The organism is Sinomonas soli, assembly GCF_054782415.1.
In genome coordinates this window covers 122,217-178,402 of record NZ_BAAGSN010000004.1, presented here as the reverse complement: position 1 = coordinate 178,402, position 56,186 = coordinate 122,217, and the positions used below count along the sequence as shown (strand labels likewise).

General features: G+C 72.3%; 49 protein-coding genes and 1 tRNA gene (1 of these 50 only partly in view). 15 read left to right on the top strand and 35 right to left on the bottom strand.

The features are described from left to right. The 4 genes from ACYVKZ_RS04165 to ACYVKZ_RS04150 all read right to left on the bottom strand — a co-directional run. A protein-coding gene (locus tag ACYVKZ_RS04165) for an ABC transporter permease (protein WP_460990768.1) crosses the window boundary here: on the bottom strand, positions 1–658 show its 5' portion. 551 nt of this gene lie to the left of the window's left edge; only the first 658 of its 1,209 coding nucleotides appear in the window; the start codon lies at positions 656–658; its stop codon lies beyond the left edge, outside the window. Between the two features lies 1 nt (position 659). Then, positions 660–2,189 carry an ABC transporter permease gene (locus ACYVKZ_RS04160; RefSeq protein ID WP_460990766.1) on the bottom strand — a complete coding sequence of 510 codons (1,530 nt, stop codon included), beginning with the start codon at positions 2,187–2,189 and terminating at the stop codon, positions 660–662. Positions 2,190–2,377: 188 nt separating this feature from the next. Continuing rightward, complete coding sequence (locus ACYVKZ_RS04155) at positions 2,378–4,150, bottom strand: ABC transporter family substrate-binding protein (RefSeq protein ID WP_460990765.1); 1,773 nt, start codon at positions 4,148–4,150, stop codon at positions 2,378–2,380. Positions 4,151–4,436: 286 nt separating this feature from the next. Next, positions 4,437–6,842: a phosphoketolase family protein gene (locus ACYVKZ_RS04150; protein WP_460990763.1), complete on the bottom strand. Its 2,406-nt coding sequence runs from the start codon at positions 6,840–6,842 to the stop codon at positions 4,437–4,439. Positions 6,843–6,985: 143 nt separating this feature from the next. Between ACYVKZ_RS04150 and ACYVKZ_RS04145 the strand changes: the two genes are divergently transcribed. Next, on the top strand, positions 6,986–7,750 hold the full coding sequence (locus tag ACYVKZ_RS04145) for a hypothetical protein (protein WP_460990762.1): 765 nt from the start codon (positions 6,986–6,988) through the stop codon (positions 7,748–7,750). Positions 7,751–7,916: 166 nt separating this feature from the next. Here the strand turns inward: ACYVKZ_RS04145 and ychF are convergent, their stop codons facing one another. Continuing rightward, positions 7,917–9,002: a redox-regulated ATPase YchF gene (ychF, locus tag ACYVKZ_RS04140; RefSeq protein WP_460990760.1), complete on the bottom strand. Its 1,086-nt coding sequence runs from the start codon at positions 9,000–9,002 to the stop codon at positions 7,917–7,919. Between the two features lie 87 nt (positions 9,003–9,089). Here ychF and ACYVKZ_RS04135 point away from each other — a divergent pair, with 87 nt between their 5' ends. Beyond that, the gene (locus ACYVKZ_RS04135; RefSeq protein ID WP_460990758.1) at positions 9,090–10,418 is read left to right on the top strand and encodes a DNA recombination protein RmuC; all 1,329 of its coding nucleotides are present in this window, start codon (positions 9,090–9,092) and stop codon (positions 10,416–10,418) included. Positions 10,419–10,772: 354 nt separating this feature from the next. Here the strand turns inward: ACYVKZ_RS04135 and ACYVKZ_RS04130 are convergent, their stop codons facing one another. Further along, positions 10,773–11,858 (bottom strand): 4-hydroxy-3-methylbut-2-enyl diphosphate reductase, encoded by a 1,086-nt coding sequence (locus ACYVKZ_RS04130; protein WP_066499046.1) that lies wholly within the window; start codon positions 11,856–11,858, stop codon positions 10,773–10,775. Between the two features lie 10 nt (positions 11,859–11,868). After that, complete coding sequence (locus ACYVKZ_RS04125) at positions 11,869–12,702, bottom strand: hypothetical protein (RefSeq protein WP_460990756.1); 834 nt, start codon at positions 12,700–12,702, stop codon at positions 11,869–11,871. A 159-nt stretch (positions 12,703–12,861) separates the two neighbouring features. Between ACYVKZ_RS04125 and xseA the strand changes: the two genes are divergently transcribed. After that, positions 12,862–14,277, top strand: a complete 1,416-nt coding sequence (xseA, locus tag ACYVKZ_RS04120; RefSeq protein WP_460990755.1) for an exodeoxyribonuclease VII large subunit — start codon at positions 12,862–12,864, stop codon at positions 14,275–14,277. Then, entirely contained in the window at positions 14,270–14,509 is a 240-nt protein-coding gene (locus ACYVKZ_RS04115; RefSeq protein ID WP_460990754.1) for an exodeoxyribonuclease VII small subunit, read from the top strand. The genes xseA and ACYVKZ_RS04115 overlap by 8 nt, the downstream gene beginning before the upstream one ends. A 7-nt stretch (positions 14,510–14,516) precedes the next feature. On the opposite strand, the gene ACYVKZ_RS04110 is transcribed toward ACYVKZ_RS04115, so the two are convergent. From ACYVKZ_RS04110 to ACYVKZ_RS04080, 7 genes are all read right to left on the bottom strand, one after another. Then, complete coding sequence (locus tag ACYVKZ_RS04110; protein ID WP_460990753.1) at positions 14,517–15,380, bottom strand: polyphosphate kinase 2 family protein; 864 nt, start codon at positions 15,378–15,380, stop codon at positions 14,517–14,519. A gap of 35 nt (positions 15,381–15,415) precedes the next feature. Further along, entirely contained in the window at positions 15,416–16,636 is a 1,221-nt protein-coding gene (locus ACYVKZ_RS04105) for a pyridoxal phosphate-dependent aminotransferase (protein ID WP_460990751.1), read from the bottom strand. 75 nt (positions 16,637–16,711) lie between these two features. Then, on the bottom strand, positions 16,712–17,665 hold the full coding sequence (locus ACYVKZ_RS04100) for an ABC transporter substrate-binding protein (protein WP_460990750.1): 954 nt from the start codon (positions 17,663–17,665) through the stop codon (positions 16,712–16,714). Then, positions 17,662–18,369: an ABC transporter permease gene (locus ACYVKZ_RS04095; RefSeq protein WP_460990749.1), complete on the bottom strand. Its 708-nt coding sequence runs from the start codon at positions 18,367–18,369 to the stop codon at positions 17,662–17,664. Before ACYVKZ_RS04095 ends, ACYVKZ_RS04100 begins: the two co-directional genes overlap by 4 nt. Next, a complete protein-coding gene (locus ACYVKZ_RS04090) occupies positions 18,366–19,034 on the bottom strand; it encodes an ABC transporter permease (RefSeq protein ID WP_460990748.1) in 669 nt (222 codons plus the stop codon). The genes ACYVKZ_RS04095 and ACYVKZ_RS04090 overlap by 4 nt, the downstream gene beginning before the upstream one ends. After that, a complete protein-coding gene (locus ACYVKZ_RS04085) occupies positions 19,034–20,146 on the bottom strand; it encodes an ABC transporter ATP-binding protein (RefSeq protein ID WP_460990747.1) in 1,113 nt (370 codons plus the stop codon). Before ACYVKZ_RS04085 ends, ACYVKZ_RS04090 begins: the two co-directional genes overlap by 1 nt. A gap of 111 nt (positions 20,147–20,257) precedes the next feature. After that, a complete protein-coding gene (locus ACYVKZ_RS04080) occupies positions 20,258–21,154 on the bottom strand; it encodes an N-acetylglucosamine kinase (protein ID WP_460990965.1) in 897 nt (298 codons plus the stop codon). A 63-nt stretch (positions 21,155–21,217) separates the two neighbouring features. Here ACYVKZ_RS04080 and ACYVKZ_RS04075 point away from each other — a divergent pair, with 63 nt between their 5' ends. Both ACYVKZ_RS04075 and ACYVKZ_RS04070 read left to right on the top strand, forming a co-directional pair. Then, positions 21,218–22,246 (top strand): nitronate monooxygenase, encoded by a 1,029-nt coding sequence (locus ACYVKZ_RS04075; protein WP_460990745.1) that lies wholly within the window; start codon positions 21,218–21,220, stop codon positions 22,244–22,246. Positions 22,247–22,310: 64 nt separating this feature from the next. Continuing rightward, complete coding sequence (locus ACYVKZ_RS04070) at positions 22,311–23,141, top strand: aldo/keto reductase (protein ID WP_460990743.1); 831 nt, start codon at positions 22,311–22,313, stop codon at positions 23,139–23,141. 45 nt (positions 23,142–23,186) lie between these two features. On the opposite strand, the gene ACYVKZ_RS04065 is transcribed toward ACYVKZ_RS04070, so the two are convergent. Continuing rightward, a complete protein-coding gene (locus ACYVKZ_RS04065; RefSeq protein ID WP_460990742.1) occupies positions 23,187–24,170 on the bottom strand; it encodes a LysR substrate-binding domain-containing protein in 984 nt (327 codons plus the stop codon). A gap of 85 nt (positions 24,171–24,255) precedes the next feature. Between ACYVKZ_RS04065 and ACYVKZ_RS04060 the strand changes: the two genes are divergently transcribed. Continuing rightward, positions 24,256–25,497, top strand: coding sequence for an MFS transporter (locus tag ACYVKZ_RS04060; protein WP_460990741.1), 1,242 nt, complete (start codon positions 24,256–24,258; stop codon positions 25,495–25,497). Between the two features lie 46 nt (positions 25,498–25,543). Further along, positions 25,544–26,062, top strand: coding sequence for an Lrp/AsnC family transcriptional regulator (locus tag ACYVKZ_RS04055; RefSeq protein WP_460990740.1), 519 nt, complete (start codon positions 25,544–25,546; stop codon positions 26,060–26,062). Positions 26,063–26,082: 20 nt separating this feature from the next. Here the strand turns inward: ACYVKZ_RS04055 and ACYVKZ_RS04050 are convergent, their stop codons facing one another. From ACYVKZ_RS04050 to ACYVKZ_RS04040, 3 genes are all read right to left on the bottom strand, one after another. Further along, entirely contained in the window at positions 26,083–26,295 is a 213-nt protein-coding gene (locus ACYVKZ_RS04050; RefSeq protein ID WP_307004138.1) for a hypothetical protein, read from the bottom strand. After that, complete coding sequence (locus ACYVKZ_RS04045) at positions 26,292–26,933, bottom strand: ArsR/SmtB family transcription factor (protein WP_460990739.1); 642 nt, start codon at positions 26,931–26,933, stop codon at positions 26,292–26,294. Before ACYVKZ_RS04045 ends, ACYVKZ_RS04050 begins: the two co-directional genes overlap by 4 nt. A gap of 97 nt (positions 26,934–27,030) precedes the next feature. Then, positions 27,031–28,287, bottom strand: coding sequence for an MFS transporter (locus ACYVKZ_RS04040; RefSeq protein ID WP_460990738.1), 1,257 nt, complete (start codon positions 28,285–28,287; stop codon positions 27,031–27,033). Positions 28,288–28,387: 100 nt separating this feature from the next. Between ACYVKZ_RS04040 and ACYVKZ_RS04035 the strand changes: the two genes are divergently transcribed. The 4 genes from ACYVKZ_RS04035 to ACYVKZ_RS04020 all read left to right on the top strand — a co-directional run bounded on the left by ACYVKZ_RS04035 (position 28,388) and on the right by ACYVKZ_RS04020 (position 31,678). Beyond that, a complete protein-coding gene (locus ACYVKZ_RS04035; RefSeq protein WP_460990737.1) occupies positions 28,388–28,903 on the top strand; it encodes an Lrp/AsnC family transcriptional regulator in 516 nt (171 codons plus the stop codon). Beyond that, entirely contained in the window at positions 28,900–29,898 is a 999-nt protein-coding gene (locus ACYVKZ_RS04030) for a magnesium and cobalt transport protein CorA (RefSeq protein ID WP_307004145.1), read from the top strand. The genes ACYVKZ_RS04035 and ACYVKZ_RS04030 overlap by 4 nt, the downstream gene beginning before the upstream one ends. Positions 29,899–29,933: 35 nt before the next feature. Next, positions 29,934–30,923, top strand: coding sequence for a malate dehydrogenase (locus tag ACYVKZ_RS04025; protein WP_460990736.1), 990 nt, complete (start codon positions 29,934–29,936; stop codon positions 30,921–30,923). Between the two features lie 89 nt (positions 30,924–31,012). Further along, positions 31,013–31,678, top strand: coding sequence for a DUF805 domain-containing protein (locus ACYVKZ_RS04020; protein ID WP_460990734.1), 666 nt, complete (start codon positions 31,013–31,015; stop codon positions 31,676–31,678). Positions 31,679–31,800: 122 nt separating this feature from the next. Here ACYVKZ_RS04020 and ACYVKZ_RS04015 read toward each other — a convergent pair. The 4 genes from ACYVKZ_RS04015 to galU form a co-directional block, all read right to left on the bottom strand. After that, positions 31,801–31,873: transfer RNA gene (locus ACYVKZ_RS04015), tRNA-Ala, on the bottom strand. An 88-nt stretch (positions 31,874–31,961) separates the two neighbouring features. Then, positions 31,962–32,837: a hypothetical protein gene (locus ACYVKZ_RS04010; RefSeq protein WP_460990733.1), complete on the bottom strand. Its 876-nt coding sequence runs from the start codon at positions 32,835–32,837 to the stop codon at positions 31,962–31,964. A gap of 117 nt (positions 32,838–32,954) precedes the next feature. After that, positions 32,955–33,575, bottom strand: coding sequence for a GNAT family N-acetyltransferase (locus ACYVKZ_RS04005; protein ID WP_460990732.1), 621 nt, complete (start codon positions 33,573–33,575; stop codon positions 32,955–32,957). Between the two features lie 8 nt (positions 33,576–33,583). Then, complete coding sequence (gene galU / locus ACYVKZ_RS04000; protein ID WP_460990731.1) at positions 33,584–34,504, bottom strand: UTP--glucose-1-phosphate uridylyltransferase GalU; 921 nt, start codon at positions 34,502–34,504, stop codon at positions 33,584–33,586. Positions 34,505–34,552: 48 nt separating this feature from the next. On the opposite strand from galU, the gene ACYVKZ_RS03995 reads away from it, so the two are divergent. The 3 genes from ACYVKZ_RS03995 (at position 34,553) to ACYVKZ_RS03985 (ending at position 36,396) form a co-directional block, all read left to right on the top strand. Next, a complete protein-coding gene (locus tag ACYVKZ_RS03995) occupies positions 34,553–35,197 on the top strand; it encodes a 5-formyltetrahydrofolate cyclo-ligase (protein WP_460990730.1) in 645 nt (214 codons plus the stop codon). 126 nt (positions 35,198–35,323) lie between these two features. Next, the gene (locus tag ACYVKZ_RS03990) at positions 35,324–35,590 is read left to right on the top strand and encodes an FmdB family zinc ribbon protein (RefSeq protein ID WP_460990728.1); all 267 of its coding nucleotides are present in this window, start codon (positions 35,324–35,326) and stop codon (positions 35,588–35,590) included. A 95-nt stretch (positions 35,591–35,685) separates the two neighbouring features. After that, positions 35,686–36,396, top strand: a complete 711-nt coding sequence (locus ACYVKZ_RS03985; RefSeq protein WP_460990727.1) for an RcpC/CpaB family pilus assembly protein — start codon at positions 35,686–35,688, stop codon at positions 36,394–36,396. A 23-nt stretch (positions 36,397–36,419) separates the two neighbouring features. Here ACYVKZ_RS03985 and ACYVKZ_RS03980 read toward each other — a convergent pair whose 3' ends face one another. The 13 genes from ACYVKZ_RS03980 to ACYVKZ_RS03920 all read right to left on the bottom strand — a co-directional run bounded on the left by ACYVKZ_RS03980 (position 36,420) and on the right by ACYVKZ_RS03920 (position 56,095). After that, positions 36,420–40,907, bottom strand: coding sequence for a DUF4011 domain-containing protein (locus ACYVKZ_RS03980; protein WP_460990726.1), 4,488 nt, complete (start codon positions 40,905–40,907; stop codon positions 36,420–36,422). Positions 40,908–41,030: 123 nt separating this feature from the next. Continuing rightward, positions 41,031–42,581 (bottom strand): glutamine-hydrolyzing GMP synthase, encoded by a 1,551-nt coding sequence (gene guaA, locus ACYVKZ_RS03975; protein WP_460990964.1) that lies wholly within the window; start codon positions 42,579–42,581, stop codon positions 41,031–41,033. A 215-nt stretch (positions 42,582–42,796) separates the two neighbouring features. After that, the gene (locus ACYVKZ_RS03970) at positions 42,797–43,282 is read right to left on the bottom strand and encodes a DUF3817 domain-containing protein (protein WP_307004162.1); all 486 of its coding nucleotides are present in this window, start codon (positions 43,280–43,282) and stop codon (positions 42,797–42,799) included. After that, positions 43,275–44,144 carry an SURF1 family cytochrome oxidase biogenesis protein gene (locus ACYVKZ_RS03965; protein ID WP_460990725.1) on the bottom strand — a complete coding sequence of 290 codons (870 nt, stop codon included), beginning with the start codon at positions 44,142–44,144 and terminating at the stop codon, positions 43,275–43,277. The genes ACYVKZ_RS03970 and ACYVKZ_RS03965 overlap by 8 nt, the downstream gene beginning before the upstream one ends. Before the next feature lie 72 nt (positions 44,145–44,216). Continuing rightward, positions 44,217–44,711, bottom strand: a complete 495-nt coding sequence (locus ACYVKZ_RS03960) for a PTS sugar transporter subunit IIA (protein ID WP_460990724.1) — start codon at positions 44,709–44,711, stop codon at positions 44,217–44,219. A gap of 5 nt (positions 44,712–44,716) precedes the next feature. Continuing rightward, positions 44,717–46,435 carry a glycerol-3-phosphate dehydrogenase/oxidase gene (locus ACYVKZ_RS03955; protein ID WP_460990723.1) on the bottom strand — a complete coding sequence of 573 codons (1,719 nt, stop codon included), beginning with the start codon at positions 46,433–46,435 and terminating at the stop codon, positions 44,717–44,719. Between the two features lie 137 nt (positions 46,436–46,572). Further along, entirely contained in the window at positions 46,573–47,703 is a 1,131-nt protein-coding gene (locus tag ACYVKZ_RS03950) for a GuaB3 family IMP dehydrogenase-related protein (RefSeq protein ID WP_460990722.1), read from the bottom strand. A 43-nt stretch (positions 47,704–47,746) separates the two neighbouring features. Further along, on the bottom strand, positions 47,747–48,373 hold the full coding sequence (locus tag ACYVKZ_RS03945; RefSeq protein WP_460990721.1) for a hypothetical protein: 627 nt from the start codon (positions 48,371–48,373) through the stop codon (positions 47,747–47,749). Next, a complete protein-coding gene (locus ACYVKZ_RS03940; RefSeq protein WP_460990720.1) occupies positions 48,370–49,035 on the bottom strand; it encodes a hypothetical protein in 666 nt (221 codons plus the stop codon). The genes ACYVKZ_RS03945 and ACYVKZ_RS03940 overlap by 4 nt, the downstream gene beginning before the upstream one ends. Before the next feature lie 61 nt (positions 49,036–49,096). Continuing rightward, positions 49,097–50,023, bottom strand: a complete 927-nt coding sequence (locus tag ACYVKZ_RS03935) for a WXG100 family type VII secretion target (protein WP_460990719.1) — start codon at positions 50,021–50,023, stop codon at positions 49,097–49,099. Positions 50,024–50,207: 184 nt separating this feature from the next. Beyond that, the gene (gene guaB, locus ACYVKZ_RS03930) at positions 50,208–51,722 is read right to left on the bottom strand and encodes an IMP dehydrogenase (RefSeq protein WP_460990718.1); all 1,515 of its coding nucleotides are present in this window, start codon (positions 51,720–51,722) and stop codon (positions 50,208–50,210) included. A 175-nt stretch (positions 51,723–51,897) separates the two neighbouring features. Then, positions 51,898–53,964, bottom strand: coding sequence for an acyltransferase family protein (locus tag ACYVKZ_RS03925; RefSeq protein ID WP_460990716.1), 2,067 nt, complete (start codon positions 53,962–53,964; stop codon positions 51,898–51,900). A 58-nt stretch (positions 53,965–54,022) separates the two neighbouring features. Further along, on the bottom strand, positions 54,023–56,095 hold the full coding sequence (locus ACYVKZ_RS03920) for an acyltransferase family protein (protein WP_460990715.1): 2,073 nt from the start codon (positions 56,093–56,095) through the stop codon (positions 54,023–54,025). Between the last annotated feature and the right edge of the window lie 91 nt (positions 56,096–56,186).

Here is a 56,186-nt window from a genome sequence, read left to right as displayed (position 1 = left end):
GGGCGAGGCCCACCCACACGACGAGGCCGAGGAAGATGCCGAGCACCACGACGCCGTTGCTCGCTGCGAACTGGGCGAACCAGCTGCCCGAGTCGCGGCGGCCTGCCGTCTGGGACATGACGGCCGCGAGGAGCAGGACCGGGATGATGATGATGATGTCGGTGAGGCGCATCAGGACCGCCTCGGCCCAGCCGCGGAAGTAGCCGGCGAGGGCACCGACCACGACCCCGATGATCCCGGCGACGACGCCGATGATGATCATGATGATGATCGACTGCTGGGCGCCGCGCATCGTCATCGCGAACAGGTCGCGGCCGATCCTGTCCTGGCCGAACGGGTGGTCGCCGAAGCTGAACGGCGCGAGTGTCCACGTGGGGGTGCCGTCGTTGACGAGCGGGGTGACCTGGTCGTGCTGGAACTTCCACCAGCCCGGAATGGGCCCCCAGCCTTCGGAGGAGAAGGCGAGGATGAAGATGACCGCGAACACGATCAGGCCGATGAGCGCGCCGGTGTGGCCGAAGAAGCGCTTGCGGACGATCTGGCCGAGGCTGAGGCCCTTGGCCTCGATGACGGGCTCGACGCCCGCAGCCGGCTCGCTCTGCCGGATGGGGGCCGGGGTGCCGGCCACGGTCTCCTGCTGCTGAGACTGCTGGCTCATGTCACTTCACCCTAACGCGAGGATCGAGCGCGGAGTACACGAGGTCCGCGATGAGATTGAAGACGAGGGCGGTGATGGCCACGCACAGGAACACGCCCATGACGGGGTTCGGGTCCACGTGCGAGATGCCGTCCAGGAACATGAAGCCCATCCCCCGCACCGAGAAGACCGTCTCGGTGATCACGGCGCCGCCGATCAGCTGGCCGATGTCCAGCGCGACCACGGTGGCGATCGGGATGAGGGCGTTGCGGAAGGCGTGGCGCATGACGACGCTGCGCTCGCTCACACCCTTGGCGCGGGCGGTGCGGATGTAGTCCATATTCATGACTTCGAGCATCGAGGAGCGCGTGTAGCGCGTGTAGCTCGCGAGGGAGACCAGGATGAGGGCCACCGTGGGGAGAATGAGGTGCGTGAACGAGTCGATCCCCGAGGTCCAGAAGTCGCCCTGGAGGTTCGGCGTGGAGGCACCGATCGTGGCGACCGGGCGGCCGCGGATCTTGCTGCTGTCGAAGTAGGCGGGCCACGACTGCATGAAGCGGTCGAGCATGATCAGCCCGGCCACGATGAACGCCGTGATCGCCCCGACCCGCATCCCCTGGCCGCGGTCGTAGCCGCCCCAGAAGGAGCCCGCGGCGAGGCCGACGGCCACGGTGATGACCGCGAGGATGATGACCATCAGCGGCGTGGCGACGTCCAGCAGCGGCTGGATGGGGAAGTAGAGGATCGCGCCGACGACCACCGTGGTCAGCCCCGCGTAGAGGGCGCGGCGGTTCTGCAGGCCGGCCGCGAGGACCGTCACGCCGAACGCGATGCCGACGCCCGCGATGAGGATCACGCCGAGGCCCAGGCCCGGGAACCGGAACCACTGGGTGAGGTCAGCGATCACGAGGACGAGGGTGATGAACGCGAACACGATGGCCCCGACGATCGCCCGCCGCCGTGCAGCGCCGCCGGCTGCGATCGCGGTGACGATCCCGAAGACGAGCCCGATGCCGAGCGCCACCGGGAGCGGGATGGTGGGGTGCGCCAGGAAGTTGTTGAACCCGATGGCGCCGTACTCCTTGAGCAGGACGGCGACCCAGAAGATGGGCAGGGAGAAGAAGAGGAAGGCCATGAACGTCACGCCGTAGTCGAGCGCGCTGTACTGCCGCAGGGCGGTGATGATGCCGAGCGCGACACCGATGAGGATGGCGAGGATCGTGGCACCCGTGACGAGGGTCAGGGTCTGGACGAGGGCCTGGCCGAGCGCCTGCGTGACCGGCTGGCCCGCGAGGTTCTTGCCGAGGTCGCACTGGCCGACGAGACAGCCCGCGGCGCCGCCGAGCCACTTGAAGTAGCGGATGGGCGCGGGCGTGTCCAGATCCAGGAGCTGGGAGCGCGACTGCATGAGCTGCGCGGCGTTGGGGGCAGAGCTGGCGCGGAACTCCGCTAGCGGATCCCCGGAGAGCGCGGTGAGGATGTACACCAGGAAGGACGCTCCGAGAAGGATCAGTGCTGCGGTGATGAGGCGCCGGACGACGTAAGTCACCATGTTGTCTTGTACCTCTAATATGGTCCGCCCCGGAAGGATGCGGGGCGACGCTGGGGGGCCGTCGGCTTCGCCACGCGTTCGGCGCGGCGCCCGACGGCAGGTGGCGGGATCTGCCGGGGGCGCTGCGAAGCGCCGGGACCCACGAGCTCGGTCCCGGCGCTCCGCTGCGCATCAGAACTCGGAAGGGGCTACTTGGTAGCCCACTCCCAGAAGTTCCACCAGACACCGGTCTGGTTCGGCATGTACTTCACGCCGGTGACCTTGTCGCTGTAGGCGTCCACCCCCACGGACTGGAACAGCGGCAGGCCGTACGAGGAGGCCCAGATCTTCTGGTCGATCTGCTTCTCGAGGTCGACCTGCTTGCTCTGGTCCGTGGTCTGGATGAGCTGGTCCATGAGCTGGTCGGCCGCCGGATCGGAGAACCCGTTGAAGTTCGAGCCGTTGCCGGTCTTGAAGATCTGCGGGACGCCGGAGACGCCGACGCCAGGGTTGATCCAGCCGAAGATCGTGGCGTCGTAGCCGCCCTTGCCGAGGGCCTTGCCCCAGTCGGAGGCGCCCAGGCCGCCGTCGACGATCTTGAACCCGGCCTTCGTCGCGCTGGCGGCGATGAGGGTGTAGGCGTCGACGCGGTTCGGGTTGTCCTTGTTGTACATGATGCGGATCGTCGGGGTCTTGCCGGCAAGGAGCTGCTTGGCCTTGTCGATGTTGACCTGCTGGAAGTCAGCCGAGCCGTTGCTCTTCACGCTGTCCGCGTAGGCCGCCTGCTGCGGGACGAAGATCTGCGAGTCGAGCGGCTTGGCGTTCGGATCGAGCTTCTTGATGATCTTGTCGACGATGTCCTGGCGCGGGACCGTCAGCATGAACGCGGTGCGCACATCCTTGTCGGCCAGCGGGCCCGAGTAGTTCAGGTCGATGTGGTCGTAGGAGAGCTGGTTGCCCTGGTCGACCGTGACGCCCGGGATCGCCTTGAGCTGCTCGACCGTGTCGGCCGAGGCCTGCGGGGCGATGATGTCCGCCTCGCCGTTCTTGAGGGCCTGGACCTGGGCGGGAGCCGAGCCGATGTACCGGACGACGATCGAGTCGACGTTCGGGGTCGGGCCCCAGTTGTAGTCCTTGTTCCGGACGAGCGTCATCGACTGGTCCGGCACGATGTCCTTGACGATGAACGGGCCGTTCGAGAGGAACAGGCTCGTGTCGCTCGGGAGCGTCTTGGTGTCGAAGCCCGTGTTGTAGAAGTCGGCGGCCTTCTTGAGCGTCTCGTTCGCCGGCTGCGGCTTCGCGGGGTCGCCCTTCTGCATGCCCTTCATGAGGTCGTAGAGCGCCTTGCCGTCGGACAGGCCAGCGTGCTTCGCGACCACGTTCGAGGGGATGTCCACGACCGAGCCGAGCGCGATCTCCCAGTCGGCGAACGGCTTGGTGTACTTGAGGGTCATCGACTTGCCGTCGGAGGACACCTCCGGGAACTCCGTGTTGTTCAGGCCCGTGGTGTCACCGGCCGTCGAGAAGTAGGACGTTCCGGTCTTGGCCTTGGGGTTGGCATCGTCGTACCAGCCCGAGGCCGCCGCCCACTGGAGCGCGACGTCGTACGCGGTGACGGGCGTGCCGTCGGACCACTTCACACCGTCGTTGATCGTGTACTTGACGGTGAGCGGGCTGTCCGAGACCTTCTCGAGCTTGCCGAACTTGTCGTTGTGGACGACGTTCAGCTTGTTGTCGATGTAGTAGAACCCCGAGTGCGTCGGGTAGCTGATCTTCGAGTTGATGTCGGTGTTGCCGTCAGCCGTGTTCGAGTTGAACGTGTTGAACGCGTTCACCTCGACGACCGTGACGGTACCCCCCTGCTTGGCGCCGGCCGATGCGGTGCTGGTGTTCGAACCGCCGCCCTGGGTCGCGCAGGCGCTGAGCGCGACCGCAGCAACCGCGGTGACACCCACCGCCTTGGAAATACGCCCGAAACGCATTCCGCCTCCTCTAGTGCTTCTGTAGACGTGTGCCGGAAGCCCGGCCGCAGGCGGGCCCGCCTTCCCCAGCGGATGGCGTGGCGCGCCTCACATGACCGACAGACTAGCCCGCCGCCGAGCGGGGTGGCTACGAAAGTTCCGTTTCAGATCAGCCTCGTTATCAAGATGCAACATATCTTTCAGGTTCTGGGGGCGCGGGTCTCGTATGCTGCCCGCGATTGGCGTTTCCCAATCGGTCGCGGGCTGCCGGGGGAAGCGTTGCGTCGCCGCGCCGGGCCGCTGTCAATCACTCGGCGCCGGCGCCGCCGAGGGCCCAGTCGCGGATCGGCGCGGGATCGTCGCCGAACTCACGCGTGTACGCCCGGGCCCGGGCGAGCTCGTCCTGGTACCGCTGGCGCAGGCCCGCGCAGCGCTCGGCGAGGCCGGGCACCCGGTCGAGGACGTCGATCGCCAGATGGAACCGGTCGATCCGGTTCAGCATCGCCATGTCGAACGGGGTCGTCGTCGTGCCCTCCTCGACGTAGCCGCGCACGTGCAGGTTGCGGTGGTTCGTGCGGCGGTAGGTGAGGCGGTGGATGAGCCACGGGTAGCCGTGGTAGGCGAAGACGACGGGCCGGTCGGTCGTGAACAGGGCGTCGAACTCCCGGTCAGGCAGGCCGTGCGGGTGCTCGCGCTCGTCCTGCAGGCGCATGAGGTCCACGGCGTTGACCACCCGGACCTTCAGGTCCGGCAGATCGCGGCGCAGCATCTGCGCCGCGGCCACCGCCTCGGCTGTCGGGACGTCTCCGGCGCACCCGAGCACCACGTCCGGCTCCTGGCCGGGGACCTCGTTCCCGGCGAAGTCCAGGATCCCGATCCCCCGTGCGCAGTGCAGCCGGGCCTCCTCCGGCCCGAACCACTGCAGCGCCGGCGCCTTCCCGGCCACGACCACGTTGACGTAGTCGCGGCTGCGCAGGCAGTGGTCCATCGTCGACACGAGCGTGTTCGCGTCCACCGGGAGGTACACGCGCACCACCTCGGCCTTCTTGTTGACCACGTGGTCGATGAAGCCCGGGTCCTGGTGCGAGAAGCCGTTGTGGTCCTGCTGCCACACGTGGCTCGAGAGCAGGTACGTCAGCGAGGCCACGGGCATGCGCCAGGGCAGCTCGCGATGGACCTTGAGCCACTTTGCGTGCTGGTTGAACATCGAGTCGACAATGTGCACGAACGCCTCGTAGGAGGTGAAGACGCCGTGCCGGCCGGTCAGCAGGTAGCCCTCGAGCCACCCCTGGCACAGGTGCTCGCTGAGGACCTCCATGACCCGGCCGGCGCGCGCCAGGTGCTCGTCCACGTCCTCGATCCGCTCCTGCCACACCTTGTCCGTGGCCCCGTAGACGTCCTGCAGCCGGTTCGAGGCCGTCTCGTCCGGGCCGAACAGCCGGAAGTCCGTGGGGTTCGCGCGGATCACCTCCCGCAGCCACCCGCCGAGGTTGCCCATCGCCCCCGCTCGGACGACGCCGGGCGCCTCCACCGGGATCATGTGCGCCTCCTGCTCGGGCAGGCGCAGGTCCCGCAGCAGCCGGCCGCCGTTGGCGTGGGGCGTGGCGCTCATGCGGCGGTCCCCGCGCGGGGCGAGCCTGCCCAGCTCGGGCGAGCGGGCGCCGTCGTGCGTGAAGAGCTCCTCCGGGCGGTAGGAGCGCATCCACGCCTCGAGCTGGGCCAGGTGCTCGGGGTTCTCATGGACTGCGCTCAGCGGCACCTGGTGGGCGCGCCATGTGCCCTCGACCGGCTTCCCGTCCACGACGGCCGGCCCCGTCCAGCCCTTCGGGGAGCGGAAGACGATCATGGGCCAGGGCTCCGGCGTGGAGTCGGCCTGGCGCTCCCCCGCCTCGCGCGCGCGGCGCTGGATCGCGGCGATCTCCTCGAGGCAGTCGTCGAGAGCGGCCGCGAAGTCCCGGTGCGCCTGGGCCTGCGCCGAGGGGTCGGCGACCGTCACGAAGCGCGGGGCGTAGCCGAGCCCCTCGAAGTACTTGCGCACCTGCTCCTCGGGGCGCCGGGCCAGGACGGTGGGGTTGGCGATCTTGAACCCGTTCAGGTGCAGGATCGGCAGGACCGCGCCGTCCCGGACCGGGTCGAGGAAGGCGGTCGACTGCCAGCTCGTGGCCAGCGGCCCCGTCTCGGCCTCGCCGTCGCCGACCACGCAGGCGACCACGAGGTCGGGGTTGTCGAACGCGGCACCGAACGCGTGCGCGAGCGAGTAGCCCAGCTCGCCGCCCTCGCTGATCGAGCCCGGTGTCTCCGGTGCCGCGTGGCTCGGGATGCCCCCGGGGTAGGAGAACTGCCGGAAGAGCTCCCGGAGGGACTCCTCGTCGTCGCCGAAGCGCGTGTAGATCTCCGAGTAGCTGCCCTCGAGGTAGGCGTTAGCGACGTTGGCCGGGCCGCCATGGCCCGGGCCGGTGACGAACAGCATCGACTGGTCGCGCTCGATGATGGCCCGGTTCAGGTGGGCGTAGATGAAGTTCAGCCCGGTGGTGGTCCCCCAGTGGCCCAGCAGGCGCGCCTTGACGTGGGCGGATTCGAGCGGCTCCCGCAGGAGCGGGTTGTCCCGGAGGTAGATCTGGCCCACCGAGAGGTAGTTCGCCGCGCGCCACCAGCGGTGGAGGTCCTCGAGGCGCTCGTCGGTGAGGGTCGTTGCTGCGTCGGTGGCTGTCATGGCTCGGGCTCGCCTTCGGCGTCGGCTTCCGCGGGACGCCTGGCGCCCGCGGCCGGTCCCTGCCAGCCTAGCGAGCTTGGCTGCCCGTGTCCGGGGTCGGGGCCGCCGGTTTGCCCGCTCCGCCTTCCGGGAACGGTGACACCATGAGCGATGCTCCGGACTACCGCGCTGCCCTGTCCCTGCTCTGTCCGCTCTCGGACCCCGAGACGGGGACGCTGCTGCGGTTCGACGGGACCTTCTGGCCGACTGACGAGCCCACCTCGATGACTGCGCTCGGCCTCCTCCCCGACGCGGCGGTCCACCTGCTGGTGGCGGACTTCCCCCAGGCAGCGCGGGCCGCCCGGCACCACCTCGGCACTGCGGTGGAGACGCTCGCCGCCGCGGTCGAGGACTACCGGGACATCCGCGGACGGGACTGGGCGGCCCTCCGGTCCGCCTGCGCCGCCCTGAAGGCAGACGTTGCCAACGCCCTTGCCTACCGGGAGGTACTCGATGCCGTCAGCGGGACCGAGGACGGCCTCGGGCTGCGGGAGAGGACGCTGCCGATCGCGCTCACCGCCTTCGAGACCGGCGAGGCGCCAGCCGATCTGGGCGACGAGTTGGGCGAGGACGGAACCGCGCCCCTCGTCACGACCGACTACCTGACCGCGGATCGGGACCTGCGTGAGCGGGCCGGCGCATTCCTCATGGCCTTCTCGCTCGCCGCGGGATGCCCCGACGCGCCGCAGCGGCTGGCCAGCGCCGGCGAGCCCGGCGACCCCGTGACCGGGTTCGCCCGCGAGCACCTCCACCAGCCACGCCTCTACGCCGAGGCCGTCCGGGCGCAGCGGACCCTGGATCCGCAGGCGCTCGCACCGGTCATCGCGCAGCGGGCACCGGTTCCGGCTGCCCTGCCGTGGGGAGCATGAGGCTGCGCCCCGCTGGCCAGGGCCGCCGGGAGGAATCGGTGCGTTCACGCTGGCGCCGTCTGGGTAAGGGCCAGACGGCGGTGGCAGGCCGGACCGATGTCACAAGACACCGGGGCGCAGCCGGCACTGCCACCGCCGCTTCGCGCGGCAGCAGCCCGTCCAGGGGCTAGACGTTGAAGCGGAACTCCACCACGTCGCCGTCGGCCATCACGTAGTCCTTGCCCTCGATCCGGACCTTGCCGCGGGCCTTCGCCTCGCCCATCGAGCCGGCGCTGACGAGGTCCTCGAAGTGCACCACCTCGGCCTTGATGAAGCCGCGCTGGAAGTCGGAGTGGATCACACCGGCGGCCTGCGGGGCGGTGTCGCCCCGGCGGATGGTCCAGGCGCGGGCCTCCTTCGGGCCGGCGGTGAGGTAGGTCTGCAGTCCGAGGGTGTGGAAGCCGACGCGGGCGAGCTGGTCCAGGCCGGACTCGTCCTGCCCGTTCATCTCGAGCATCTCGCGGGCTTCCTCCTCGGAGAGCTCGACGAGGTCCGCCTCGAGCTTGGCGTCGAGGAAGATCGCGTCGGCCGGGGCGACGAGCGCGCGCAGCTCGGCCTGCTTCTCCGGGCTGCCCAGGATGCCCTCGTCCGCGTTGAAGACGTAGATGAAGGGCTTGGCGGTCAGGAGGTTGAGCTCCTTGAGGTGCTCCATGTCGAGCTTGTCGGAGGCGATGGCGGAGAAGATCGTGTCGCCGCGCTCGAGGACCTTCTTCGCGGCCTCGATGGCGGCGAGCTCGGCGGCCTCGCGCTTCTTGATCTTGACTTCCTTCTCGACGCGCGGAAGGGCCTTCTCGATGGTCTGGAGGTCGGCGAGGATGAGCTCGGTGTTGATGGTCTCCATGTCGGAGCGCGGGTCCACCTTGCCGTCCACGTGGACCACGTCGGGGTCGTCGAAGACGCGGATGACCTGGGCGATCGCCTGCGCCTCGCGGATGTTCGCGAGGAACTGGTTGCCGAGGCCCTCGCCCTCGGAGGCGCCCTTGACGATGCCGGCGATGTCGACGAAGGAGACCGTCGCGGGGAGGATGCGGGCGCTGCCGAAGATCTCGGCGAGCTTGTCCAGGCGCGGGTCCGGGAGGCTCACCACACCCACGTTCGGCTCGATCGTGGCGAACGGGTAGTTCGCCGCGAGGACCTGGTTGCGGGTGAGGGCGTTGAAGAGCGTCGACTTGCCGACGTTGGGGAGACCGACGATTCCGATAGTGAGAGCCACGGTCATCCATCATACCGGCGCGGGGTGCCGGCACCCGGCGGGGAGCCGCCGCCGAGGATTGTCGGTGGCCCGTGCAACAGTGGGGCCATGGACGGAACGCAGATTCTCGTGATGGTGCTCGTGGCGCTGCTCGCCTTCGTGCTCGGGGCGCTGGCCGGGGCCGCGCGGCAGCGGCGGCAGTCCGCGCACGACGGCGGCGACCTCCCCGCGCTGCAGTCGCGGCTCGCGTCGGCGGAAGCGGCGCTCGCGGCGGCCGGAGCGGAGCGGGACCTCCTCGCGCGGCAGAACGCCGCCCTGACCTCCATCGACGAGCAGGAGAACACGGTCCTCCACGCCCTCGCCCCCGTGGCAGAGAAGCTCAGTGCCGTGCAGCGCGCCGTCGCGGTGCTCGAGCGGGACCGGGTGGAGCAGTTCGGCCAGCTCTCCCAGCAGCTGCAGGATGCCCGTGTCTCGGATGCGGCGCTGCTGCAGTCGGCGCACGCCCTGACGGCGGCCCTCGCGAACAACTCCTCCCGCGGCACGTGGGGGGAGATCCAGCTGCGCCGCGTGGTCGAGGCCGCGGGGATGCTCGACCGCGTGGACTTCGCGGAGCAGGTCTCCACCTCGGGCGAGGCCGGGGCGGTCCGGCCCGACCTCGTGGTGCAGCTGCCGGGCGGGAAGCAGATTGTCGTCGACTCCAAGGTCCCGCTCGGGGCGTACCTCAAGGCCCAGGAGCACGCGCAGGACCAGAGCCCGGCGGGCATCGCGCAGCGGGACCGGCACCTCGCAGAGCACGCCAAGGCCCTGCGGGCGCATGTGGATGCGCTCGGGAGCAAGAAGTACTGGGAGGCCGTCGGGTCCAGCCCCGAGCTGGTGGTCTGCTTCCTCCCCGCGGAGTCCTTCCTGGCCGAAGCGCTCCGGGCCGACGCAGGGCTCCTCGACTACGCCTTCGGGCGCAACGTGGCGCTCGCGTCCCCCGCAACGCTCATGGCCCTCCTCAAGGGCGTCGCCTTCGGCTGGCGGCAGGAGCTCCTCACCGAGAATGCGCGGGAGCTGTTCGACCTCTCCCAGCAGCTCTACGGGCGGCTGAGCACGATGGGCGGCCACGTGGCCCGCCTCGGATCCTCCCTCAAGGGGTCCGTGGAACGGTACAACGCGTTCATCGGCGCACTCGAGTCGAGGGTCCTCCCGACCGCCCGGCGGATCAGCGCCCTCGACCTCGGCTCGCCGGAGACCCTGCCGGAGCTGCCCCCCGTCGAGACCACTCCGCGCGTCCTGAGTGCGAGCGAGCTCCTCGATGAGCAGCTGTGGAAGGACAACGGGATCACGGCCCTGCCGGGCACGCTCGGAGGCTCCTCGGCGGGGAACGACGGCGGCGACGATGCCGGTCGCGGCATCGCGGACGGCGAGGACGGCTCCCGGCTACATTCGGCCTGAGCCGGTTGGCCGCGAGCCGCCGCAGAGGCGCGGGCTTCCTCGGCTTCAACGGCCGAGCGTACGCACCACGCCGAGCTCGGGAGCTGGGGGCTCGGGGGTTCGCGAACCCCAAAACCGGGCCGGCTGGACGCCGCTCCCCCATCTGGCACCTGGAAAAGTGCCGTTCTCGCCGGGAAGTCCGCGTCTCGGGGACTTTTCGCACAGAACGGCACTTCCGCCGCTATCGGCTGGTCCCGGCAACCTCAGAGTGCAGGTTGGGCCGAGGCGACGTCATGTGGGACCAGACAGAGCTCCCACGGGGCGACCTCGCCGCCCCACCGGATGACCTCGGCTCCCTGCAGGGTGACCTCGGCGTCAGCTCTGGGGACGTCGCCCTCGGCCGCCGAGGCCTCGGCTCGCGTCGCCGGCGTCGCGCAGGGTCGCGCGCAGTTCCTTGGGGAGCGAGAACAGGATGTCCTCCTCAGCGGTCACGACCTCCTCGACCGTGCCGTACCCGTACTCGGCAGCAAGCCGCAGGACGTCCTGCACGAGCACGTCCGGGACAGAGGCTCCGGAGGTCAGGCCGATCGTCTCGACTCCCTCGAACCAGGACTCGTCCACCTCGTTGGCGAAGTCGACCCGGTGGGCGGCCTTCGCGCCGTACTCGAGGGCCACCTCCATGAGCCTGACGGAGTTCGACGAATTGGCCGATCCGACCACGATCACGAGGTCAGCCTGCGGGGCGATCTTCTTGATCGCCGCCTGGCGGTTCGACGTCGCGTAGCAGATGTCGTCGCTGGGCGGGTCCTGCAGATTGGGGAAGCGCTCGCGCAGCCGGCGGACGGTCTCCATCGTCTCGTCAACGGAGAGCGTGGTCTGGGAGAGCCAGATGAGCTTGTCCGGGTCCTTGACCTGGATGGTGTCGGCCTCCTCGGGAGAGTTCACCACCTGCGTGTTCTCCGGGGCCTCGCCGTACGTTCCCTCGACCTCCTCGTGGCCCTCGTGGCCGATGAGCAGGATCTCGTAGTCGTCCCGGGCGAACCGGACGGCCTCACGGTGCACCTTGGTCACGAGCGGGCACGTGGCGTCGATGGTCCTCAGCCCGCGCTCCTCGGCCGAGCGCACGACGGCGGGGCTCACCCCGTGCGCGGAGAAGACGACCAGGGCGCCCTCGGGCACCTCGTCGGTCTCCTCGACGAAGACGGCCCCGCGCTCCTCGAGGGTCTCGACCACATGCCGGTTGTGGACGATCTGCTTGCGCACGTACACCGGCGCGCCGTAGTGCTCGAGCGCCTTCTCGACGGCGATGACGGCCCGGTCGACCCCCGCGCAGTACCCCCGCGGGGCGGCGAGCAGGACCTTCTTCTCGCCGGCGACGGGAACCGCGGCGGCCACGTCCTCAGGCGCGCGGCGCCGCCGCGGAACCGTGGGCATGGACAGGGGAACCGAGGTGACACTCATGCTTTCCATGCTACCGGCGCCCGCGGACCGCACGCCCACGGAGGCCGAGCGCGGCCGCCAGAACGAGGCAGGCCGCGCCCACGAGGGCCACGACCCCTGCCCACGGCAGGAACGAGTCGGCGAAGAGCTTCCCCGCCCGGGTCGCGAAGACGGTGGCGACACTCCCCGACCCGCCCTGGGCCGAGGCGACGCCCGAGGCCAGGAAGGCCCCCGCCGCGAGCACCGCGGCGACCAGGAGCAGGCCCAGACCGGACCACCCGAGGGCGACCCTCCGGCGTCGTGCGAAGAGGAGCCCGAGCGCGAAGGCGAGCACGGCGCCCACCGTGAGGGGCCAGGCGTACGAGGCGGCCTCCTGGGCGGCGGTGAGCCAGGAGCGCTGCTGCGCCGTGCCCACCGGAACCTGGATGCTCGGCGACTCCCCGGCCTGCACGCCGAGGCTCGAGCCGAGCCTCTTGAGCAGCACATCGACGAAGGGACGCAGCTCGAGCGTGAACGCCGAGGTCGACGCAGCGGCCTGGGTGAAGTTGAGCCGGTGGCTCTCGCGCAGCGTCTCGTCCCAGGCCGCGGGGAAGCCGGGGTCCGTGGTCAGGCCGTTGGTGATCTCGTTCGCCAGGCGCGTCGCCGCCGGCTGGAACGCCTGGGGAACGCCGGAGGCAGAGGCAACGGTGGTCGCGAGCGAGGTCGCGAGCGCGGACTGGAACGCGGAATCGCTCCGCAGTGGTTCGAGCAGGCGGACGAACCCGCCCTCGTCCACGACGTTGCGCTCGATCCACAGCGACGGGACTGCGGCCGCGGTGAGGACGACGGCGAGCAGGATGGACAGGGCGGAGAAAACGGAGCGCATGGATTTCCCGGGGTCGGCAACGCCACCATCCTATCGACGCCGGTGCCGCCGCCGGGGACGCCGGACCACCGCGGCCAGCCACCCGCAGGCCGCGGGAGTGTCGGAGGGGCGTGATAGTCGTGAACTATGGTGGCAGAGATGGAAGCATCCCCAGATTCCATGAGCCCTGACGCCATGAACAGCACCGCCCGCCCCGACCCGGCCGGCGCGGCCGGCGACGAGGCCCAGGACGCGGCGGGCGAAGGCTCGGCGTCCACGCTGCCCGCGCGCGCCTCGGACACCAGCCCCGAGAACCCCTGGCCGCTCCATGTCCTCTCCCGCAAGCTCAAGGAGCACATCGAGCGCTCGCCCCACGTGTGGATCGAGGGGCAGGTCATCGAGATGACGCGGCGCGGCCAGACCGCGTACATGACGCTCCGGGACGTCGACGCCGAGATCTCCCTGCCGGCCTCCGCCTGGGGCACCGTCATGGCCCGGCTCCGCGAGCCGGTCCAGCGCGGCTCCCGCGTCGTGGCCCTCGTCAAGCCCGAGATGTGGCTCAAGACCGGCAGGCTCAGCATGGCCGTGCGGGACATGCGCCCGGTGGGGCTCGGCGACCTGCTGGCCCGCATCGAGAACCTGCGCCAGGCCCTCGGGGCCGAGGGGCTCTTCGCCGAGGAGCGCAAGAAGCGCCTGCCGCTCCTCCCCCACCGGATCGGCCTCATCACCGGCCGCGACTCCGACGCCAAGAAGGACGTCATGCGCAACGCCGCCCTGCGCTGGCCCGCCGTCGCCTTCGAGGTGCGCGAGGTCGCCGTCCAGGGCACGAACGCGGTCGCCGAGGTCCTCGGGGCGCTCAAGGAGCTCGATGCCCGGCCCGAGGTCGACGTGATCGTGATCGCCCGCGGCGGCGGATCGCTCGAGGACCTGCTCGCCTTCAGCAACGAGGCGCTCGTCAGGGCGGTGGCCGATGCCATGACCCCCGTGGTCAGCGCGATCGGGCACGAGGCGGACCGGCCCATCCTCGACGACGTCGCCGACCTGCGCGCCTCGACCCCGACCGACGCGGCGAAGCGGATCGTTCCGGACGTGGCCGAGGAGCTCCTGCGCGTGCGCCAGTGCCGCGACCGGATCGACCGGCAGGTGCGCCTCTTCGTCGAGCGTGAATCGGACCGGCTCGCCTCGATCCGGAGCCGGCCCGTCCTGGCCGCGCCCGAGACCATGGTGGACACCCGGCACGAGGAGCTCGAGCGCCTGAGGGTGCGCTCGCGCTCGGCGGTGGGCGGCGCCGTCGCCCGCGCGGCCGACGCCGTAGCGCACCTTCGCGCCCAGGTCCGCGCCCTCTCGCCGCAGCAGACCCTCGACCGCGGCTACTCGGTCGTGCAGATCCTCGACGGCCCGGCCGCCGCGGTGGTGCGCGCCCCGGAGGATGCCCCCACGGGGACCGCGCTCAGGGTCAGGCTCGCCCGCGGGACCATCGCCGCCCGCAGCGAGGGCCAGCTCGCAGACATCACCCACCCCGAACCCCAGACCGCCGCGCCCCAGGGTGCGGCATCGCAGACCACAGCCCCGCAGGAAGGACCGACCGATGAGTGAGGACACCAAGGAGACCTTCGAGGACCTCTCCTACGAGCAGGCGCGCGAGCAGCTCGTGGCGGTCGTCTCACGGCTCGAGGCCGGTGGCGTGAGCCTGGAGGATTCGCTCGCGCTGTGGGAGCGGGGCGAGGCCCTCGCCAACCGCTGCGAGGAATGGCTCGAGGGCGCACGACGCCGTCTGGACGCCGCGCGCGGCGACGGCACCTCTGCGGGGCCGGCCACGGAAGCCTAGAGCGCGGTCAGCTCTGCGCCAGCAGCTCCTTCTGCTCCTCGATGTCGAACGCCGGCGCGGGCCACTGCGGGTCCATGCGCTCGAGCGCCGCGACGAGGAGCTCCTGGACCACCATGCGCGCGTACCACTTGTTGTCCGCGGGCACGACGTACCAGGGCGCATAGGGGGTGCTCGTGCGCTCGATCGCGATCTGGTAGGCGTCCATGTAGGAGCCCCAGAGCTTGCGCTCGCTCAGGTCCGAAGGGTTGTACTTCCAGTACTTGGTGGGATCGTCGAGCCGGGCGGCGAGCCGGCGGCCCTGCTCCTCCCGGCTGATGTGCAGCATGACCTTGACGATCTCGGTGCCGGAGGCGTGCAGGTGCGCCTCGAAGTCCTGGATGGCGGAGTAGCGCCGCTCGAGCTCGGTGGCGTCGGCCCAGTTGTGCACGCGGTGGATGAGGACGTCCTCGTAGTGGGACCTGTCGAAGCAGCCCAGCATGCCCGGGGCCGGGAGCTGCTTCTCGACCCGCCAGAGGAAGTCGTGCTTCTTCTCCTCGTCGGTCGGCGCCCTGAACGCGGCGAGCTGGACCCCCTGGACGTCGACGGCGCCCACCACGTGGCTGATCATGCCGCCCTTCCCGGCGGTGTCCATGGCCTGCAGGATCAGCAGGAGCGAGCGGGTGCCGCCGCCCCTGCCCTCGGCGAACAGCCGCTCCTGCAGGTCGGCGAGGTGGGGGTCCCGCTCCGCGAGGATCGTCTCGCCGTCGGACTTGCCCCCTGTGAACCCGGGGGTCGACGCCGGGTCGACGTGGTCGAGCCGGAAGTCCGGCCCGACCACGAGGAATTCCTCGGGGGCCTCGGTGAAGCCGTGCCCCGCCTTGCGCTTGCCCATGCGGCCCCCTCGCGCTCAGACCCGGCGGTGCCGGGTCAGTTGCCCCTGTACCTGCTCAGGAAGTCTGCCATACGGGTGATGGCCTCTTCGATGTCCGCCACGGCCGGGAGCGTGACCATGCGGAAGTGGTCCGGCGCGTGCCAGTTGAAGGCCCGGCCGTGGGAGAGCAGGATCTTCTGCTCGCGCAGGAGGTCGAGGACGAACTTCTCGTCGTCGCGGATCCGGTAGACCTCGGGGTCGAGCCGCGGGAACAGGTACAGGGCGCCCCGGGCCTGCTTCGTCGAGACGCCGGGGATGGCGTTGAGCATGTCGTAGGCCTTGTTGCGCTGCTCGAGCAGCCGGCCGCCGGGCAGGATGAGGTCTTTGATGCTCTGGTAGCCCCCGAGCGCGGTCTGGATCGCGTGCTGGGCCGGGACGTTGGCGCACAGACGCATGTTGGCCAGGAGGTTGATGCCCTCGAGGTAGTCCGCGGCCTCCTTCTTCGGGCCGGAGATGGCCATCCACCCCGCCCGGTACCCGCAGACCCGGTACGCCTTCGACAGGCCCGAGAAGGTCAGGCACAGCACGTCCTCGCCCGTGAACGCGGCGAGGTTGGTGTGCGTGGTGTCCTCGTAGAGGATCTTCTCGTAGATCTCGTCGGCGAAGATGATCAGGCCGTGCTTCCCGGCCAGCTCGACGATCCGCCGCAGCGTGGCGTCCGAGTAGACGGCCCCGGTGGGGTTGTTCGGGTTGATGACCACGATGCCCTTGGTCCGCGAGGTGATCTTCGACTCGAGGTCGTCGAGGTCGGGCTCCCAGTCGAGGTCCTCGTCGCACAGGTAGTGGACGGCGCGGCCACCGGCCAGGGACACGGAGGCCGTCCACAGCGGGTAGTCGGGCATCGGGACGAGGATCTCGTCGCCCTGCTCGAGCAGCGCCATGAGCGACATCGTGATCAGCTCTGAGACGCCGTTGCCGAGGTAGATGTCGTCGACGTGGATGTTCTGGATGCCGCGGGTCTGGTAGTACTGCGAGACCGCGGTGCGGGCCGAGAAGATGCCGCGCGAGTCGCTGTAGCCCTGCGCATGCGGCAGGTGACGGATCATGTCCACAAGGATCGCGTCCGGCGCCTCGAAGCCGAACGGCGCCGGGTTGCCGATGTTCAGCTTGAGGATGCGGTGGCCCTCGGCCTCCATCTGCTGGGCAGCCTCCAGGATCGGGCCCCTGATGTCGTACAGGACGTTGTGGAGCTTGGAGGACTGCGTGAACTGGGCCATTTCCCTAATATGCCACAGGGCGTGGGCAGCACCTGTGCGATGCTGCTCACACCCTGTGGCGTGCCCCGGGAGGGGTCAGGAGGCGAGGCCCTTCTCCTTCAGCCAGGCCTTCGCGGCGTCGGCCGGGGACTGCTTCTGGTTCCCGCTGACGGCCCGGTTGAGGTTCACGAGGTCGTCGGTGGTCAGCTGCTTGGAGACGGCGTTGAGCACTGATTTCGCCTTGTCGTTGACGGTGTCAGTGCGCACGAGCGGGACCACCTGCTGCGCGATGAAGTTGTTCTTCGGGTCGTCGAGCACCACGAGTCCGTTGTCCGCGATGGACGGCGTGGTGGTGAAGATGTCGGCGACCTGGATGTCGTTGGACAGGAGCGCCTTGAGCGTGACGGGCCCTCCGCCGTCGCTCATCGGCTGGAACTGCTTCGGGACGCAGTTGTACTTGTCCTTGAGCCCGGGCAGCCCGTAGGCGCGCTTCTCGAAGGTCGCAGGCGCGCCGATCACGAGGTCGGCGCACACCTTGGCCATGTCCTCGAGGCTCTTGAGCTGGTACTTCGCGGCAGTGGCCTTGGTGACCACCATGGCGTCCTTGTCCTCGGCCTTCGCCGGGTCCAGGATCCCGAGGCCCTGCGGGAGCTTGCCCGGGAGCGCCCCCGCGATGTCGGCGGCCGAGACCTGGGTGGCCTTCGGGTCCACGTAGAGCAGGAGGTTGCCGGTGTAGTCGGGGACCACATCGATGGAGCCGTCCTGCACCGCCTTGTAGTAGACCTCGCGGGCCCCGATGTTGGGCTTGGTCGTAGCCTGCACGCCCGCGGCGTTGAGGGCACCGGCGTACAGCTCGGCGATGATCTGGCTCTCGGTGAAGTCCGCCGAGCCGATGACCAGGGCCTTGCCGGCGCCGCCGCTCGCGGGCGCGGCGCTGCCGGAGCTGAGCGGGTTGGAGGAGCCGCCGCAGGCGCTCAGGGCCAGGGTCAGCCCGAGGCCCGCTGCCGCGGCGGCCAGCGCCTTGCGGCGGGTGAGGGGGTGCTGGGTCATGGCATTCCTTCCGTAACGGCCGCGGCGGGGGCTGCTGCCTCCCTCGCGGAGGGCGTGCGTGGGACGAGGACACGCAGGAGCGTGCCCAGGACGAGGTCGGTCACGACGGCGAGGGCGGCCACGAGGACCGAGCCGCCGAGCATCTGGGGGTAGTCGGAGAGGGCGAGCCCGTCGAAGATGTACCGGCCGAGGCCGCCGAGGTTGGTGTAGGCGACGACGGTCGCCGTCGCGATCACCTGCAGGATCGCGGCGCGGGCCCCGCCGAAGATGACGGGGACGGCATTGGGCAGCTCGACCTGCAGCAGCACCTGGTACTCGCGCATCCCCTGCGCCCGCGCCGCGTCGACCACCACCGGGTCCACCGCCGCGATGCCCGAGTAGGTTCCCGCCAGCAGCGGCGGAATGGTGAGGATGACGAGGGCCCAGATCGGCGGCATGAGGCCGATCCCGGCGAGCAGCACGAACAGCACGAGCAGCCCGAGGGTGGGGATGGCGCGCAGGGCGCCCGCGGCGGCGACCACGAACACGCGTCCGCGGCCGGTGTGGCCCACGTACGCGCCGATCGGCAGGGCGATGGCCGCGGCGATGGCGAGGGTGAGCACGGTGTAGAAGACGTGCTCGCCGAGGCGGCCCGGGATGCTGGAGTACCCGCTCCAGTTCATCGGGTCGACGAGCCACGCCCACGTCTGCGCGAGGAGGTTCATGAGCGGGCCGCCTTCCGCTGCCCCGCGCTGTCCACGAGCCGCGCCCACGGCGAGAGCAGCCGCCCCGCCAGCACGAGCGCGAGGTCCATGACGAGGGCCAGGACGAGGATCGCCACGAGTCCTACGACGATCTCCGTGATGAAGCCCCGCTGGAGGCCCTCGGTGAAGAGGACCCCGAGGTTGGGCATGCCGACGAGGGCAGCGACGCTCACGAGGGAGATGTTGCTCACCGACACCGCACGCAGCCCCGCGACGAGCACGGGCAGCGAGAGCGGCAGGTCCACCCGGAAGTAGCGGGTCGCCGCGGTGTGGCCCAGGGCCTCGGCGGCAAGGCTCAGCTCGCCGTCCACCGAATCGAGGGCGTCGAGGGAGGACCGGACGAGGAGCGCCACGGCGTAGACGGTGAGGGCGACGATCACGTTCACGGGGTCGAGGATCCGCGTCCCGAGGAGCACCGGGAGGATGATGAACAGGGCGAGCGAGGGAACGGTGTAGAGGACCGAGCTGAGGGTCAGCAGCCCGGTGCGCCAGGCGCGGCGGTGGCGGACCGCCTGGGCGAGCGGGAGGCTGATGAGCAGCCCGAGGAGGAGCGGGACCAGGGCCAGGACGAGGTGCTTGCCGGTGAGGGAGAGGATCCGGCCCAGGTTGGCCACCGCCCACTCCATCAGGCGCCGCCCTCCGGGACGGCGGCGGCGCGGGCGCGCTGGGACTCGGTCCGCCGCCGGTCGGCGTGGGCGATGACCTCTGCCGCGCCGACGGTTCCGAGGAGACGCCCGGCGTCGTCCACCACGACGCCGCGGCCGGAGGGCGAGGACAGCGCCGCGTCGAGGGCGGAGCGCAGGGTGCTGCCGGCGCGGTGCAGGGAGCCGCCGCTGACCAGCGTGCCGGGGAACGCCGGCCCGGCCCAGCCCACGGGGCGGCCGTCGGCGTCGATCGCCACCGCCCACTCGTCGGACCGGCCCGAGGGGACGTCCGCGGAACGGACCGTCTCGGCGGGCTCGACCGCGAGCCCGGAGTCGTCGTAGAAGCCAAGGTGGCGGAATCCGCGGTCCCGTCCCACGAAGCCCGAGACGAACTCGTCGGCCGGCGCGCGCAGGAGCTCCTCCGGGGCGGCGACCTGGGCGAGCCGGCCCCCGACGGCGAACACGGCGATCCTGTCGCCCAGGAGCACGGCTTCGTCGATGTCGTGCGTGACGAACACGATCGTTTTGCCGAGGTCGCGCTGCAGCCGCACAAGCTCCTGCTGGAGCTCGTGCCGCACCACCGGGTCCACCGCGCTGAACGGCTCGTCCATGAGCAGCACGGGCGGGTCGGCGGCGAGGGCCCGGGCCACCCCGACGCGCTGCTGCTGGCCGCCGGAGAGCTGCGCGGGATACCGGCCGCCGAGGTCCTGCGGAAGCCCGACGACGTCGAGCAGCTCGCGCGCGCGGGAACGTGCGGCGCCCCGGGAGACCCCGTTGAGCCGCGGGACGGTCGCAATGTTGTCCGCCACCGTGCGGTGGGGCATGAGCCCGGCGGCCTGCATGACGTAGCCCATGGAGCGGCGCAGGAGCGGGGCGGGCTTCGAGGTGATGTCGCGGCCGTCCACGGTGATGGTCCCGGCGGTGGGCTCGACCATGCGGTTGACCATGCGCAGCGACGTCGTCTTCCCGCACCCGGAGGGCCCCACGAACACCGTGATCTGGCCCCGGGGCACGCTCAGGCTCAGGCGGTCGACGGCCCGCAGGCCGCCGTAGACCTTGCTCACCTCGTGGAACTCGATCATGGGATCGGACACGTACACCTCAATGGTCGCTGACAGTCGGTCTCGGCGTGCTGAGGGGAGCCTATCAGCGCAGCACGCCGCGGGACCGGGCCTTTCCGAGGTCCGCTGCGTCCGCCCCGGCGATCAGGCTCCGGGGCCGCGGTCTGTCCCGCCGGTGCCGCCGGCGAGCTCGATCGTGCCGAAGATGGGGTCCCGGTCCAGCACCCTCACGTCCGTGATGCCCTGTTCGGCGAGCGCGGCCCGGAACCCCTCCTGCAGCCGCGGCACGTTCATCCCGAGCCCGCTGCCGAGGATGACGGGGCCGTCGATCCCGAGCTGGCGGGCCACCTGGGCCGCCATCCGGGCGAGGTCGTGGGCGGCCTGGTCGACGAGGAAGCCGGCGCCTGCGTGGCCGGCGTCGGCGGCCTCCGTGACGACGCGGGACTGCTGCGCCCAGTAGCGCCTGCCGGTCTGGGGTGAGTGGAAGTGGGCGATGAGCTCGCCGGGCTGGGCGAGGTCCGTGGCTGCCAGCAGGGACTGGGTGAGCGCGTCCGGGTCGTGGCCGAGGTCCATGCGGTGGAGGCTGTAGCGGACAGCCTCGCGGCCGAGCCAGTACCCGCTGCCCTCGTCCCCGAGGAGGTAGCCCCAGCCTCCGGCGCGGGCCTCCTCGCCGTCGGCGTTCGTGCCCCAGGCCGCCGAGCCGGTCCCCGCGATCACGGCCACCCCGGTCCGGGCACCACCGGCGGCGAGCAGGAGGCGCGAGTCGTGGACGACCTCGACCCTCGCGGCGGGCGCGTGCGGGCGGATCAGGGAGGCGAGGGCCTCGGCGTCGGCGGCCGTGTCGATTCCGCCGGCGCCGGCGAAGACGAGGGCGGCGTCCGGGGCCTCGAGGCGGGCGAAGAGTTCGGCGAGGTTCGCGGCGGCCGTCTCGCGGCTCACGTTCTGGACGTTGGCACTGCCGACCTCGAGATCGGCGACGACCCTGCCGTCGACCACCTTGATGCCGCGGGTCTTGGTGCCGCCGATGTCGAGGCCGACCATGGGTCCGGGGGGCAGGCTCTGGATGCTCACCCGCACAGCCTACTGACCGCGTAGGGTGGGCGCATGGACGCGACGCTGCCGGTGGACCTGTTCGGAGGCGGCGTGGTCGCCGCGCCCATGGCGGGCGGCCCGAGCCGGCCCGATCTGGTCCGGGCGGTCGGCGCCGCCGGCGGGTTCGGGTTCCTCGCGGGCGGCTACAAGGCGCCCGCGGCGCTCGCTGCGGATCTCGACGCGATGGACGGAGCGCTCGCGTTCGGCGTCAACCTCTTCGTCCCGGCGCCCGCGGAGGCGGACCGGGACGCCGTGCTCGCCTACCGGGAGCGGCTCCTGCCCGAGGCCGCCGCCGTCGGAGCGGACGTCCCGGAGCCGCGCTGGACGGACGACGACGGGTACCCGGCCAAGCTCGAGCTCCTCCTCGGGCGGGTCCCGGCGGCAGTCTCCTTCACATTCGCGCTGCCGGGCCGCGACGCCGTGGGCGCGCTCAGGACAGCCGGAGCGTTCGTCCTCCAGACCGTCACGTGCCCCGACGAGGCGCTGGCCGCGGCCGCGCTCGGCGTGGACGCCCTCGTCGTCCAGCACCCGGATGCGGGCGGCCATTCGGGATCCTTCCTCGGCCTGCCGCCGTTCACGGGCACGCTCCCCGAGCTCGTGGCCGCCGTGCGCTCCGCCCTCTCCGCGGCGGGGGCCCGTCTGCCGGTCGTCGCCGCGGGCGGGATCGGCACGCCGGACTCCGCCGCGGCCGCCCGGGACGCCGGGGCCGCCGCCGTCCAGCTCGGGACCGCTTTCCTGCGCACGCCGGAGGCGGGGACCAACCCCGTGCACCGGGCCGCCCTCACGGACCCCGGATCGGGGCGCACGGCCCCCACGCGCGCCTTCTCCGGCAAGTGGGCCCGCGGACTCGAGAACGGCTTCATGCGCAGGTTCCCCGACGCGCCCGCGGCCTACCCGGTGCTCCACCACCTCACGGCGCCGATGAAGGCCGCCTCGGTGCGGGCCGGCAGCCCCGAGCGCACGAGCCTGTGGGCGGGGACCGGCTGGCGCGGGGCGCGGGACGAGGGCGCCGCCGCCGTGGTGGCGCGCTTCACCCGCTGACCGGTCGGGCCCACCTCCCGAGCGGGCCCTGCCCACAGCCGGAACGGGGCCATAGGCTGGGGCCATGGCTACGGCACCGTTCATCACGCTTCCGTCCGGACACTCCATCCCGCAGATCGGCCTCGGCACGTGGCCCCTCGACGACGCCCAGGCCGCCGACGTCGTGGCGGCCGCCCTCGAGCTCGGCTACCGGCACGTCGACACGGCGGAGAACTACGGCAACGAGGCCGGCGTCGGCGAGGGCATCCGCCGCTCCGGGCTCGACCGGGGGGACGTGTTCATCACCACGAAGTTCAACCGCGCCTGGCACAGCGCCGACGGCGTCCGCACGGCCTGGGAGAACGCGGCCCGCAAGCTGGGCGTCGAGTACCTGGACCTGTTCCTCATCCACTGGCCCAATCCGGACCAGGACACCTACGTGCAGGCGTGGGAGGGGCTGATCAGGCTGCGGGCGGAGGGCAAGGTCCGCTCGATCGGGGCGTCCAACTTCTTCCCCTCGCACCTGCAGCGGCTCATCGATGCGACTGGGGTCGCGCCGGACGTCGACCAGCTCCAGGTCAGCCCGTACTGGGTCAAGCACGAGGCGCGCGCCTTCAACCTCGGCCACGGCACCGTCACCGAGGCCTACACGCCGATCGGGCGCGGGCAGGAGCTGCTCGCCGAGGAGGCCGTCCTCTCCGCCGCCAGGGCGCACGGCGTCACCCCGGCCCAGGCGGTGCTGCGCTGGCACACCCAGCAGGGGCTCGTGGCGATCCCGAAGTCGGCCCACCCCGACCGGCTCGCGGCGAACCTCGACGTGTTCGGCTTCGACCTCACGCACGAGGAGCTCGCGGCGCTGGACGCGCTGGACGGACGGGGCCCCGAGGCCGCGGATCCGGAGACCTTCGGCCACTGAGCGCCCCGCGCACCCTTGCCCCCCGGGCCGGGGCCGGGGAGGGCCCTACCGGCCGAACGCGTCGGCGAGCAGGTCGGCGTCGAGCGCCAGCACATGGTCGCGGAAGAGGCGCACCTGCGGAGGCTCGCCGACGATCCGCGGCCACACGAGGCCGATCTCGCGGAACGCCCCCTCGTCCTCGAGGGCGAGCTCGGCCCAGCCGAGCGCCTCGCCGTGGCGCGTCGAGCCGTACACGGCGCCGTGCCCCGCGCTCGAGGGCGGCACGAGAGCCACCCCGAGGCCCGCCGAGACGAGCCCGAGCAGCGTGCGCGAGTCCTGGCCCGAGAACGCGATGTCCGGCCGGAAGCCGGCGTCCCTGCCGAGCCGGTCGAGGATGCTGCGCATCCCGAAGCCCCGCTCGAGCGCCACGAACGGCTCGTCCGCAACCTCGGCCAGCCGCACGGACTCCCTCCCTGCGAGCCGGTGCCCGGCCGGGACCGCCAGCCGCACGCGCTGGACGTAGAGGGTGGCGCTGTCGAGGTCCCGGGTCGGCTCGGGCCGCGGGGAGACGATGGCGAGGTCCGCCCGGCCGTCCGCGAGGGTGTCCAGGCAGTGCTGGCGCGAGCCCTGGATGAGCTCGAACCGGACGTCGGGGTGGTCGGCCCGGAACCCGCTGACGAACACCGGCACGGCGGACTCGCCGAAGGTCATCTGGAAGCTGAGCCGCACGAGCCCGCGGGCCTGGTGGGCGCGCTCGTGGAGCGCATCGAGTCCGCGCTGGAGCTCCTCGAGGGCTGTGCGGACGGCGGGCAGGAGCTGTTCGGCCGCCGCGGTGAGCCGGATGCCGCGGCCCTCCTTCCGCACGAGCTCGGCACCCACGACGCCGGCCGCGCGGGCGAGCGCACGGCTCACCGTCGGCTGGGGCACCCCCAGGAGCTCCGCGGCGGCGGTGACGTGCCGGGTCTGGCCGACCGCGTCGAGGACGGGGAGGAGGGGCAGGAGCCTCGCGAGCTCGCCGTGGAGGGGGGCCGGCGGCCTGGCCGGGGTCATCGGGCACCACCTATGCATTGTCGGCATGTGTTTCATCGACGAGTGTATTGGACGCATGCATTGACGGGTTCCTAGGGTGGAGGCCATGAGCGCAGGCCCTGGGACAGCACCAGCAGCGGCCCGTTGGCAGGGCCATCCGAAGGGCAGCCGGGGGTACCGGCGGCTCATCCTGGCCCTCGCGTTCGCCGGAGTGGCGACCTTCGCCCAGCTCTACTCGCCCCAGGCGCTCCTCCCCCGCCTCGCCGCCGAGCTCGGCATCGACCCGGCCCGGGCGGCCCTCACGGTCTCGCTCGCGACGCTGGGCCTGGCGGTCGCGGTCCTGCCGTGGTCCTTCGTCGCCGACAGGATCGGCCGCGTCGGGGCCATGCGGTGGGGCATCCTCGCCGCGACGGTGCTCGGGCTCGCCGGGCCGCTCGCCCCGAGCTTCGAGGCCCTCCTCGCCCTCCGCTTCCTCGAGGGCGTCGCCCTCGGCTCCGTCCCCGCGATCGCGATCGCCTACCTGAGCGAAGAGGTCAGCAGGGCCCACGCCGCGGTGGCAGCGGGCACGTACATCGCCGGCACCACCGTGGGCGGCCTCGCCGGGCGCCTCGTCGCCGGCCCGCTCGCGGACCTCATCGGGTGGCGGCTGGGCATCATCGCGGTCTCGGTCCTGGGGGCGGGGGCGGCGGTGGCGTTCATCGTCCTCGCCCCGCGGTCCCGGGGCTTCTCCCCCGCACCGCGGACGCCGGGCGGGATCGGCGCCGCCGCGGCCGCGGTGGTCCGCAAGCTTGCCGCGCAGCTGCGCAGCGTGCGCCTGCTCATGCTCTACGCGCAGGCGTTCGTGCTCATGGGCTCCTTCGTGGCGGTGTACAACTACTTGGGCTTCCGCCTCGAGGCGGCGCCGTTCTGGCTGCCGGCGAGCCTGGCGAGCCTCGTGTTCGTCGCCTACCTCTCGGGGACCTTCAGCTCGGGCTTCGCCGCCCGCCTCAGCGAGCGCTACGGGCGCCGCACCGTCCTCGTGGTGAGCACCGTGGCCATGGCGGCGGGCGCCGTCGTGCTGGCCGCGGAATGGCTGCCGGCAGTCCTCGCCGGCCTGCTCGTGTTCACGGCGGGATTCTTCGCCGCCCACGGGATCGCCTCGGGCTGGACCGGGGCCCTCGCCCCGGCTGGCCGGGCCCAGGCCGCCTCCCTGTACAACCTCGGCTACTACGGCGGCTCGAGCCTGCTGGGTTGGGCCGGCGGGCTCGTCTTCCACGCCGGGGGCTGGGCCGCGCTCGTGCTGGGTGTCGCCGGGGTGGCGCTAGCGACGGCGCTCGCCTCCTGGGCGGTGCACCCCTCCGAGCGATGAGCTCCGCTCGCATATCATGGGCAGGCCGCAACCGAGGAGGAAACCCGTGACCACGCCGAGCCCCGCCCGCCCGCAGCCCGCGGCCGGCCACCACCCTCCGGGCGGCGAGCCCATCGACGAGGTGGACCGCAGAATCCTGGCGGCACTGGTCGAGGACGCCCGGATCACGAACAAGCAGCTCGCCGAGATCGTCGGGATCGCTCCCTCGACCGCCCTCATGCGCACCCGCTCGCTCTCCGAGCGGGGCATCATCACCGGGTACGAGGCCAAGGTGGACCTCTCGGCGGTGGGACGCAGCGTGCAGGCACTCATCTCGGTGCGCCTGCGCGCCCACGACCGCGACCAGATCGACGCCTTCACCTCCCGGGTGCCCCAGCTTCCCGGGGTGCTGGCGACGTTCCACACCTCCGGCGCCGTCGACTACCTGCTGCACATCGCCGTCGGCAGCACCGAGGAACTGCGCGACTGGGTGCTGGACCACCTGACGACCGATCCGGTGGTGGGGCACACCGAGACGACGCTCGTGTTCGAGCAGATCCCAGGCCGGGGGCCGCTGCCGGACTGAGTCCTCCGGGCCCGCTGGCTCTAGCGCAGCCAGTGGTGGAGGCCGAGCGGCTCGGCGAAGCGGGCGTCGGCGCGCCGGTCCTCCGCCTGGGCCAGGCGCTCGACGTCGATCCCGCGCCCCCGGGGCCGCTCGGCCCAGGCGACGAGGGCCTCGCCGAGCCGCAGCGCGAGCTCCTCGGCGGCGGTGCGGTGGGCGGTGCGGGCGGCCGGACGGCCGATGGCGGCGGTGCTCATGGCTTCTCCTGAGGGGGGTGCGGGGCCGCGGCGGCGGGCCTGCCGACGGCCAGGGGGAAGGCGTTGATGTGGATCTGGACGGGGCGGAGGCCCTCGGCATCTCCCTGTCCGCGGTACGGCGCGAGGAGCTCCTCGGCGTAGGCCTCGAGCCGGGCCGAGACATCGGCGAGCTGCGCGGCCGTGAGCCGGACGTTGGTGGTGCTGACCATGGCCGAGTCCGACCAGTCGGAGGGTTCCTCGAGCCAGCCGCGCTCCATGAAGTCCGCGAGGGCGGCCGCCCGGTGGTGCTCGAACTCGCGGCTCACCAGATGCGCGGCCTCGCTGGTCGCGGGGTTGTCGGCGAGTTCGCGCGTGACGATCTGGAGGCTGCCCTTCGGGCGGTCCCACCACCGCTCGCGGGCGGAGCCCCGGCCCTCGACCTCGCGCAGGAAGTCATGCCTGGCGAGCTGGCGGAGGTGGTAGCTCGTGGCGCCGGTGGACTCCCCGAGGATCTCCGCGAGGGTCCCGGAGGTCTGCGGACCGAGCCGCGAGATGGTGTCGAGGATCTGCACCCTCAGCGGGTGGGCGAGGGCCTTGAGCGAGGCGACGTCGACGGTGCGCTTGGGCTCCGGTGCGTCGCGTCCTGGGGTTGTCTCCACCCTTGAAGGATAGGTTCGCAAAGAATTCTTTGCAAGTAGTTCTTTGCAGCGATTTGTTTGCAGAAGGTTCTCTGCCAGCGACTCGTGGGCTCCCGGATCAGCGCCGGCGGGCCCCCAGCACCAGGGCGGCCGCGGCGAGCGCGGCCGCGGCTCCGGCGCACGCGCCGAGGAACCCGACCGCCGCGGCAGTCAGGCCCACCGCCCCGACGGCCGCACCGAGGCCCACCACCGGGACGGCGCTCCCGAGATAGGTCACGACATAGAGCAGGCTCACCGTGCGGGCGTGCGCTGCGGCCGGCACGGACGCGGCCACCGCGTCGAACCCCGCCCGGAACGCGGTCCCCTGCCCCAGCCCCGCGGCAGCGCTGGCCGCGATGAGGACCGCAGGGTTCTCCGCGGCGGTGCCCCAGGCCAGGGCCGCGAGGGAGGCGGCGAGCACGGCGAGGCCCCGGGCACCGTCGGTCCGCCCACGACGCCGTCCGGCCGGCGCGAGGACTTGGCTCACCGCGGAGGAGGCGAGGGACAGCCCGGCGAGCGCCCCGAGCAGCGGCGGTGACCCTAGCCCGAGGGCGCGGGCAAAGACGCCCGGGGAGAGGGCGAGCTGGTAGCCGAAGACGGCGAAGCTGAGAAAGCCCGTGGCCGCCGCGACCCAGAACGAGGCCCGCGCCGGCGGAGCCGGGACGGCGCCGCGGAGGCTGCGCGGGGCCAGCACCCGTCCCTGCCGGGCGCCCGCGGGGAGCTGCGGGGCGGGCCTGGCCCGCACGAGCACGAGCGGCACGAGCAGCACCCCGAGCGCGGCCGTGTGGAGGAGGAACGGGACCGCCGGGCCGCCTGGGCCGAGGGCCAGGGCGCCGCCGAGGAGCGGCCCCACCGCCACGCCGCCGGAGGAGGCGAGCAGCGTGAACCGCGAGGCCCACTCGGGCCGGTGCGGGAGGAGCTCGCGCAGCGCAGCCGCGCAGGCCCCCGTGGCCAGGCCCACGGCCATGCCCTGGAGCGCCCGGCCGGCGCAGAGCTGGAGGAGCGATCCCGCGCACGCGAACACGGCGCTGCCGGCCATCCCGACCAGGACGGCCAGGACCATGGCGGCGCGGCGGCCTACATGGTCGGACCAGTGGCCGGCGCTGACGAGGACCCCGACGAGGGCCAGGACATAGCTCGCGAACGCCACCGCGGTGCCCAGACTCCCGTAGCCGAGTCGCTGCTGCAGGCCCGCGTACAGCGGGGTGGCGAGGTTCGCGCCGATCAGGAGCAGGAAGAGGACGGAGCCGGACAGCACGAGCCGCACGGTGCGCGTGGCATCCCAGCCGGTCCGGGCCGCGGGCGCGCGCATGCGCAGCTCGGCAATCAGGGTCATGCCCTCAGAGTCGGGCAGAATGGCCGTGAAGATCATCTGGAGCCCCTCGCATTGACCTCCGTGATCAAAAGATGTTCTGGCACTGACCTTGGAGTGATCAATGAGCGCACTGGACGCCACCGACCTGCGGCTCGTGCTGGCCCTCGTCGAGGAGCCGCGGGCCCAGATCGCCGAGCTCGCCGCGCGCGTCGGGGTGGCCCGGAACACCGTGCAGAGCCGGCTGCGCCGGCTCGAGCGCGCCGAGGTGCTGCGCAGCAGCGGCCGGGACGTGGACCTCGAGGCGCTGGGCTATGACGTGGTCGCCTTCATCACGCTCGAGGTGGTGCACCGCGAGCTCGACTCGGTGGTGGCGGGGCTGCGGCGCATCCCCACCGTCCTCGAGGCCTACGAGATCTCGGGCCGCGGCGACATCTGGTGCCGCCTCGTCGCCGGGGACACCCATGAGCTCCAGGCTTCCCTGAGGCAGGTGCTGCGCATCAAGGGGGTCATCCGCTCGGAGACCGTCCTCGCGCTCCACGCCCACATCGGCTACCGCGCCGACTCGCTCCTGCGCCGCGCCGCGGAGGCCGCGGCAGCACCGGCGTCGGACGCCGGGCCGCCGATAATGGGCCAGTGACGATCATCGACAACGCCGTCTACGTTGACGGCCGCAGGGCAGCCCACCCCGAGTCGCTCGAGCAGACCTTCGAGACGCTCGAGGCGACCGGCGGCAGCATGGCGTGGATCGGCCTCTACCGCCCCTCCCCCGAGGAGATGGCCGAGGTCGCCCACGAGTTCCACCTGCACGACCTGGCCGTCGAGGACGCGATCAACGCCCACCAGCGGCCCAAGATGGAGCGCTACGACGAGATGCTGTTCACAGTGCTGCGCCCTGCGCGGTACATCGATGCGACAGAGACGGTCGAGTTCGGCGAGCTGCACGTCTTCACCGGCCCGAACTACGTCGTCACGGTCCGGCACGCCGAGACCGCCGGCGTGGGACTGGTCAGGAAGCGCCTCGAGGCGGACCCGGGCCTCCTGCGCCACGGGCCCGAGGCGGTGCTGTACGCCCTGCTCGACCGGGTCGTGGACGACTACAAGCCGGTCGTCGCCGGGCTCGAGAACGACATCGACGAGATCGAGGACCAGCTCTTCGCCAACGACCCCGGCGTCTCGCGCCGCATCTACGAGCTCACCCGCGAGGTCATCCAGTTCCAGCGCGCGGTCCACCCCCTCAAGCGCATGGTGGAGGGCCTGGAGGGAGGCTTCGGGAAGTACAGGGTCGAGATCGAGCTCCAGCGCAGCCTGCGGGACGTGCATGACCACCTCGAGCAGATCGTCTCCCGCGCCGACGCGTTCCGCGACCTCCTGCAGAACGCGCTGGTACTCGACGGCACCCTCACGGCCAACCGGCAGAACGAGACCAGCCTGGCCCAGAACGAGCAGGTCAAGCGGATCTCCTCGTGGGCGGCCATCTTCTTCGCCCCGGCCCTGGTCACCGGCATCTACGGCATGAACTTCAAGACGATGCCCGAGCTCGAGTGGGACCTCGGGTACCCGTACGCGCTCGTGCTCATGGTCGTGGCCGGCTTCGCCCTGTGGCTGGTGTTCAAGTGGAAGCAGTGGCTCTGAGCCGTGCCCGGCCCGGGGGCAGCTAGGCTGGCGGCATGACCGCCCAGCAGCCCGTCACCGTCACTGTCACCGGAGCCGCGGGCCAGATCGGCTATGCGCTCCTCTTCCGGATCGCGAGCGGCTCCATGCTCGGTACGGACACGTCGGTGCGGATCAAGCTCCTCGAGGTCCCCGCCGCGGTCCGCGCCGCGGAGGGCACGGCCCTCGAGCTCGCCGACTGCGCGTTCGGTCCCCTCGTCTCGGTCGACGTCACGGACAGCCCGGCGGAGGCGTTCGACGGCGCGGACGTCGCCCTGCTCGTGGGGTCCCGTCCGCGGACGGCGGGCATGGAGCGCTCGGACCTCCTCGAGGCCAACGCCGGCATCTTCGGGCCCCAGGGCAGGGCCATCAACGACCACGCGGCCAGCGGCGTGCGCGTCCTCGTCGTCGGCAACCCGGCCAACACCAATGCGCTGATCGCGGCGACGAACGCCCCGGACGTGCCGCGCGAGCGCTTCACCGCCATGACCAGGCTCGACCACAACCGTGCCGTGGCGCAGCTCGCGGCCAAGCTCGGCTGCCGGACCCCGGACGTGGACGGAGTGGTCATCTGGGGCAACCACTCCGCCACCCAGTACCCGGACGTCACCCACGCGACGGCCGGCGGCCAGCCCGTGCCCTCGCTCGTGGACCAGGCCTGGCTCGAGACCGAGTTCATCCCGCGTGTGGCCCGGCGCGGGGCCGAGATCATCGAGGCGCGGGGGGCGTCCTCCGCCGCGTCCGCGGCGAGCGCGGCGATCGACCACGTGCGGGACTGGGTGCACGGGACACCCGGGCGGTGGACCTCCTCCGGTGTGGTCTCAGACGGCTCCTACGGGGTGCCGGAGGGGCTCGTGAGCTCGTTCCCCGTGCGCAGCGAAGGCGGCCGGTTCTCGATCGTGCAGGGCCTCGACATCCCGGAGTTCTCCCGCACCCGCATCGACGCGTCCGTCGCCGAACTCGAGGCGGAGCGGGAGGCCGTGCGCGGGCTGGGCCTGCTCGGCTGACTCCCCGGGCCTTCGTACCCTTCCCCGGCCCGTCGGGGCGTTCCTAGCATGATGGCATCGCCTTCCATCCGGCAAAAGGAACGTCTCCGATGACCATCCAGCAGCCTCCCTACGCGGCCGGCGGTGCAGTCCCCCCGCTCGAACTCCCCTACTACGGCGCTCCCCCGATCGAGGCGGTCAAGCGCGTCTTCCAGAAGTACGCGGTCTTCACCGGCCGCGCGAGCCGCAGCGAGTACTGGTGGTGGGCGCTCGCCTCGGCGATCGCGTCCGGGATCCTCAACTCGATCGGCCCCACCGTCATCAACGGCCAGTCCACTGGCACCAGCCCCCTCGGCGGGCTGTGGTTCTTCGCCACGGTGGTGCCCGGCCTCGCGGTGGCGGCGCGTCGGCTCCACGACGCGAACCTCAGCGCGTGGTTCCTCCTGCTCGTCCTGATCCCCGTGCTCGGCTGGATTGCGCTGATCGTGATGCTTGTGCAGCGTGAGAACCCCCAGGGCCAGCGCTTCGACAGGTATCCCGGCACCGGCTATCTCCAGCGCCGCTCCGGCGCACAGCAGCCGCCGTACGCATCCCAGCAGCAGCCCCAGTACCCCCCGCAGCAGCAGCCCTACGGGTCCCAGCAGCCGCCGTACGGGTCCCAGCAGGAGCCCCAGTACCCGGACCAGCAGCCGCCCTACCCGCCGGCACCCGGCAGCGGCCCGGACCCCGCCCCCGGGACCAGCCCCGGCCCTGGCCCTGGCGATGGGCGGCCCTAGCCGGGGCTCGCCCTAGCCGGAGCTCGAATCGGGGCAGCCCCGACCACGGCCGCCCCGAACACAGACAGGGTCCCAGCCTGAATGGCTGGGACCCTGAAAGTTCCCCCTGACGAGGGACAACGTGGAGCCTAGGGGATTTGAACCCCTGACCTCTTCGATGCGAACGAAGCGCTCTACCAACTGAGCTAAGACCCCTCGGTGCGGGAACTACGTTACTGGTGCGGCCGCCAAAATCCAAATCGGAACTGGCCTCGGAGCGGTCGCCTGCCGGCCCTCGGAGACGCTAGGCGCGGCGCCGCTGGAGGACCTCGTCGAGGTTCCCCAGGGCTCCGCCGCGGGCAGCCGCCTTGGCCGTGCCGAGGGCGGGCACGTCCGGCGCCGAACCGGGTTCGGGCGCCTCTGCAGCGGGCTTGAGGGGGCGCCCCTCGGGGGTGGGCGCGGCGGCCGTCGGGATCGGCTCGGGATCGGGCCGCTCGGCCTTCGCCGCGTCGAGGTAGGCGGGCCTGGGGACCTCCGTGGGGGCCCACTCGGGGTCCTGCTCGCCGCTGGCCCGTGCCGCCGCCTCCGCGCTGGCCTGGGAGGCCTTGGCGACTTCGAGGGCGATGGACCTCAGTTCTTCCTTGCTCACGGTGCGCGGGGCGGGCGCCGGCTCTCGGCCAGCGTCGAACACCTCGCTCTGCGTCCGCGCCGGCGGTCCGGGCTGGGGAGCGGGGGTGGCCATGGCGGCGCTGAAGGCCGTGGTCAGCCGCCGCTTCCGGTCGCGCACGGCGAGGGAGCGGAGCACCGCCACGGAGCCCACTGCCGTGGCCAGGCAGGCGAGCGGGACCCAGGCGGGGACGCCCACGATCATGAGGACGAGGGTGACGACGGCGGCCACGAGGGCGCCGAGCCCCATCAGGGCAACAGCGAGCCGGCCCCACCGGATGCGCAGCCGCGGCGTCCCGGGCACGCGGGCCGCCGGAGCGGGTGTGCCGCCCCCCGCCGAGGAGGACATGGCGGGTGCTGCATCGCGCCGACCGGGCTCCAGGGACTCCATGAGCAGGGCGGCCTCGCCGGCTGGCTGCTCGGCACGCCGACGCAGGAAGTAAGGGGCAACCCACAGCAGCCACACGATCACGGCGGCGCCGAGCACCGTCGAGCTGCTGAGGGCGAGATCCATACTCAGAACCGTAGGAGGATCGCCGGGGCGCCGCCCGTATTAGCGCCGGTGTGTCGCGAGAACCTCGGCGGAAGGAGGGACTGCCGGCAGCGGCGCGGCGCGGCGTCGTCCGTTGCCTCAGCGGCGGGAGGCGAGCCAGCGGCCCAGCAGGCCTCCCTCGGGGACTTCCTCGGCGGTGAGGGCGAAGGACTCATGGTCCGCCCACGCCCCGTTGATGTGCAGGTAGCGGGGGCGGAGGCCCTCGTGCCGGAAGCCGAGCTTCTCGACGACCCGCAGGCTCGGGGCGTTCTCCGGGCGGATGTTGATCTCCATCCGGTGCAGGCCCATCTCGCGGAAGCAGTGGTCCGTCACGAGGGCGACCGCCGTCGGCGCGATCCCCCGGCCCGCGTACTCGCGGTCCACCCAGTAGCCGAGCGTGGCCATGAGCGCCGAGCCCCACACGATGGAGGACACCGTGAGCTGTCCGACGATCGGGGCCTTGCGGGCGCGGGGGTCATCGAGGGTGATGACGAACGGGAGCGACGACCCCTCCCGGGCCTGCCGGGTGAGGGAGCGGACCATGTCCCGGAAGGTGGGCAGGGAGCCGCCGGGCTGGGGGTTGGAGGCCTCCCACGGGGCGAGCCAGGCCCGATTGCGGGATCGCACGGCCATCCACTCCGCGCGGTCCCCCATCCGCAGCGGCCGGAGAGCCAGGTCCCCGGCGCGCAGCGTGACGGGCCAGAGGCCCGATGCCGACATGCTCCGCGTCAGCCGCGGGCCGACGCCGCGTCCGCGCCCTCGGCCACGAAGTCCGCGAGCCACGAGCGCAGGTCGGCGCCGAACTCGTCGCGGTCGCACGCGAGGGTCACGACGGCCTTGAGGTAGGAGAGCTTGTCCCCGGTGTCGTAGCGGCGGCCCCGGAAGACCACGCCGTACACCCCGCCGCCCTCGCCCTCGCGCCGGGCGAGGGTCTGCAGGGCGTCGGTGAGCTGGATCTCGTCGCCGCGTCCCGGCTCGGTGCTGCGCAGCACGTCGAAGACGGCAGGGTGGAGCACGTAGCGGCCGATGATCGCGAGGTTCGACGGGGCGTCCTCGGGGGCCGGCTTCTCGACGAGCCCGTGGACCTGCACGTAGCTCTCGCCCTCGACCTTGGTGACGTCGGCGCAGCCGTAGGAGGAGATCGTCTCGCGCGGGACCTCCATGAGCGCCACGACCGAGCCGCCGGTGGCCTGCTGCACCCGGATCATCTCGCCGAGGAGCTCGTCCCGCTCGTCAATGAGGTCGTCGCCGAGGAGCACGGCGAAGGGCTCGTTGCCCACGTGGCGCTCGGCGCACAGGACGGCGTGCCCGAGTCCCTTCGGGTCGCCCTGGCGGACGTAGTGGATGTCACCGAGGTTGTTGGACTCCTGGATGGCGGCGAGCTTCTTGCGGTCACCCTTGGCCTCGAGCGCGGACTCGAGCGAGGGGACGCGGTCGAAGTGGTCCTCGAGCGCGCGCTTGTTGCGGCCCGTGATCATCAGGATGTCCTCGAGGCCCACCGACACCGCTTCCTCGACCACGTACTGGATCGCGGGCTTGTCGACGACGGGGAGCATCTCCTTGGGCATGGCCTTGGTCACCGGCAGGAACCGAGTCCCGAGACCGGCGACAGGGATGACGGCTTTCCTGACAGCTCTGGAGGTAGACACGAGGCACACTCTATACGAGTACGGGACATGCACGGATAGAGTCACGCCATGGAGACCGCCGAGCTCAAGTCCTCCCTGCGCGCCCGAATCTGGTCGGCGCGCCGCGCCCTCGCACCCGCCGACGTGGCGGCCGCCGCGCCCCTCATTGCCGCGCACGGTCTGGCGTGGGCGCGCCGGACCCTGCCTGCCGGGTCCGTGGTGACCGCCTATCTGGGTGTGGGGATGGAGCCCCCCACGGCGGACCTCCTCGAGAGCCTGCACGCCGACGGGTTCCGGGTCATGCTCCCGATCTGCCTGCCCGCGAGGCAGCTCGGCTGGGTCGAGTGGCGCCCGGGGATCGAGTTCGCGCGGAGCCGCTATGCCCCGGTGCAGGAGCCGGTGGGCACCGTGGCGGCCGCCGACGAGGTCCTCGCCGGCGGCCCCGCCCGTTCCCCGGTCTCGGGGATCCTCCTCCCGGCCACGGCCCTGGACACCGACGGCCGCCGCCTCGGCCAGGGCGGCGGGTACTACGACCGCTTCCTCGCCCTCGCGGCGGCGCTCGGGGCGCGCCTTCCCACCGCGGCCGTGGTGTACGACGGCGAGGTGCTCGCCTCGGGCGCCGTCCCGGCGGATGCGCTGGACCGCCGCGTGGACGCCGCCGTCACCCCCGGCGGGATCATCGGCCTTGGCGGCGCGGGGGCCCGAACGGAATAGCCGCGCGCGCGGGCCTGTTAGCATTAGCACTCGAGGCCCGTGACTGCCAACCGGACCGACGCTCCCGGACTGGGGACGCCGCGCCGGGCGGTGCCGCGGCCTCTGCCCTGTTCAGAAGGAGTTCCTGTGCCTACCTACGCCTACGCCTGCAAAGACTGCGACCACGCCTTTGAGACGGTCCAGTCGTTCAGCGACGCCTCGCTCACGGTCTGCCCCGAGTGCGGCGGCACGCTGCGCAAGAAGTTCAACACCGTGGGCGTCGTCTTCAAGGGCTCTGGCTTCTACCGCACGGATTCGCGTGGGGGCAGCTCCAGCAGCACCCCGGCCGCCTCCCCGGCCAAGGAGTCCGGGTCGAAGGACGCCAAGCCGGCCACTGCGGCCGCTGCCAACTGACCTTCTTCCCCTCCACAGGCGGCGCAGTCGGCGTGCCGTGCACATAGGCGACCTCGCCTGACGCAGGGGCGGCACCGCCGCCCTAGCGTGGCGGCATGACCCGCAGCCCCGCGCCGAAGCGCCCGCCCGCCTCAGCCCGTCCCTGGGCATCCGTTCCGCGCAGCCCGCTTCGACGCTTCCTCGACCGGCGTCGCCGCACTCTGGCGGCGGCGCTGTTGTGCGTGGCCGCCGGCGCCGCCGTGCACGAGCTGACGCCGCCCACGGCCGCCATGGCGCCCGTGGCCGTCGCCGCGCGGGACCTCGCCGGCGGGGCCACCCTCTCCGGAGGCGAGCTGCGCGTGGCCCGGGTTCCGGCCGACGCGGTGCCGCAGGGCGCCTCCTCGGATCCCTCGCGGCTCGTGGGGCAGCGGCTTGCGGGCCCGGTGCGCAGCGGGGAGGCCGTCACGGACGCAGGCCTCGTCGGTCCGGGGCTCCTCGCGGGGACCGCCGCGGATACCGCAGCAGTCCCGGTCCGGGTCGCGGACCCGCCCTCGCTCCAGCTCCTGCGCCCGGGCCAGCTCGTCGACGTGATGCTGAGCACCGACGCCGGCGGCGGGGCGGGCGCGGGCACCGTCCTCGCGGCCCGGGTGCCCGTCCTGTGGGCCGGAGCCCCGGGCGGCGCCGGTGCTGCCGGGCCGTGGTTGGGATCCCAGGACGCCGAGGGCCTCCTCGTGGTCGCGGCCCGGCCGGATCAGGCGGCCAAGGTTGCCGGCGCGTCCGCGCGCGGGAAGGTGTTCTTCACGCTCGTCGACGCCGGGCCCCGCTGATGCGGGCCGCCCCGACCGTCCGCTCAGCCCCAGTGCGGCGGCCGCTGCTCCTTGAGCCACCGCTCGCGTGCACGCTCGGCGCTGCGGCGCGTCACCGGCTCGTAGGGCCTCGGGGCCGCCGGCTGTTCCGGCTCGTCTGCCTCCGCGGGGCCGGTCCCGGGCACCGTCACGCGGCGGGCCCCGCGCGGACGCCGGAGCTCTCCGGTATTCGCGGGGTCGCCGGTCTCGGTGGGGTCGCCGGGCTCCGAGGCATGGGTGGTATCCGCGGCATCGGTGGTCTCCCCGGCGGGCGGGGCCGCGTCCGCCGGGCCGTCCTCCTCGCCGGGAGCGCCGCCATCCTGGCGCCCCGCCTCGTGGGCGGCGCGGGTGGGCACCGTGTCGCCATGCGGTCGCTCGTGCGAGTCCGTGGCTCCGCCCTCGGGGAGCCATCCGCCGACGGTCTCGGGATGCGCGGCCTCCGGAAGCGTGGGCTCAGGGTCGGACGTGTACGGGGCGGCTGCGGACGGGATCGCGGTCCCGTCGCCGCCCGCGGTCTCCCGACGGTCTCCGCGCTCGGAGCCGTGAGCCCCGTCATACTCCGTCATAGCGGCACTCCCCTCGTTCTCCCTCTGGCTGCGGCTCCCGCCGGCGGCCGCGCTCCAGGCGGTCCCGGACCCGGAGGCCGCGGGGCCGTGGCGTCCCTCGCGTCCGCCCGCCCAGGCATCGTCGAGGAACCCGGCCGTGCCGTTCTCGTCCGCGTCGGTCGCGAGGCCGAGCTCACCGGCGATCATCTCGGCGCAGCCGCTCGGGTCGGTGAAGACCTCGATGGTCCAGAGCGTGAAGTGCTTCCAGCCGAGGCGCCCCAGCAGCTCGGGCCGCTGACGCGTCCGCTCGCGCACGCTCATCGAGCGGTAGCGGTCGGTGCCGTCGGACTCGACGGCCACGGGGATGCTCGTCTCGTGGTCCTCACGGCCGATTGTCAGCACCGGGTCGATCGCGGCGGCCATGTCCACCGCACCGTCGTAGTGGTGCCAGACGCGGGCCCCGCGCGAGCTCAGGCGGTCCCCCAGGTCCGTGACGAGGGGGTCGGCCCCCAGCGCCTCGGCACTGGCCGCGGCACGGGTGGCCGGGGTCCCGAGCTGGGTGTTGCCGCCGAGCTCGCGGTCGAGGAGCTCGTAGAAGTCCGAGGCGCCCTCGCTCAGGCGCGTCACGTCGAGCTCGGACGGCTGGAAGCAGCTGAGCACATGCAGGCTGTGCCGCGCGCGGCTCATGGCCAGGGCGAAGCGCCGCCGACCGCCGGGCTCGCTCAGCGGCCCGAAGTGGTGCATGGCGCGCCCGTGGGGTGTCCTGCCGAAGCCCAGGGAGAAGATGACGTGGTCCCGGACAAGGCCTCCGGCCCGGTCGATGTGGACCACCCGGAACGGCTCGGTCCCGCCGCTGAAGAAGGCCACGAGGTCGGGATGGTTCGCCATCTGGAGCCTGATCGCCTCGCCGACGCGCGCGGCATGGTGGGCGCTGGCGGTCACGACGGCCAAGGACACGCCGGGCCGGTGCCGGGCGTGGTCGAAGACGAGGTCGACCACCCTGTTGACCTCGGCGGCGACGGACTCGACGCCGCCGTCCTCCCCGCTCGGAAGCCCCGTGCCGTCCGGCAGGTACTCGAGCAGGAACGGCCGGTCCAGTCCGGTCACGCTCGGTCCGTCGGGCAGGCGCCGGAGGCGGCCGGAGTAGAAGCGGCGGCTCAGCTGGAGGTCCAGGTCCTCGTCCACGGACCTGTAGGCGGTGCGCAGGCGCACGGAGGGCAGGACGCGGGACAACGCCGTCAGCGCGCTGTCGACCGAAAGGGCGAGCGGCTGCCCGGCCTGCTGCTCGACCGAGACCGAGAAGGGCCGGGGGTTGGCGACCTGCGGATCGCCGAACGCGAGGATCTGCCGCCCGCGGCCGATGCCGGGCAGGGCGGCCCGCAGCGGCATCGAGTCGGCGTCGAGCAGCAGGACGGCGTCGAACCGGCGGTCCCGCGGCAGGGCCGCAGCAAGGGCGTAGGGGCTGCACATCCACACCGGGACGAGCGGCCGGATGAGCCGGGGCGACTGGCGCTCGAGCGCGGCCAGGCTGATCCGGCCGTCCTTGAGGATCGCGCGCAGCGACTCCGCCTCCCGGGGGTGGCGCTCGATCGCCTCGGCCCACTCGCGGGCCAGGCGCCAGCGCAGCCGCGCGGCACCGCTGGCGATGTGCGCCCGGTCCGCCCGGACGAACTCCGACTCGGCCCGGCGCAGCTGCTCGCCGTCGGACATCGCGAGGTAGTCGTCGCCGCTGATCATGGCCTCGAGCACCGACTGCCACCACGCGAGCTCGAGCTCGGCGGCGACGACGACGGGCGCGACCTCGCGCTCGGTGAGGTCGGCCAGGAGGTCCGTGAGCCCGTGCTCGCGGAGCTCGTCCTCGAGCAGTGTCCGCTCCGGGAGGGAGCGCAGGATCGGAGAGTCCTCTGCCAGCTCGTCCAGCCGGGCGCGCAGCTCGGCGATGTCCGTCTCGAGCAGGCGTCCGCCCAGCCTGGTGGGCGCCACGATGGCCCCGAGCCGCCGCAGCCCGCGCTCCGCGTCCACGTAGGCCTCACGGAGGTCCGCGAGCCCGGACGGGACCGAGGGGTGCCGCTGCGAGGCGGCGCAGGCGGACCAGGCCTCGCGCTGGGACTGGACCAGCACCAGGGAGCTGTGGAGGTCCGCCAGGTGCACCCCGGGGCGCACGTACTCCTTGGCGACCCTGCGCAGGCGGGAACGCTGCAGTGCGGTGATCTCGATCCCGCGCTCACGCCGCCACGCGGCGGGCGCCGTGGCGGCGATGAGGTCCATGACGGGGCGGTCGAAGATGTCCGGGGTGAACTTGTCCAGGCTCTCGCGGACGGCAACGAGGAGCTCGAGCTGGCGGCCCCATCCGCCCACGGTCCGCTCGAGGCGGATCTCGGCGTGCGCGGCCACGGCGTCCATGCGCTCCTCGAGCGCGGGGACCTCGGTGGCCAGTCTGGCCGCCAGTTCGCGGGCCTCTTCGGTCTCGCGTCGGGTGACGAGCCGGGCCCCGTGCCAGGGGCTCTCGGCCGCCGCGCGGCTGAAGCTGCCCAGCTCGGCCGCCCGGCGGAGCCGCTCGCTGAGGCCCGCCCGGTCCCTGATGCTGTCCAGCACACTGCGCTTGAGCCGCACGGTGGTGGCGGGGGCCGGGTGGAGCGAGGTGAGCGCGGCAAGGGACTGCATCGCCTCGTACGGGGAGCAGCCCCAGCGCTCGCGCACGTTGTGGAGGGAGGCCACGTGGTCCATGAGCTGGTGGCGGCGCTCCCGCAGGACCCGGTAGACGCCTTGGAGGCGGGGCTCCTGGGACTTCTCATTGCGGACGATCGAGCGCACGACCTGCTGGCGCAGCTGGCCCGGGGTGACGGTGGCGCCCAGCTGCAGGGCGAGGGAGCCGAGTCCGAGTTCCTCGCAGCGGCGGTGCAGCTCGGCGAGGCTGGCGCGCCGCTCGGCGATGACCAGGACGGAACGGCCAGCGTCGACGAGCGTCGCGAGCGCGTTGAGGGCGGTCTGGGTCTGGCCGGTGCCCGGCGGGGCCTCGACCACGAGCGAGTCGCCGGCGCGCACGGCGTCAACGACGAGCTGCTGGTCCGCGTCGGCATCGAGGACGAGGAACTCCTCCTCGGGGTCGCGCTCGTCGAGGGGCTTGAAGCGCGAGTCGTCGAGCGGCTCGGGGGCGGGGTGCACCGATCCGGAGGTGGAGGCCAGGGCCGCGAGGACGGGGTGCGCGGCGGTGATCGACGGATCCTCGAGGGACTCCTCCAGGTCCGCGAATGTCGAGACGAGGAGCCGGGACTCCACCTGCGCGCCCGCGATGGGAGCGATGAGGGTGCGGACGCGGTCGAGGACCGGCTGGGGGTCGAGGCGGGCCGTGCTGTACGCGAGCTTCTCGATGGCGGCGGCATCGACGTCGATACGGTGGATCGAGCGCAGGTGCCGCACGAGGGCCGGGTTGATCCGGGCCTGCTCCGTGAGCTTGAGTTCGAAGTCGTCCTGCTCGGGCCGGACGGTGAGGGCCACCGCCGCGAGCAGCACCGGTGCGCTTACGCGCCGCGGCTTGCCGCCGACGGCCGAGGTCCAGGTGGCGAGCCCGGCGGCGAGGTGGCCGGCATCGACGCCGCGCTCGTTCGCGAGCTCGTGGGACTTCGCCCTCAGGTTGCGGGCCGCCCGCGCGGCCCGGGTGTAGTCGTGCCGCTCCCGCAGGAGCGTCGAGAGGCGCGTCCGGCGGCCAGCGAGGAGCTGCGCGAGCCCGGAGGCGTGGGCGCGGGTGAGGTCGATGCTGCCGTCGGTCCCCGGGTAGTACCCGAGCATCGTGTCCGGTCCGGTGACGCCGGGCAGCGCGGAGAGCCACGCCTCAAGACGCGCTTCCTCCTCGGGGGACGTCGTCTCGGGCACGTCTTCGCTCTCTTCGCGCTCGTCGGCAGCAGCTGCAAGTGCGCTGGCTCGTTTGCCTGTGGACCATCTCGGCATAGCTTCGAGGTTAGCCTGTCAACCCGTCCACCCATGGGTGCAACGCTGTCGGAGCCCAAATAGGCACCGGCCGGCACCCCTCAGGGGTACCGGCCGGCGACGTGCTGGAGTAGGCGGCGCCGCCTACTCCCACTCGATCGTGCCCGGCGGCTTGCTGGTGACGTCGAGGACCACGCGGTTGACGCCGTCGACCTCGTTGGTGATGCGGTTGGAGATCTTGGCGAGCAGCTCGAACGGCAGGCGCGACCAGTCGGCCGTCATGGCGTCCTCGCTCGAGACCGGCCGCAGCACGATCGGGTGCCCGTAGGTGCGGCCGTCGCCTTGGACGCCGACGCTGCGGACGTCGGCGAGGAGCACCACAGGCATCTGCCACACCTCGTCGTCGAGGCCGGCGGCGGTCAGCTCCGCGCGGCCGATCGCGTCGGCCTTGCGGAGGAGCTCGAGGCGTTCCGCGGTGACCTCGCCGACGATGCGGATGCCGAGGCCGGGTCCGGGGAACGGCTGGCGGCCGACGATCTCCTCGGGGAGTCCGAGCTGGCGCCCGACCGCGCGGACCTCGTCCTTGAACAGGGTCCGCAGCGGCTCGACGAGCTCGAAGCGGAGGTCCTCGGGGAGGCCGCCCACGTTGTGGTGGCTCTTGATGTTCGCCGCGCCCTCGCCGCCGCCGGACTCGACGACGTCCGGGTAGAGGGTGCCCTGGACGAGGAACTTGATCTGCTCGCCGGCGGCGTGTGCCTCGTTGATGATGGCGCGCTCGGCCTCCTCGAACGCGCGGATGAACTCGCGGCCGATGATCTTGCGCTTCTGCTCGGGGTCGGTGACGCCGGCGAGCGCGCTGAGGAACCGCTCCTGCTCGTTGGCGACGTAGAGCTTGACTCCGGTCGCCGCGACGAAGTCGCGCTCGACCTGCTCGGCCTCGCCCTCGCGGAGCAGGCCGTGGTCCACGAACACGCACGTGAGCTGGTCGCCGACGGCGCGCTGGACGAGGGCGGCGGCAACGGCGGAGTCGACCCCTCCGGAGAGGCCGCAGATGACGCGGGCGTCGCCGACCTGGGCGCGGATCCGCTCGACCTGCTCCTCGACGATGTTGCCCGTGGTCCAGTTCGGCTCGAGTCCGGCGACCTCGAACAGGAAGTTCTCGAGGACCTTCTGGCCGAAGTCGGAGTGCTTGACCTCCGGGTGCCACTGGACGCCGCCGAGCGCCTTCTCAGGGTTGACGAACGCCGCGACGGGGGCGCCGGCCGTGGTCGCGAGCACCTCGAAGCCCTCCGGTGCACTCTGGACGGAGTCGCCGTGGCTCATCCAGGTGTTCTGCGTGGCGGGCACCCCGCTGAGGAGGGAGTGCGGCTCGCCGACCGCGGTGGTCACCGTGGCCCCGTACTCGCGCAGACCGGTGCGGGCCACGACCCCGCCCAGGGCGTTGGCCATGGCCTGGAAACCGTAGCAGATGCCGAACGCCGGAACCCCGGCCTCGAACAGGTCTGCTCCGACGCTCGGCGCCCCCTCGGCGTACACGCTCGAGGGGCCGCCCGAGAGGATGATGGCGGCGGGGTTCTTGGCCAGGATCTGCTCGGTGGTGAAGGTGTGCGGGACGATCTCCGAGTACACGTTCGCCTCGCGGACGCGGCGCGCGATCAGCTGCGCGTACTGTGCCCCGTAGTCCACCACCAGCACCGGCCTGTGGGCGGTCTGGGCGCCGTGCTCCTCCGCCGAGGTCTGGGAAGCTGTAGTCACCCGTCAAGGGTACCGGACCACAGGCTCCGGTCCCGGAGCCCTGTGGCCCCCGCCTCACTCCCGCAGCAACGCCACCGGACGCTGCCCAGCCGCGCGGGACCAGCCGCCCGGGGCCAGCACCTCGCGGTGGTCCGCTGCGCCGGGTCAGCGCCGGGTCAGTAGCGCTGGCCGGCGTCGGGGTGCGATTCGAGGTCGCGCTCGGCCTCGGCGTGCATGCGGCGCTCGACGATGAAGCTCAGGAACGGCACCACACCGCCGAGGGCCATGAGGATGAACCGCGGGAAGGGCCACCGCATGAGCGACCACAGGCGGAAGTTCGAGATGAGGTAGATCACGTACATCCAGCCGTGCACGATCAGGATGGTGATCGAGAGGTTCACCCCGCCGACGACCCCTGCGGGCTCGGCATCGGCGAAGCCGAAACCGAACGGCTTCCCCGTGAACGCGTCGGAGCCGCCGGCGTAGAGGAACTGGCCGAAGGCGTAGCGGGCGATCATCTCGGCGCACAGCAGCAGGAGCATCGTGCCGGTGATGTACGCCGCGACCCGGTAGAACTTCAGGGCAGAGCGGATCTGCGCGACGGTGCCTCCGAACCTCCGCTGCCCGGCAGCGCGGCCCAGAGCGGGCTTGGGGTCAATCACGGTTTCCTCCGGTCTCGGAGGGCGCCTTCTCGGCGCCCGGGGTGGGCTTCTCGTCAGGGGCCGCGCCATCACCGGCGGCGGCCTCGGCGGCCGCTGCGTCGGCGAGGGCGTCCTGGGTGCGCTCGTAGTCGTCCCGCACGAGCCTCCACCACAGGAAGATGGAGAACCCGGCGAAGACGACCCACTCGACGGCGTAGAAGATGTTCAGCCAGTTCACGGGCTGCTCCACCGGCTGCGCCGTGATGCTCAGCGGTTCGAGCCCGGGGGTCGCGGCAGCGGAGGCGCCCGACGGCGTGGCCTCCTTGGTCACGCCGACGAACCCGGTGTAGCTGGGCACGTCCCAGATGTTGATGAGCTGGGCCACCGAGAGGGTGGCGATCTGGCCCGCCGCGACGTCCTGCGCGGCCTGCGGGGCCTCGGACGGCTCGAGGCGGCCGGTGAGGGTGAGCGGGCCCGGGGGCGGCGGGGCCGCGTCCTGCGGCGAGGCGATCCAGCCGCGGGCCACCGGGATCACGGCGCCGTGCTCCCCGCCCACTGCGGGCGCGCCGTCGACTGTGAAGGCGGTGACCACCCACCAGCCCTTCTGTCCGTTCTGCAACCGGTCCCGCACGAGCACCTGCCGGCGCGCGTCGTAGGCGCCGCGGAGGGTGACCATCTGGTCGGCGGCAGGGGCCGGGAAGACCTCGCCGGGGCGCAGGACGCCCGTGAGCGGCTTGACGTCCTCGATGGTGCGCGGCGCGGGGGGCGCCTCGGAGACTGAACGGGAGAACTGCCACTGGCTCAGGAGCACGAAGACCCAGGACACGACGAGCGCTCCCACGAGCGCCGCGATCCACTGGGGCTTGAGGGCAGTTCGGAGCACCCGTTAACGGTACTCCGACAAGCTGTAGAAAACGTAAACGCCCTCCGGCGCCGCCGAGCGGGGCCGAAGGGCTCAGGGATCGGCGAAGAGGAGCGCGGAGTTGACGAGCTCGGCGATGATGTCGGGATCGTTCGCGCGGCGCAGGGAGTCGCGGAAGCCCTCCTTGGACAGCGAGCGGGCCATCGTCGCGAGGACCTCGAGGTGCTCGGAGAAGGAGGCCGCCGGCGTCGCGATCAGCAGGACCACGTACGCGGGCCCGTCCAACGCGCCGAAGTCGAGGGCGTGCCCGTACTTGGTGATGCCCACCGCGATCGAGGGCTGGCGGACGTGCTCGCTGCGCGCGTGCGGCAGCCCGATGCCGCCGGGCAGGCCGGTGGCGAGCTGGTGCTCGCGGGCGGCCACGTCGGCGAGGAAGCCCTCGAGGTCGTCGATCCGGTCCTCGGCCGCGAGGCGGCCGGCGAGCTGGCGGGTGGCGTCGGCCCGGCCGTCGGCGACCATCTCCAGGATCACCAGGCCCGGGGTGGTCAGCTGGGCGTCGTAGCGGTCGAACGAACCGGGCAGGGGCATGCGCGCTACTTTACCGGGACGATGTCCTCGGCACCCATCCTCGCGGCCTCCGCGGACTCGTCGTCCGGCTGCTGCTGGCTCAGCCGCTCGGCCTCGACGCGGGCGAGGTAGTGCGCCACCTCGTTGTCCCGCTGGGTCGGGCTCCAGCCGAGGATCGGGGCCATGAGGTCCGCGACGACGGGCGCCGCGGACACGCCGCGGTCCCACGCCTCGATGGAGATGCGGGTGCGGCGCGTCAGGACGTCCTCGACGTGCCTGGCCCCCTCATGGGTGGTCGCGTACACGGCCTCGGCGCGCAGGTAGTCGTCGGCGCCCGGCATGGGCTCGGCGAGCTCGGGGCGCTCCTTGACGAGGGCCAGGACCTCCTCGGTGAGCGAGCCGAAGCGGCGCAGCAGGTGCTCGACCCGGGCCACGTGGACGCCGGACCTGTCGGCGAGGCGGTGGCGCCGGTTCCAGACCGCCCGGTACCCCTCGGCCCCCACGAGCGGGACCCGGTCGGTGCACGAGGGGGCGATCCGCTCGTCCATCGCGCGGGTCGCCTCGTCCACGGCGTCCTTGGCCATGATCCGGTACGTCGTGTACTTCCCGCCCGCCACGACCACCAGCCCGGGCACGGGATGGGCGACGACGTGTTCCCGGCTGAGCTTGGTGGTGGACTCGCTCTCCCCCGCCAGCAGCGGCCGGAGCCCGGCGTAGACCCCCTCGACGTCCTCCCGCGTGAGGGGCCGCTTCAGGACCCGGTTCACGTGCTCGAGAATGTAGTCGATGTCGGTGCTGGACGCGGCCGGATGGGCCTTCTCGAGCTTCCAGTCGGTGTCCGTGGTGCCGATGATCCAGTGCCGCCCCCACGGGATGACGAACAGGACCGACTTCTCGGTGCGCAGGATGAGCCCGACCGTGGACTGGAACCGGTCCCGGGGCACCACGAGATGGACGCCCTTGGACGCGCGCACCTTGAGCTGGCCCCTATCGGTGACCATGCCCTGGGTCTCGTCGGTCCACACCCCGGTGGCGTTGATGACCTGCTTGGCGCGCGCCTCGAACTCGGTGCCGGTCTCCTGGTCCCGCATGCGCGCCCCGACGACCCGCTCGCCCTCCCGCACGAAGTCCACCACGGCCACGCGGTTGGCCGCGTGGGCCCCGTACTGCGCCGCGGTCCGCACGAGGCCGGCCACCATGCGGGCGTCGTCGACCTGCGCGTCGTAATAGCGGACGGAGCCGACCATGGCGTCCTCGCGCAGGCTCGGGGCGGCCCGGAGCGTGCCGCGCCGGAACAGGTGCTTGTGGATGGGGAGCCCGGTGCCGTGCCGTGTGAGCCCCAGCGTGTCGTAGAGGACCATGCCCGTGCCCACGTACGGCCGCTCCCAGAAGCGCCGGGTGAGCGGGTAGAGGAACGGGACGGGGTGCACGAGGTGGGGCGCGATCCGCTGGAGCAGGAGGCCCCGCTCCTGCAGGGCCTCCTGGACGAGGCGGAAGTCCAGCATCTCGAGGTACCGCAGGCCGCCGTGGATGAGCTTCGAGGACCGGGAGGAGGTCCCGGAGGCCCAGTCCCGGGTCTCGACGATCCCGACCTCGAGCCCGCGGGTCGCCGCGTCGAGCGCCGAGCCCGCGCCGACCACTCCGCCGCCGACCACCAGGATGTCGAGCTCGCGCCCCGGCTGGGCCGACTCCTTGAGCCGGGAGAGGGAGGCCTCCCGGAATTCCGGGCTGAGCTGTGCGGTCATCTTCGTGCCCCTTTGCCTCGGCGAGGCCGCCCTGCCGCCAGGACGCCTCTGCGGAACCTGCCTGGTTCCGAGTCTAGGCGCGCCCGCCAAGGATCGTCAGGGGCCGAGCAGGCCCCTCTCGGGACCCAGGACGCCCCTCAGCGCTGGGGTGCGACCACCACGTCGACGCGCTGGAACTCCTTCAGGTCCGAGTAGCCGGATGTGGCCATCGAGCGGCGCAGCATGCCGATGAGGTTGCTCGTGCCGTCAGCGTGGTGGCCCGGGCCGAAGAGGACCTCCGCCATGGGCCCTACAGTGCCGACGTTGACCCGCTCGCCGCGCGGCGTCTCGGGGTGGTGGGCCTCGGCGCCCCAGTGCCAGCCGCGGCCGGGGGCCTCCTCGGCGCGGGCGAGGGCGGAGCCGAGCATGACGGCGTCCGCGCCCATGGCGATGGCCTTGACGATGTCGCCCGAGGTGCCCATGCCGCCGTCGGCGATGACGTGCACGTAGCGGCCGCCGGACTCGTCCATGTAGTCGCGGCGCGCGGCGGCGACATCGCTGATCGCGGAGGCGAGCGGGGAGTGGATGCCCAGCGCGCGGCGGGTGGTCGTCGTCGCCCCTCCCCCGAAGCCCACGAGGACGCCGGCCGCGCCGGTGCGCATGAGATGCAGCGCGGGCGTGTAGCCGGCGGCGCCGCCGACGATCACGGGCACGTCGAGCTCGTAGATGAACTTCTTGAGGTTGAGCGGCTCCTGGTTCTTGGAGACGTGCTCGGCGGAGACCGTGGTGCCGCGGATCACGAAGAGGTCGACGCCGGCGGCGAGGACCGTCTTGTAGTGCTCGAGGGTGCCCGAGGGCGTGAGGGATCCGGCCACCGTCACCCCGGACTCACGGATCTGCGCGAGCCGGGCCGTGATCAGGTCGGGCTGGACGGGGACGGCGTAGAGTTCCTGCAGCCTGCGGGTGACGGCGGGACTGGAGGGCTCGCCCTCGAGGCCGGCGATCTCTTCCAGGACCGGCTGCGGGTCCTCGTACCGGGTCCACAGGCCCTCGAGGTCCAGGACACCGAGGCCGCCGAGCCTGCCCAGGGTGATGGCCGAGGACGGCGACATCACCGAGTCCATCGGGGCGGCGATGACGGGCATCTCGAACTGGTAGGCGTCGATCTGCCACGAGACCGAGACGTCCTCGGGGTCACGGGTCCGGCGGTTCGCCACGATGGCGATGTCATCGAGGGAGTAGGCGCGCCGCCCGCGCTTGCCACGGCCGATTTCGATCTCGTAAGTCACGGCTCCAAGCCTACTGGACCGCGGCGGGCGGTCCCCCGGCCCCCTACAGCGGGCCGAACGGCCAGCGCGGATCGGCCCACTCGGCCGCCATCTGCTCGAGGCTGGTCCGCAGGTCCGCCCGGCGCGCCAGGAGCGCCCGGAACTCCTCGCGGGCATGCTCGTTCCGGTACGCGGGGATGAACAGGACGGCGGCGAGCACCGCGAGCGGGACGATGACTGCCGCGGCAAGCCCCGCCACGGGGCCGGCGGTGGGCTCGAGGCCGGGCTGCCGCAGGACGGCCACGAGCACGAGCACCGCGATCAGTGCACCGGCGCCTCCCCACAGGGCCCAGGCCGCCGCCATGGTCTGCGGAGCACGGGTCACCGCGGGCAGCTTGGTGCGCAGCGGGTGTCGGGCCCAGCGCGCCCGGAGCCCGCCGGCCAGCGCGGCGAGGGCCAGGCCGGCGACGAGGACGCCGGAGCCGCCCGCCGTGGCGCCCGCGGCGAGGAGCACGGCGCCGCCGAGGACGCCCGCCGCGGCCAGGACCCACAGGACGCCGAGCGTGCCCTGCCGCTGGCCGTGGTTCGCGGCCATGATGCGCAGCGCCGTCGGCGACTCGGGGTTCGCGGACCCGAGCTGCGGGTCGAGCCAGTAGTCGAGCGGCTGGCGGCCGCGGTCCACGGAGCTCACGCGCCGAGGGCCGCGGCGAACTCGTCGAAGCACCCGGGGGCGGCGACGGTGCGGGCGGGCGGCCGCTCCTGGCGGCCGACGGCGAGCTCGAACGTGCCGTCCCCCGCGGCCTTGAGGTGCGCAGCCCGCGGCTCGGCACCGGCCACGTGGCGGGTGACCGAGACGGCGGCGGGAAGCCCGTCCGGGGCCGCCTGGAGGTAGTCCCTGGCGACGGCGAGCGCGCCGCGGAGCAGGCCTCCGCCCGGCTCTGCCGGGTAGAACCGCTGGGTGCCGCGCCGGTCCAGATTGACCATCAGCGCCCCGCCGGGGGCGCCGACGCCGAACACCACGCTCTCGGCGCTGGGGGTCACGAGCGCGATCTCGAGCCATTCGTCGGCCGCCAGCAGGATCGCGCCGATGGTCGCGACGGGCTCCTTGAGGACGAGGTCCTCGCCGTCGACCTCGGCCAGCCCGCGCACCACGAGCGTCGTGGTGCCGGCCTGGGTCAGGAGCGCGTTGTCCGCGAAGGCTTCCAGGCGGAAGATCCGCCGGGACATGGCCGTGCCCGGCCCGTTCCCGAAGGAGAGGAGCGCGAGGATCTCGTGGTCGGTCAGCAGCACCGAGGCGTCCTGCCCCGCCGTGCCGGACGCGGGCGCCCGGCCCGCGGTCGTCGTCTCGTTCATGATGCGTCCCCTTGCCTCGTCCATGCTCCCCACCGCAGCCTATCCGCCCCGCCGGCGGCGGCTATCCGCCGAGCCATCCCCAGACCTTCTTCGCCCCGTCCGCGACGGCGTCCACGGCCTTGGAGCCGGCGTCCACGACGCCCTCCACGGCGTCCTTGCCGACGTTGTAGACCGCCTTGCCGGCGTCCGTGAACATCGCGGAGGTGCTCGAGTAGCCCAGGTAGCTCGCGAGCAGCCCCGACCCGGCCCAGACGAGCCCCGCCGCGGCGAACGCCGGCGCCGCGGGGCCGCCCACGAGGGCGCCGGTCGAGAGGACCGCGGTGATCCCGCCGTCGACCGCCTCGTAGGTGTTGTGGTTCGTGATGCCCTCGTAGAGCTGGGCGCCGCCGCCGATGATGCCGAGCACGCTCGCGCCCTGGCCGGCGAGGCGGACCCCGTTCACCGCCTGCATGCCCTTGATGTAGCCGACCTCGGCGAGCTGGCCGCCCTTGGAGGTGACCAGGCCGGCGTCGGCCATCCTCGACACGAGCAGGTCGCCGGCGAACCCGGCGCCCGAGACGGCCGTCGAGACCGCCCCGTAGGGCGGCCAGGCCTGCGCGGCGGCAGCGTCTGCGATGGCCCCGTCGGCCCAGGTGCGGCCGTCGGGGCCCGTACCCGGCCCCGTACCGGACCCCCCGGGCATGCCTGCTCCGGTGCCCTGGGCGTGCATCGACCCGGTGCCGGCCTCGCTCGTGGACTCCTGCGCGGCGGCGTTCTCCCGCAGCGTCCGCGCCGCCTCCTCGAGCAGCCGGCCCACCGCGGTGAGCTGCGGCCTGGTGGCGCGGTTCCACGCGGTCCGGAACCCGTCGGCGTCGCTGCCCTTCCAGGCCTCGGTCCGGGACAGCCCCTGCACCGCGTTCCCGATCCCGGCCAGCTGCTGGCCGGCCCTGCTGAAGCGCTGTGCCAGCGTGCGCAGCTGCTCGGGGTTCGCCCCCTGTGTGATCGCCACCCGCGTTCCCCCTCCCGCCGGCGGCCGTGCGGCCCCCGCCCGCCCCACACTAGCGCCGCGCGGCCCCGCCCTCGATGGGGACAACTCCCCTGCGCGCCCCGCGGCGCCGCGACGCACGACGGCGGCCCTCCCCGCGGGTGGGGAGGGCCGCCGTCGTCTGCGGTCGGCTCGGGCGCCCTGCGGGCTACCGCCGGTAGTTGGGCGCCTCGACGGTCATCATGATGTCGTGCGGGTGGCTCTCCTTGAGGCCCGCCGAGGTGATGCGGACGAACTTCCCCTTGGCCTTGAGCTCTTCGACGGTGTGCGCGCCGACGTAGAACATGGTCTGGCGCAGGCCGCCGATGAGCTGGTGGGCCACCGCCGAGAGCGGGCCGCGGTACGGGACCTGGCCCTCGATGCCCTCCGGGATGAGCTTCTCGTCGCTGGGGACGTCGGCCTGGAAGTAGCGGTCCTTCGAGTAGGAGGTGTTCTTCCCGCGCGTCTGCATCGCACCGAGGGAGCCCATGCCGCGGTAGGCCTTGAACTGCTTGCCGTTCATGAACACGAGGTCCCCGGGGGCCTCGGCGGTACCGGCCAGGAGGGAGCCGAGCATGACCGAGTCGGCGCCCGCGACGATGGCCTTGCCGATGTCGCCCGAGTGCTGGAGGCCGCCGTCGGCGATGAGCGGCACCCCGGCGGGGATGGCGGCCTTCGAGGACTCGTAGATGGCGGTGATCTGGGGCACGCCGACGCCGGCGACCACGCGGGTGGTGCAGATGGAGCCGGGGCCGACGCCGACCTTGATCGCGTCCGCGCCCGCGTCGATGAGCGCCTGGGCGCCCTCGCGGGTGGCGGCCTGGCCGCCGATCACGTCCACGTGGGCGGCGGCCGGGTCCTTCTTGAGGCGGGAGATCATGTCGAGCACGCCCTGCGAGTGGCCGTTGGCCGTGTCCACCACGAGGACGTCCACGCCCGCCTCGACGAGGGCCATGGCGCGCTCGTAGCCGTCCCCGAAGAAGCCCACGGCCGCGCCGACGCGGAGGCGGCCGGCGTCGTCCTTGGTGGCGTTCGGGTACTGGTCCGCCTTCTCGAAGTCCTTGACGGTGATGAGGCCCTGCAGGATGCCCATCTCGTCCACGAGCGGGAGCTTCTCGATGCGGTGCTTGCCGAGGAGGCCGATCACCTCGTCGCGGGCCACGCCGACCTTGGCCGTGATGAGCGGCATCGGGGTCATGACCTCGTGCACCTTGCGCGTGGCGAACTGGTCCTGCGGGATGAAGCGGGTGTCGCGGTTGGTGATGATGCCGAGCAGCTTACGGTGCTCATCGACCACCGGCAGGCCCGAGACGCGGTAGTGCGCGCAGAGGTCGTCGAGCTCCCGCAGGGTCGCCTCGGGGCCGACGGTGACGGGCCGGGTGATCATGCCGGACTCGCTGCGCTTGACCTGGTCCACCTGGTCGGCCTGGTCCTGGATGGAGAGGTTGCGGTGCAGGATGCCGATGCCGCCCTGGCGCGCCAGGCTGATGGCCATGCGCGACTCCGTGACGGTGTCCATCGCGGCGGAGAGGATGGGCATGCCGAGGCGGATGCGCCGGGTCAGACGGGTCGAGGTGTCCGCCTCGGACGGGATGACGTCCGTGGGGCCGGGCAGGAGCAGGACGTCGTCGTAGGTGAGGCCGAGGAAGCCGAACGGATCGTGTGCTGGGGTGGGCGTGGTCATGAGTGCTCCTTGGCCGTGTGCCGGGTGGGCATTGCAGGGGTGCGCTGATGACCAGCCAGTGCTTACGGGACTGGTCTGCTGCGGTGGGTTCTATCGTAAACTTCCCCGGCGCCAGCGCGTATTCCGCGGGGCGGCCCGGGTGAGGAATCGCACACCGCGGGCGCCCGTGGGGGGCCTAGGTCCAGCCGGTCGCGCGGGAGATGCGCTGGTCCAGGATGGAGGACATCGAGGCGGAGTACGTCGCGCTGACGTGGTTGTCGTCCAGGTACACGTACACGTTCCCGATGACCCCCTCGCACTGGCCCTGCGGGCACAGCATGTCGGTCATGTCGATCGGGTGGAGGGTCTTGGGGTACGTCTTCGCGATCGGGACGAGCGGATCTTCGGCCGCGAGGGCCTGGGAGACCGGCACCCGGCAGGACGCCGGGTCGGAGCCGGTCACGCAGTCGGCCATGTTGAACGTGAAGCGCGGGTTGTCGCGCAGCGCGATGACGTCGATGTCCTCGGACTCGAACGTCTTCACGAGGTCCTCGAGGCCCGGCGTCGTGGTCTCCTTCGGGCTCGAGGGCGCCGCGGCCGTCCCGACGAGGATCACGGCGTCCGGCTTGTGGTCCGCGATCTGCTGGACCACCGCGCCGTTGAACTGGTCGCACTCGTCCGCGTCGTCCCCGCGCGGCGGCTGGAACTGGCAGCCGCCCTTGAGGAGCTGGTAGAGGCGCCAGTTGCGCTGCTGGGCGATGGGCGCGAGGGCGCCGAGCCACTGCTGGGCGTGCGAGTTCCCCACCACGAGCACGGTCTTGGACGCGCCGGACGCGCCGACCTGGCTGCAGCCGTGGTCCCGGAGCGTGTCGGAGAGCCCGAGGTCGTCGTCGCAGGGGTCGGGCAGGCCCGCCCAGTCCGAGGGGAGCTGGTCCGCCGCCGGCAGGGGCTTGGCCTGCGGATCGGGGTGGCCGTTGTAGCCGGGTACCAGCACGGCGGCGCCGGGGTTGTCCCGGGAGGCGTTGGCGAGAGCGCGGTGGTTCGCCGCGTCGAGGGAGATCTGCACGCTGCCCACGAGCACGGCCACCGCGGCGCCGCACGCCGCGAGCGAGAGCAGGCCCCGGCGGCGGTTCTTCTCCGGCCAGGCCCAGGCGCGCCACGGGCGGTCGATGAAGCGGGTGGTGAGGTAGGCCAGGATGAGCGAGCCGGCAATCGCCACGCTGCCCGAGAGCCAGCCCATGCGCTCCTTGCCGGTGACGGCGAGGGCGATGACGAGGACCGGCCAGTGCCACAGGTAGAGGCTGTAGGAGATGTCGCCGAGCTTCCGCAGCGGCGGGGTGTCCAGGAGCCGGTGGACGCCGGCGCGGCCGCCGGTGTCGGCGGCCAGGATCACGGCGGAGGCCGAGAGGGTGGGCCACAGGGCCGCGGCGCCGGGGAACATGCCGTCGACCCGCAGGATGAGGCCGCAGGTGACGATCCCGGCGAGGCCCACCCAGCCGGCGATGGCGGCCACGCGGGCCGGCAGGTCGATCCGCTGGGCGACGAGCGCCACGAGTGCGCCCAGGGCGAACTCCCACAGGCGGGCGAACGTGTCGAAGTACGCCTCCGACTGGGACACGGCGGTGAAGTAGACCGAGTAGGCCAGCGAGAGGACGAAGACGGCCCCGAACACCTTCAGGAGCACGCCCCAGTAGTCCAGGGAGCGGGCACGGCACAGGGCCGAGACCGCCACGAAGATCACCGGGAAGACGATGAAGACCTGGCCCTGGATCGAGAGCGACCAGAAGTGCTGGAACGGGCTGGCGAGGGCATGGTCGCCGGCGTAGTAGTCCACCGCGTCCCGCTGCAGGACGAAGTTCTCCACGTAGCCCAGCGACGCCCAGGCCTGCTCGAGCACGGGCCCGAGCCGCGTGGGCGGCAGGAACGCGATCACGGCCACCACCGTGCCGATGATGGTCACCACGGCGGGCGGGAGCAGCCGGCGGAACGTGTGGATCCAGCGCTTGACGAGTCCCACCCGGACGCCGCGGCGGTGCCGGTCGAGGAACTGGCCGGTCATGAGGAAGGCGGAGACGAGCAGGAACACGTCCACTCCCCCGGAGACGCGCCCGAGCCAGACGTGGTAGGCGACGACGAGGCCGAGCGCGACGGCCCTCAGGCCCTGGATCTCCGGCCGGAACCCGCGCCTCGCCGACCGCGAGGTCCCCGGGGACCGCTCTGGCTGACGGACCGGGTCCAGGGTCTCAGGGCGCGCGGGCGTCACGTCGAGGGCCTCCTCAGGGCTGGGCGGAAGCCCCCAGTCTAGACGAGGCCGTGACCTATCACGAAAGGCCCGCCGCAGAAAGACGCTGCCCGAGGATCGTGGCCATCGACGCCGAATAGGTCCTCGTCACGTGGTTGTCGTCGAGGTAGACGTACGTGTTGCCGATGACCCCGTGGCACATTCCGCTCGGGCAGAGCAGGTCCGTCATGTCGATCTGCACGAAGTGCTGCGGGTGGGCGGCCGCGAAGGCGACGAGCGGGTTCTTCGGGGCGAGCAGCGACGACTGGGGGAGGTTGCACTTGGGCGAGGACGCGCCGTTCTGGGCGACGCAGTCGGCCATGTTGAACGAGAACCGCGGGTTGTCGCGGAGCGCGACCACGGTCGAGCCCTTCGCGGTCAGGGCCGAGACGACCGCATCGAGTCCCGGCGAGAGCGTCTCCGCGGGCGACGACGCCGCCGCCACCGTCCCGACCATGAAGACGGTTCCCGGGGGGTTCGCCGCGAGGTAGGCGGCCACGGAGGCATTGAACGCGTCGCAGTCGGTGTTGCCCGACTTCGTGGTCGGGGCGTAGACGCAGCCACCCTTGAGCAGGGAGACGACCCGCTCCCCGCGCTTGGCGGCCACCGGCTCGAGGGCGGCCATCCACTGCTCGGCGTGCGAGTCGCCCACCACCACGATGGTCTTGGCCGCGCTGGCCGTGACGGCGTTCATCCCGCAGACGGCCGCGAGCGACTCGGGGACCTTGAGATCGGGCGAGCACTTCTGGGGCAGCCCGTACCAGTCGGTGGGCACCTTCTGGGCCACCGGGATCAGGCTCGCGGTGGATGAGGCCTTGTCGTCGTAGTCGGGGTCGAGGGCCTCGGCCCCGGGGTTGTCGACGGCGGCCCGCGCCTCGACCTGCTTGGTGGTGGTCTGGACGCTGCCCTGGACCGCAGCGATGGGCGCGACGCCGACGAGCACGCACGCGGCCACCCCGGCGAACCCGTTGCGCAGCCGCTGCTCCGGCCAGCGCCACGCGCGCCACGGCGTGTCCACGAACCGGATGGTGGCCCACGCGAGCGCCACCGAGACGAGGATGGCCAGCGTGCCGAGGAGCCAGCCGGCCTCCTCGCGCTGGCGCCAGGTCAGGGCGATCACGAGCACCGGCCAGTGCCACAGGTACAGGCCGTAGGAGATGTCGCCGAGCTTGCGCAGCGGCTTCGAGGCGAGGACCTGGTGCACTCCGAAGCGGCCGCCGTTCTGGGCCGCGAGGATCACCGCCGCAGCCGAGAGCGTGGGCCAGAGCGCGATGGCGCCGGGGAAGAGTCCCTGGACGTCCAGCACGAGCCCGCAGGCCACGATCGAGGCGACGCCGCCCCAGCCCATCACGAGCGCGGCGCGCCGCCCCACGCGCACCCGGTCGATCGCGAGGGCGAGCAGGCTCCCGAGCGCGAACTCCCAGATGCGGGCCGGAAGGGAGAAGTACGCCTGCACCTGGTCGGCGACCGTGAACCAGATGGAGAAGGCGAACGAGGCGGCGAAGACGGCCGCGAAGCCCACGGTGAGGACCTTCTCGTAGGCGAGGCCCCGGCGTCGTGCGAAGGCGCCGAGCGCCACGAAGACGAGCGGGAAGAGGATGAAGATCTGCCCCTGGATCGACAGCGACCAGAAGTGCTGGAAGGGGCTCGCGAGGGAGTGGTCCTGCGCGTAGTAGTCCACGGCGTCGCTCTGCAGGAGCCAGTTCTCCACATAGCCGAGGGACGCGGCGCCCTCGCGCAGCACGTCCCCCCACCGCGTCGCGGGGAGGAAGATGACGGCGGCGACCACGGTGCCGGCGATGGTCACGGCCGCCGCGGGCAGGAGGCGCCGGAAGACGTGGAGCCAGTGCTTGAGCAGGTGGGTGCGCTCGCCTCGCCGGTGCCGGGCCACGAACTGGCCCGTCATGAGGAACGCGGAGACCATGAGGAACACGTCGACGCCCCCGGAGACGCGCCCGAGCCACACGTGGTAGAGCACCACGAGCGCCACGGCGACCGCCCTCAGGCCCTGGATCTCGGGTCGGAAGACACGCCCCCCACTTGCTTGCCTGTGTCCTTCGGCCACCACGCCAGCCCCACTCCTTCTCGTCAGCCGATTTTCCTGCCCCTCCATTGCGCCCCGCCCACCTGTGCGTTCGCTGTGAGAGGCGTTGCCGCTCCATATGAAAGCACACCCCCCGCGCGCAGCCTCCCCCCATGGACGA

What these genes read in the sequence shown, in the direction of transcription:
- ACYVKZ_RS03980 (WP_460990726.1), bottom strand. Translation starts at nt 40,907, where the DNA reads ATGCCGAGATGGTCCACAGGCAAACGAGCCAGCGCACTTGCAGCTGCT.
- ACYVKZ_RS03920 (WP_460990715.1), bottom strand. Translation starts at nt 56,095, where the DNA reads ATGGAGGGGCAGGAAAATCGGCTGACGAGAAGGAGTGGGGCTGGCGTG.
- ACYVKZ_RS04040 (WP_460990738.1), bottom strand. Translation starts at nt 28,287, where the DNA reads ATGACCCTGATTGCCGAGCTGCGCATGCGCGCGCCCGCGGCCCGGACC.
- ACYVKZ_RS04020 (WP_460990734.1), top strand. Translation starts at nt 31,013, where the DNA reads ATGACCATCCAGCAGCCTCCCTACGCGGCCGGCGGTGCAGTCCCCCCG.
- ACYVKZ_RS04035 (WP_460990737.1), top strand. Translation starts at nt 28,388, where the DNA reads ATGAGCGCACTGGACGCCACCGACCTGCGGCTCGTGCTGGCCCTCGTC.
- ACYVKZ_RS04155 (WP_460990765.1), bottom strand. Translation starts at nt 4,150, where the DNA reads ATGCGTTTCGGGCGTATTTCCAAGGCGGTGGGTGTCACCGCGGTTGCT.
- ACYVKZ_RS03940 (WP_460990720.1), bottom strand. Translation starts at nt 49,035, where the DNA reads ATGAACGAGACGACGACCGCGGGCCGGGCGCCCGCGTCCGGCACGGCG.
- ACYVKZ_RS04105 (WP_460990751.1), bottom strand. Translation starts at nt 16,636, where the DNA reads ATGGCCCAGTTCACGCAGTCCTCCAAGCTCCACAACGTCCTGTACGAC.
- ACYVKZ_RS03960 (WP_460990724.1), bottom strand. Translation starts at nt 44,711, where the DNA reads ATGCCCCTGCCCGGTTCGTTCGACCGCTACGACGCCCAGCTGACCACC.
- ACYVKZ_RS04150 (WP_460990763.1), bottom strand. Translation starts at nt 6,842, where the DNA reads ATGACAGCCACCGACGCAGCAACGACCCTCACCGACGAGCGCCTCGAG.
- ACYVKZ_RS04065 (WP_460990742.1), bottom strand. Translation starts at nt 24,170, where the DNA reads ATGACCCCGGCCAGGCCGCCGGCCCCCCTCCACGGCGAGCTCGCGAGG.
- ACYVKZ_RS04070 (WP_460990743.1), top strand. Translation starts at nt 22,311, where the DNA reads ATGGCTACGGCACCGTTCATCACGCTTCCGTCCGGACACTCCATCCCG.
- ACYVKZ_RS04080 (WP_460990965.1), bottom strand. Translation starts at nt 21,154, where the DNA reads ATGGTCGGCCTCGACATCGGCGGCACCAAGACCCGCGGCATCAAGGTG.
- xseA (WP_460990755.1), top strand. Translation starts at nt 12,862, where the DNA reads ATGAGCCCTGACGCCATGAACAGCACCGCCCGCCCCGACCCGGCCGGC.
- ACYVKZ_RS04050 (WP_307004138.1), bottom strand. Translation starts at nt 26,295, where the DNA reads ATGAGCACCGCCGCCATCGGCCGTCCGGCCGCCCGCACCGCCCACCGC.
- ACYVKZ_RS04100 (WP_460990750.1), bottom strand. Translation starts at nt 17,665, where the DNA reads ATGACCCAGCACCCCCTCACCCGCCGCAAGGCGCTGGCCGCCGCGGCA.
- ACYVKZ_RS04135 (WP_460990758.1), top strand. Translation starts at nt 9,090, where the DNA reads ATGGACGGAACGCAGATTCTCGTGATGGTGCTCGTGGCGCTGCTCGCC.
- ACYVKZ_RS04125 (WP_460990756.1), bottom strand. Translation starts at nt 12,702, where the DNA reads ATGCGCTCCGTTTTCTCCGCCCTGTCCATCCTGCTCGCCGTCGTCCTC.
- ACYVKZ_RS04110 (WP_460990753.1), bottom strand. Translation starts at nt 15,380, where the DNA reads ATGGGCAAGCGCAAGGCGGGGCACGGCTTCACCGAGGCCCCCGAGGAA.
- ACYVKZ_RS03995 (WP_460990730.1), top strand. Translation starts at nt 34,553, where the DNA reads ATGGAGACCGCCGAGCTCAAGTCCTCCCTGCGCGCCCGAATCTGGTCG.
- ACYVKZ_RS04160 (WP_460990766.1), bottom strand. Translation starts at nt 2,189, where the DNA reads ATGGTGACTTACGTCGTCCGGCGCCTCATCACCGCAGCACTGATCCTT.
- guaB (WP_460990718.1), bottom strand. Translation starts at nt 51,722, where the DNA reads ATGACCACGCCCACCCCAGCACACGATCCGTTCGGCTTCCTCGGCCTC.
- ACYVKZ_RS04145 (WP_460990762.1), top strand. Translation starts at nt 6,986, where the DNA reads ATGAGCGATGCTCCGGACTACCGCGCTGCCCTGTCCCTGCTCTGTCCG.
- ACYVKZ_RS04010 (WP_460990733.1), bottom strand. Translation starts at nt 32,837, where the DNA reads ATGGATCTCGCCCTCAGCAGCTCGACGGTGCTCGGCGCCGCCGTGATC.
- ACYVKZ_RS04090 (WP_460990748.1), bottom strand. Translation starts at nt 19,034, where the DNA reads ATGGAGTGGGCGGTGGCCAACCTGGGCCGGATCCTCTCCCTCACCGGC.
- ACYVKZ_RS04005 (WP_460990732.1), bottom strand. Translation starts at nt 33,575, where the DNA reads ATGTCGGCATCGGGCCTCTGGCCCGTCACGCTGCGCGCCGGGGACCTG.
- ACYVKZ_RS04095 (WP_460990749.1), bottom strand. Translation starts at nt 18,369, where the DNA reads ATGAACCTCCTCGCGCAGACGTGGGCGTGGCTCGTCGACCCGATGAAC.
- ACYVKZ_RS03955 (WP_460990723.1), bottom strand. Translation starts at nt 46,435, where the DNA reads ATGACCGCACAGCTCAGCCCGGAATTCCGGGAGGCCTCCCTCTCCCGG.
- ACYVKZ_RS04075 (WP_460990745.1), top strand. Translation starts at nt 21,218, where the DNA reads ATGGACGCGACGCTGCCGGTGGACCTGTTCGGAGGCGGCGTGGTCGCC.
- ACYVKZ_RS04025 (WP_460990736.1), top strand. Translation starts at nt 29,934, where the DNA reads ATGACCGCCCAGCAGCCCGTCACCGTCACTGTCACCGGAGCCGCGGGC.
- ACYVKZ_RS04115 (WP_460990754.1), top strand. Translation starts at nt 14,270, where the DNA reads ATGAGTGAGGACACCAAGGAGACCTTCGAGGACCTCTCCTACGAGCAG.
- ACYVKZ_RS04130 (WP_066499046.1), bottom strand. Translation starts at nt 11,858, where the DNA reads ATGAGTGTCACCTCGGTTCCCCTGTCCATGCCCACGGTTCCGCGGCGG.
- ACYVKZ_RS03985 (WP_460990727.1), top strand. Translation starts at nt 35,686, where the DNA reads ATGACCCGCAGCCCCGCGCCGAAGCGCCCGCCCGCCTCAGCCCGTCCC.
- ACYVKZ_RS04060 (WP_460990741.1), top strand. Translation starts at nt 24,256, where the DNA reads ATGAGCGCAGGCCCTGGGACAGCACCAGCAGCGGCCCGTTGGCAGGGC.